A 57,367-nucleotide genomic window follows, 5' to 3' on the forward strand; every position below is an offset into this window, starting at 1 on the left:
GGAGGCGATTGCCGAAGTGATTGCCGCTGGTGCTGAAACCGCGACTTCAGCGAAAGCGATTGCTGAGCAGTGTGACGTAATCATCACCATGCTGCCGAACTCCCCGCACGTGAAAGAAGTTGCGCTGGGCGAAGGTGGCATCATCGAAGGCGCTAAGCCGGGCACCGTTCTGATCGACATGAGCTCTATTGCACCGCTGGCAAGCCGCGAAATTAGCGAAGCGCTAAAAGCGAAGGGCGTTGATATGCTGGACGCACCGGTCAGCGGCGGCGAACCGAAAGCCATCGACGGTACACTGTCGGTGATGGTTGGCGGTGATAAAGCGATTTTTGACAAATATTACGATCTGCTGAAAGCGATGGCAGGTTCCGTGGTACATACCGGCGATATCGGCGCGGGTAACGTCACCAAGCTGGCTAACCAGGTCATTGTGGCGCTGAACATTGCTGCGATGTCTGAAGCGCTGACTCTGGCGACTAAAGCGGGCGTGAACCCGGATCTGGTTTATCAGGCAATCCGCGGTGGGCTGGCCGGTAGTACCGTGCTGGACGCCAAAGCGCCAATGGTGATGGACCGTAACTTCAAGCCGGGCTTCCGTATCGATCTGCATATCAAAGATCTGGCGAATGCGCTGGACACCTCTCACGGCGTGGGCGCGCAGCTGCCGCTGACCGCTGCGGTGATGGAAATGATGCAGGCGCTGCGCGCCGACGGTCTGGGTACTGCCGACCATAGTGCTCTTGCATGCTACTACGAAAAACTGGCGAAAGTGGAAGTCACTCGCTAACAAGAAGGGCGCGGATGCGCGCCCTGTAATTCTTGCCTTGAGCGGCACTGTCAGGCTACATAACTATGAAAATCGTAATCGCCCCAGACTCTTATAAAGAAAGCCTCTCGGCCACTGAGGTTGCACAGGCTATAGAAAAAGGTTTTCGGGAAATTTTCCCCGATGCGCTCTACGTGAAGGTTCCTCTCGCCGATGGCGGAGAAGGTACCGTTGAGGCGATGATTGCCGCGACGCAAGGAACCGAGATGAGCGCCTGTGTGACGGGGCCGCTGGGTGTTCCGGTTGATGCCTGCTGGGGACTTTCCGGCGATGGCAAAACCGCGTTTATCGAAATGGCGGCGGCCAGTGGACTGGGACTGGTACCTCCCGCCCAGCGTAATCCGTTATTAACCACGTCGCGCGGGACCGGCGAGCTGATTTTGCAGGCGCTGGAAAGCGGGGCGAAAAATATCATCATTGGCATTGGCGGCAGCGCGACTAACGACGGCGGCGCGGGGATGGTGCAGGCGCTGGGCGCACGCCTTTGCGACGCCAATGGCGCGGAGATCGGCCACGGTGGCGGTAGCCTGTGTAGTCTGAATTCGATAGATATTTCCGGGCTTGATGCGCGACTGCACGACTGCACCATTCGCGTAGCCTGCGACGTGACGAATCCGCTGATCGGCGATAGTGGCGCATCAAGAATATTTGGGCCGCAGAAAGGGGCTACCGAAGCGATGATCCGCGAGCTGGATAGCAATCTGGCGCACTACGCTGATGTGATTCAGGCCGATCTGCACGTTGAGGTGAAACAGGTACCCGGTGCGGGAGCCGCAGGCGGTATGGGTGCAGCGTTGATGGCATTTTTGAATGCAGAGCTACGTAGCGGGATCGAAATTGTAACCCAGGCGCTGAATCTGGAAGAGCATATCCTCGATTGCTCGCTGGTGGTGACCGGTGAAGGCCGACTGGATAGCCAGAGCATCAATGGTAAAGTGCCGGTTGGCGTGGCGAGCGTGGCGAAAAAATACCATAAGCCGGTGATCGGTATTGCCGGTAGTCTGACCCGCGACGTGGGCGTGGTTCACCAGTATGGTATTGATGCGGTGTTTAGCGTGCTGACCAGCGTTACGACCCTTGAAGAGGCGTTTCGCGGCGCGGCGGACAATATTTATCATGCGTCGCGTAATATTGCGGCGACATTGCAGGTCGGGATGTCGACGGAAGGATGACAACCGGCGGCAAACCCTCTATACTTCGCGCCGAAGCTGACCAGACAGTCGCCGCTTCGTCGTCGTCCTCTTCGGGGGAGACGGGCGGAGGGGAGGAAAGTCCGGGCTCCATAGGGCAGGGTGCCAGGTAACGCCTGGGGGGCGCAAGCCCACGACCAGTGCAACAGAGAGCAAACCGCCGATGGCCCACGCAAGTGGGATCAGGTAAGGGTGAAAGGGTGCGGTAAGAGCGCACCGCGCGTCTGGTAACAGTTCGCGGCACGGTAAACTCCACCCGGAGCAAGGCCAAATAGGGGTTCACAAGGTACGGCCCGTACTGAACCCGGGTAGGCTGCTTGAGCCAGTGAGCGATTGCTGGCCTAGATGAATGACTGTCCACGACAGAACCCGGCTTAACGGTCAGCTTCCTCATTCAACAAAACCCCGTCAGAAATGGCGGGGTTTTTGCTTTCTGGTACAGGTGATTAAAAGGGAAGATGAATGACTGTCCACGACGCTATACCGAAAAGAAAGCGGCTTAACGGTCAGCTTCACTCTTTTATGCAAAAAAACCGCTTCGGCGGTTTTTTTGCTTTCTGGCGCTGCTGGAATTGCCCGAGGGTTTTGTAGGTCAGGTAAGGCGTTAGCCGCCACCTGACAAAAAGATGAGCGCAATATTTGATACTTGCTCCCATTCATTGGCCAATAAGGTCTGGGGTATTTAATTATTCATGTTGTAAATTTAATTATTTTATTTATTCACATTAATTATAATGTGTTTTTTACGTACATTTATACGTACTATTTATTACATTTCGTCATCCGCTTCTGAAAAATAATAAGCCGCCCTTTCTGGCAATGACCCTTCAGGATAAAACAATGAAATTAATGACTCGTATCGCGCTCACAGCCGTCCTGGCTACAGGTTTCTCGATGGCGGCTCAGGCTGCGGACGTTAAGGCTGCACCGGCACCGGCGCAGGATCCGATTGTTCAGCACTTAAAGCTGACCACCGATCAGGTCACAAAAATTAAAAGCCTGCATCAGCAACTGGAAAAAAACGTTCAACAGATCTCCCAGAAAGATATTAAAGACGGCGTATTATTTGATGTCATTGATTCCGGAAAATGGAATGAAAAAGCGGTCAAAGATCAGCTGGCAGCTTTTAGCAAAGTGGAGCAGCAGGTTCGCTATTATCGCGTGAAATACTATTTTGATGTGAATCAGGTACTGACGCCAGAGCAGCGTAAGCAGGTACAAAAAGATTTAGCTCAGGAATTGAGTGAATAAGCCTATCGGCCCCGGTCGGGGCCGATATTAACTTCAGGCGACGCTTTCTTCATCCTGAAGCCGTATCTCCGCTTCCACGACGATCGCCTCCAGCTCGCTTAACATCTCTTCATAACCAAAGCTGACTGCGGTCGGAACTTCCGGTTGAGGTTGCTGCACCAATACCGCAACTTTTTTTGCTTTCTTCTTGCCCACTGACGAACTCCCTTACTGCCGTTGTTACACTGGTAAATCTATCAGCAAAGCGCGCAGCGGCGTATCGGCGACGAGGGTAATGTTAGCTTCGTCACGAATAAATGCGCCATCACCGCAGGTCAGGGCCTGTTTCTCTTCTTCTTGCACAAGCGCGTGCACCGTACCGTGAATTGACTGCAGGTAGGCGCGCGGGCCGTGAAGCTGCACATTGAGCTGTTCGCCTTTAGCCAGATTGATATGGTGAATCCATACCTGCTGGCGTAGCTGGAGACTATTCTGGCTGCCGTCTGGCGAAGCTAACAGCTGTTGCGGTCCCGAGGCGATAACGACTTTTTGCACCAGCGGGTTTTCATGCTGCGGACAGGCGTCCAGCCACAGTTGCATCCGCGTTAACGAGCTCTCTTTACTCAGGTTGTGCTCGCTGTAGCTAACGCCGGGTTGAGTCGAGATCAGCAGCGCTTCGCCAGCTTTTGCCTGGATGTGGTTGCCGTCGCTGTCACGGTACTCCGCCTCACCTTCCAGAATCAGGTTCAGAATATCGACCTTAGGGTAGGTACGCGGCTGGAACGATGCTCCGGGAGCCAGAACTTCCTGATTGAGTACGCGCAGAGACGCATAGCCCAGTAATTTCGGGTCGAAGTAGTGGCCAAAGGAAAAGGTGTAGCGGGCCTGCAGCCAGCCGAAGTCTGCTTGACCGCACTGTTTGGCTGTTCGGGTAGTAATCATTTTTCTTGACCTCTCTTTACACTAAATCAATGGTAAAGGTATGGACGCTGTATTGTTAGCCAGATATTCTGCCCGGTATGTTCAAATTTCCTGAATGAGAGTGCGATGGCTAAAGAGAGAGCATTAACGCTGGAAGCGTTACGCGTAATGGATGCAATTGACCGACGCGGAAGCTTTGCGGCGGCGGCTGATGAACTTGGTCGGGTGCCTTCAGCGCTGAGCTATACCATGCAAAAGCTGGAAGAGGAGCTTGATGTCGTATTATTTGACCGCTCAGGGCATCGAACAAAATTCACCAACGTTGGCCGAATGCTGCTGGAACGTGGTCGCGTCCTGCTGGAGGCGGCGGATAAGCTAACGACTGACGCTGAAGCGCTGTCACGCGGTTGGGAAACGCATCTGACCATTGTCACCGAGGCGCTGGTGCCAACTACAGACCTGTTTCCGCTGATTGAAAAGCTGGCGACAAAATCTAACACGCAGCTGTCGCTCATTACCGAAGTACTGGCCGGCGCCTGGGAGCGGCTTGAGCAGGGCCGAGCGGATATTGTCGTCGCGCCGGATATGCATTTTCGCTCATCGTCGGAGATTAACTCCCGCAAACTCTATTCGGTCATGAACGTCTACGTTGCCGCACCGGATCACCCTATTCATCACGAGCCGGAACCGCTTTCTGAAGTCACGCGCGTTAAGTATCGCGGCGTAGCGGTGGCGGATACTGCTCGCGAACGTCCGGTACTGACGGTACAGCTGCTCGACAAACAGCCGCGATTAACCGTGAGCACAATTGAAGACAAACGCCAGGCGCTGCTGGCAGGATTAGGCGTCGCCACAATGCCGTATCCGTTAGTTGAACAGGATATTGCCGAAGGACGTCTTCGGGTTGTCAGTCCGGAGTACAGTAACGAGATAGATATTATTATGGCCTGGCGTCGCGATAGCATGGGTGAGGCGAAGTCATGGTGCCTGCGGGAAATCCCGAAGCTGTTTATGGGTAGATAAAACAAAATGCGCCCCTTTTTGACGAGGGGCGCATTGCTCAGTAAGCAGTCGGTTTTGGCGTTGGCCCGAAGCGGTTATTGCCGGGAGTGCCGTTCTGGCAATTGAAAATAATGATCACCAGCCAGCCGATAACGGGTATCAGCAGTAATAACAACCACCACGCCGAGCGGTCGGTGTCGTGCAAACGACGAAACTGCACCGCCCACCACGGTAAAAATACCAGAATACCGTAGATAGTTGTCAGAATGCCTTCACCGCCCGCGCGTTGCCAGCCAAGCATTTTATCAACGATGCTGAGTACCCCGGTCAGGATGATGTTGACCAGAATAAACATCCAGTACTCTTTGCGCCGGGCGCGGCCGCCAAATCCAATATAGTTTTTTAATACTTTAAGATACCAGTCCATTTCTACGCCTCAATTAACCGTCAATCACTTGTTTTTAAAGCGATCGAACTAAGAATAGACGTGAATAAAAAACCGGTAAACATTTGTTTGGTGAATTAATTGGGCGCCCTCAGCGGCGCCCGATCTCTTAGCGGAAACGAAGGTCGCGGCCGTGAGGTTCGTTAAGATCCTGCTGCGGGCCGACGGAAATAATCCCGGTCGGGTTAATGGTTTTATGGCTGCGATAGTAGTGGTTGCGAATATGGGCGAAGTCCACGGTTTCAGCGATGCCCGGCATCTGATAGATATCGCGCAGGAAGCCATAAAGATTAAGGTAATCGCTGATGCGGCGTTTATCGCATTTAAAGTGGGTTACATACACCGGGTCGAAACGAACCAGAGTCGTCCACAGGCGAATGTCGGCTTCCGTTAATTGGTTACCCGTCAGGAAGCGATGTTGACCAAGAATTTGCTCCAGACGTTCCAGGGAGGTAAACACCGCATCGACGGCCTCATCGTAGGCCTCCTGGCTGGTGGCGAACCCGGCTTTATAGACCCCGTTGTTGACGCTATCGTAAATCCAGCCGTTCAGCTCATCGATTTGCCCACGTAGCTCAGGCGGATAGTAGTCACCGGCTTTAGCGCCAAGCCCGTCGAAAGCGGTATTAAACATGCGGATGATTTCCGCGGACTCATTACTGACGATGGTGTGCTGTTTTTTATCCCACAATACCGGTACCGTCACGCGCCCGCTGTAGTGCGGATCGGCGTGCAGATAAAGCTGATAAAGAAACTCGTGCTGGTAGAGCGCATCGCCCGTGGCTGCCGGGAAGCTGTCGTCGAAAGTCCAGCCGTTCTCGAACATCAAGGGGTTAACCACCGAAACCGAAATAAAAGGCTCGAGTCCTTTCAGCTTGCGCAGAATTAAGGTGCGATGTGCCCATGGACAGGCTAAGGAAACGTACAAATGATAGCGGTCTTTCTCCGCCGGGAATCCACTTTCTCCGCTGGGGCCTGGTGCGCCATCGGCGGTTAGCCAGTTGCGAAAGGCGGAAACAGAACGCTTGAATCGCCCTCCGGTTGATTGGGTGTCATACCAGGTATCGTGCCAGACGCCGTCAATTAATTGTCCCATCATTTCCTCCCTCAGATAGCAAAAGCGAGGAGATGCTCCCTCGCTTTTTTTAATCAGTATAGTGCGCTTACCACTTTTTATTCAGCACGCGGTCGATACTGAATGCGCCCGGACCGGTGATACCCAGCAGCAGGAAGCCACCTGCAATGCTCAGGTTTTTCATGAACATCAGTGAGTTCACACCTTCAGCAAAGTTGCTGTGAAACAGGAACGCGGTCAGTATGGTGAAGCCTGCAGTGAACAGCGCGGTTGTACGAGTCAGAAAACCGAACAGGATTGCCAGGCCGCCGCCAAACTCAAGCAGAATAACCAGCGGCAGCATAAATCCAGGGACGCCCATGGCTTCCATATATTGTTGAGTACCCGCATACCCGGTGATTTTTCCCCAACCTGCAGTGATGAACAGAATGGGCATCAGAATGCGCGCTACCAGTACACCAACATCTTCTAATTTTTTCATTTCCTACTCCGTAAAACCCAAAGGGCGGCGATTTTGTTTTTTGGTGCAATCCTGCGCATGACGCGGGGTTGCTGTCGATGGAGAGAATATTAGCGAGGCTGTGACGTAATTGTTAGCAAGGAAAACTGTAGATCATCTTCAAAGATTCTGAGTAATTATTGATAATGCAAATGAATAGAAGGGCCGACTGAGCGGTCTGGATAATGGCGTTCGGTGGGGGACGTTAAATAAGAAGAGGCACAGATGCGCCTCAGCGTGTTGATTGCTGACGCAGCAGGCCACGCGCCATACGCCAGGTACTCCAGATACCGAAGCCGCGTTTTGTCCAGCGGAGTAAAAAGCGCGGATGACGAACTGACCATACGGCCATGACGCCGCTGCCAACCATCGCCCAGGAGCGCAGATTAAGCAAAGTATGCCAGCCGCGATCTATCGGCGCGGTGGCTTCCAGCCAATCGCGGCGGCTGGCGTTAAGATCCAGCCGCTGCTGTTGGATTTGACGCAGCAAAAGCGCTTTTCGCCGTTCGCGTTCTTGATGGTCGCGGCTCATTATCTGTCGTCCTCCAGCAATGCCCGGTCGTTAGCCAGCTCCTGACGCGTCAGGCGTAGAAACGTCGAACGGCGGGCTTTGCGTAACGTCCAGATACCGCCGATGAGCGCTGCCAGCAGCAGAATCACAGTGGTGGCGATCATCACGTTTAGCCGATACTGGGCATCGACAGCCCAGATGATAAGGACCAGCAGGCTCATCAGGCCAAACGCGGCAAATAGCAGCGTCAGTCCGAGCATCAGAAACAGCTGGAAGAGATTGGCTTTCTCCTCTTCCAGCTCCACGACGACGAGGCGCAGGCGCGTTTCCACCATTTCGACCAGCAGGGTAACTATCCGCTGACCAATGCCGAAAACGCTTTGCCCCGGCCCTTGCGTGTTTTGAGAGTTCGCCATAATTAGCGACGCGTCAGCAAGACACCCAGCACCAGCCCGACGGCAGCGCCAATCCCAACCCCAGTCCACGGATTTTCGCGGACGTATTCATCAGCACGTGCGGCAGTCTCGCGCGTTTGCTTCAGAATAGCATCGCTGGTTTCTCCCAGACGAACGCGACTTTCTTTCAGCGCGCTTTCGGCTTTGCTACGCAGCTTGCTAATCTCTTCTTTTGATTTATCCGTGGAGGAATTCAGCACTTCTTCCAGGGTATCAGCCAGCGTTTTCAGTTCCGCACGCAGGTCTTCTGCAACGTTATCTTTAGCCATTTTTTTCTCCTGTTAAAGTGGTGGTCCATATTGGTCTTGCTTGACCGATTAGTACTCGCGAGACTGCAGCGCTTTCAGTTCTTGCTGCGCTTCGTCAAGTTTACGTTGGCGCTTGCTGATTTTATCAGCATCGCCTTTCTGTTCGGCTTCGCGCAGATCGTTTTGCCGTTCGGCAATCTCTGCTTGTTGTTTAGCGATTTTTTGTTGATGTTCAGCTTTAAGCTTGCTGTCGCTACAGTTTGCTCTGACTTCGCTAAGCGCCCGATTTAGCCCATCAATGCGATTCTGATTATGATGTTTTTCTGCATAGCTGATCTCCCGCTGGATATCCTGCTCTTTTTCCTGACAAGGGGAGACGGCAAAGGCGCTGGCGCTCAGTGAAGAGAGAACCAGGATTAAAGCGATGCGGTGTTTCATGGATGCGACCTTCCATTGTGTGAGGGCATACCTGAGGATATACCCGATCCAGTTGATTAACGTGAGCCTGGTGACTCCCGCAAACCTAATCATAGTAAGTAAAACGGAAAATCACCAAACAGGGTGAAAATATTCGGAATTTTCGTTGATTACCCGAATCTGTGTGGGGTATCACGCAGGCGCGAAATCCAGGCAGTTGGTGAATTATCGTCTTCCAGCAACGCGATAATATAACCATGCGGCAGCGCGCGACCCAGCACTTCTTTTGCCGCAGCCCCTTGAGCACTGGAGTCAAACTTGATTAACAGGCCATCATTTTGCGGCGTAATGCTCTTAAAACGGATACCGTTGGCGTCAAGATGATGCCAGACGGAAAAACCGTCCGGCATGCTGATACCCTGGCTAACGGGACGGATAGCCAGCGTGGATTCCTGCTGTTGCACGGCAAGCCAGAGCCAGAACAGGCCGCACAGGAGTAGCGAACCGCCCAGCACCCAGCTTATCTGACGCAGAGAGGATCGTTTCATCGCCATTGTTAGCCCCGGCTCCGGTGTTTTTTCTTCCACAGGACAATCAGCGAGCCAACCAGGCCAAATATCAAAAGCGCCACCGGCAGCAGCATCAGGCAGGACATCAGCTGGTCTTCATACTTCAGGAATACCGGCGTTTTCCCCAACAGATATCCCAGCGAGGTCAGGATCAGGACCCACAGCAGGCCGCTCATCCAGTTAAAGAACTGGAAGCGTGTGCTGCTCAGGCCAGATAGTCCGGCAATGGTCGGCAGTAACGTACGGACGAATGCGATAAAGCGGCCAATCAGCAGTGCGGAAAGTCCGTGTTTATGGAACAGATGGTGCGCGCGTTGATGATAGTGCGAGGGCAGGTGCGATAGCCAATTTTGTACTATTCGTGTATTGCCCAGCCATCGGCCTTGAATATAACTTAACCAGCAGCCGAGGCTTGCGGCCGCAGTGAGCAGCAGCAGCGTTTCCGGAAAGCCCATCGCGCCTTTAGCGATCAATACGCCTACCAGGACGAGCAGGCTGTCGCCCGGTAAAAAGGCGGCAGGTAGCAAACCGTTCTCAAGAAACAAAATCATAAATAAGACAAAGTACAGCATGCCAATCATGGACGGATTAGCGAGTGTTTCGTAATCCTGAGCCCACAAGGCATTCAATAATTGGGTTAATAGTTCCATTCACGATTCCTGGTACATCGGTTAACGGCACGTCTGAACGCGGTATATGCATGGCGACATAGCTTCTTATTTGATTATGGTCGCTACTGCGCTCTGAACGGTTCCCTGTTTAAAAGTGAAGTAAGCAAAAGCTAACTCTCAGAACGACAAAATGCATCTAATTGTAACAAACCCGCTGACTTTACGTCATAGAAATTGCAGGTTGTTGCATTCTGATTTTGCTGATTGCGAAGGAGGGTGGCGAGTGTATTTACACAGGCTGACACTATATATGCTTTGCTTACCCTGAGGGTTTTGCGGGCAGCGGGAGAACGTCTGCCCGTGATGAGGATAATCGTCTATTTTGCGCTGTTGGCGGCAGTATCGAGATGAACGACCGGATTATCAGCAAAGAGGTAGCGATCGGCATTGAACTCAAAGTCATCGCTGGTTTCATTGAACAGCATCAGTTTGGTGTTTTCCAGATGCTGCCACATGGCCAGCTTAGCTGCATGCGGATCTTTACGAATCAGCGCCTTCAGGATTTGGTCGTGATCGTCGCACCAGTTATCGACGGTGCGCAGGTCGATATGGTCATGCAGTTTTTTCCAGTACGGGTTATGTACGCGCTGGGTCCACATTTTTTCAACGATGGCGGCTAAAGCGGTATTTTGCGTTGCCAGCGCCACCTGAACATGGAACTGGAGATCCCATTCGGAATCGCGGAAGCATTTTTCTTTACGCGCTTTTTCCTGGATTTCCATCAGCTTCATGATGTCCTGCTTGGTCACCTGAGTTGCGGCGAATTCGGCAATATTACTTTCTATCAGCTGACGGGCCTGCAATAGCTCAAAAGGACCGTAGTTAGCGAACTCCAGTGATTCATCGGGAATTTGCTGATGCTTCGGATGGTTGGAGATAACGTGGATGCCGGAACCTTTGCGTACTTCAACGTAGCCTTCCACTTCCAGCATAATGATGGCTTCGCGAACCACGGTACGACTCACGCTTTTTTCGTCAGCGATAAACCGCTCTGCGGGTAGCTTATCGCCTACAAGGTAGACACCTTGTTCAATACGCGTCTTTAGCTCAGCAGCGAGCTGCTGATACAAACGACGCGATTCAGTGATTTCCATATTCGCTCCCGGGAGATGGCGACAATATTGGATTTGTTATACCACTTTTACGTGTTTCTCACCATAAAAAAAGCCGCCTTGATCGGGGCGGCTTTGATGGGGTGATTAACCCGCATAGAGCTAACTTTGCGTTGCGGGTTTACTCGTTTCTAGCGGCGTACTGTCGTCATCCGCTGATTTATTTTTCAGTACCGTCCAGATAACTATCGCGCCCAGCACATCGAATACTGCCAGTACGGCGAACAGCGGGCTGAAGCCAATGGTATCCGCCAGCGCGCCGACAACCAGGGCAAACAGGGTGCTTGCCAGCCATGCGGCCATCCCGGTCATCCCGTTCGCCGTTGCTACTTCGTTACGACCAAATACGTCGGAAGAAAGCGTAATTAGCGCACCGGACAGCGCCTGGTGAGCAAAGCCGCCGACGCACAGCAGGGCGATAGCCACGAACGGACTGGTGAACAGACCGATCATCCCAGGACCAATCATCAGCACCGCGCCCATGGTCACAACCATTTTACGGGAAACAATCAGGTTTACGCCAAACCAGCGCTGGAACAGCGGCGGCAGGTAACCTCCGATAATGCAGCCAAGGTCGGCGAACAGCATTGGCATCCAGGCGAACATCGCGATCTCTTTCAGATTAAAGCCGTAAACTTTAAACATGAACAGCGGGATCCAGGCGTTGAAAGTCCCCCATGCTGGCTCAGCCAGGAAACGCGGCAGGGCGATACCCCAGAACTGACGATTGCGCAGAATCTGCCACGGCGACATTTTTTTGCCGTTGTTGGTCTGATGCTGAGATTCCTGGCCACCGATAATGTAGTCGCGTTCTTCTTCCGTTAATTTTTTCTGATCGCGCGGGTGTTTGTAGAAAATCAGCCAGGCCATTGCCCAGGCGAAGCTCAGGACGCCGGAGATAATAAACGCCATCTGCCAGCTGTGCATCACGATAGCCCAAACCACCAGCGGTGGAGCAATCATCGCACCGATAGAGGAGCCGACGTTGAAGTAGCCAACGGCGATAGAGCGCTCTTTTGCCGGGAACCATTCGGAGCTGGCTTTCAGACCTGCGGGAATCATCGCGGCTTCAGCCGCACCGACCGCACCGCGCGCCAGCGCCAGGCCGCCCCAGCTTCCCGCCAGCGCCGTAGAGCCGCAGAAGACCGCCCACGCAACGGCAAAGAAGGCGTAGCCAATTTTAGTACCCAGAATATCCAGCACGTAGCCGGCAACAGGCTGCATGACGGTGTAGGCAGCGGAATAGGCTGCGATGATATAGGAGTACTGTTGGGTGGAGATGTGTAACTCTTCCATCAAAGTTGGCGCAGCAGCCGCCACAGTGTTACGCGTCAGGTATCCCAGCACGGTGCCTAACGTCACCAGTGCGATCATGTACCAACGTAACCCTTTAATTTTACGCATGTAAACCTCATCGTTTGTTATATATCCGCAGCGGGTGCGGCTATCTTCCAGCCCTGTAACTGAGGCGAAGAAGGAGAAACGGAGGGCTCAGGAGAGGAAACCTCATATGGCCCGAACCTTGCCATCAACTGTTGTGTCTAATTCGGCGTCCATACCGGTGAATCCAACGTGATAATTCGTTGGTAATGCATTCCGTCGGTTTATATGTTTCGACGGCAGCAAGATAACTTGTCATACAACTTCAAAAGTTGAGTGGCGTCACAAAAGTGGGAAAGTTTGTATGGGCATTCATTCCTGAGATAAAGGCCAGAGCTGGCGCGCTCTGGCGGGCCGTTTACTCCTTTGATGGTAATTTTTTTGTCGACGTTTATTGATCTAACTCACGAAAAATACTTCGGCCTGTGGAAATTGGTGTGATAACTTTGTCAGCATTATAGTCAATCATCTGATGGGCTCCCTCAGGGGGCGAAGAGGACACGAAAATGACACCGTTTATGACCGAAGATTTCCTGCTTGATACCGAGTTTGCTCGCCGCCTGTACCACGATTATGCGAAAGACCAGCCGATTTTCGACTATCACTGCCACCTGCCGCCGCAGCAGATTGCCGAAAATTACCGCTTCAAAAATCTGTATGACATCTGGCTGAAAGGCGATCACTACAAATGGCGCGCGATGCGCACTAACGGCGTCGCCGAACGTCTGTGCACCGGTGATGCCTCCGATCGTGAGAAATTTGACGCCTGGGCGGCCACTGTACCGCATACCATTGGCAACCCGTTATACCACTGGACGCATCTTGAACTGCGTCGTCCTTTTGGTATTACAGGTAAGGTGCTCTCTCCGGCAACGGCGGATGAGATCTGGAATGAGTGTAACGATCTGCTGACCCAGGACAGCTTCTCTGCTCGCGGCATCATGCAGCAGATGAACGTGAAGATGGTCGGCACTACCGACGACCCGGTTGATTCGCTGGAACATCACGCCGCTGTGGCCAAAGACAGCACCTTCTCCGTGAAAGTGCTGCCGAGCTGGCGCCCGGACAAAGCGTTCAACATCGAACAGGCGACCTTTAACGACTACATGGCGAAGCTGGGAGAGGTGTCTGATACCGACATTCGTCGCTTTGCTGACCTACAGTCCGCGCTGACGAAACGCCTGGATCACTTCGCCGCCCACGGTTGTAAGGTTTCTGACCATGCGCTGGATGTGGTGCTGTTCGCCGAAGCTAACGAAAGCGAACTGGATACTATCCTGGCGCGTCGTCTGGCGGGTGAATCCCTTAGCGAGCATGAGGTCGCGCAGTTCAAAACTGCGGTTCTGGTGTTCCTCGGCGCGGAATACGCTCGTCGCGGCTGGGTGCAGCAGTATCACATTGGCGCGCTGCGTAACAACAACCTGCGTCAGTTCAAACTGTTAGGGCCAGACGTTGGTTTCGACTCCATCAACGACCGTCCGATGGCGGAAGAACTGTCCAAATTGCTCAGCAAACAGAACGAAGAAAATCTGCTGCCGAAAACCATCCTGTACTGCCTGAACCCGCGCGATAACGAAGTGCTGGGCACCATGACCGGCAACTTCCAGGGCGAAGGTATGCCGGGCAAGATGCAGTTTGGTTCCGGCTGGTGGTTCAACGATCAGAAAGACGGTATGGAACGTCAGATGACCCAACTGGCGCAGCTCGGCCTGCTGAGCCGCTTTGTCGGCATGCTGACCGACAGCCGCAGCTTCCTCTCCTACACCCGTCATGAATACTTCCGTCGCATCCTGTGCCAGATGATTGGCCGTTGGGTTGAGGCTGGTGAAGCCCCTGCGGATATTCAGCTGCTGGGTGAGATGGTGAAAAACATTTGCTTTAACAATGCGCGTGACTACTTCGCCATTGAACTGAACTAAGACCAGAGGTCGGTTGATATGCAATACATTAAAATCCATTCGCAAGATAACGTCGCGGTAGCGTTGGCGGATATGGCGGCAGGCACGGTAGTCACCATTGACGGCGATACGGTTACGTTGGCTCAGGATGTTGCGCGCGGGCACAAGTTTGCGCTGCGCGGCATTGCGAAGGGAGACAACGTCATTAAGTATGGCCTGCCGATAGGACATGCGCTGGCGGATATTGCGCCGGGGGAACATATCCACTCCCACAATACGCGCACGAACTTAAGCGATCTCGACGCGTATAGCTATCAACCGGATCTTATCGAGCCCGTCGCGCAGCCCGCGGATCGTGGTATCCAGATTTATCGTCGTGCGAATGGCGATGTTGGCGTGCGTAACGAGCTGTGGATCCTGCCGACCGTTGGCTGCGTTAACGCCATGGCCCGTCAGATGCAGAACCGCTTCCTGAAAGAAACCAACGACGCCGAAGGTATCGACGGCGTTCATCTCTTCAGCCACACCTACGGCTGTTCGCAGCTCGGTGACGATCACATCAATACTCGCACCATGCTGCAAAATATGGTGCGTCACCCAAATGCGGGCGCGGTGCTGGTGGTGGGTTTGGGCTGTGAAAACAACCAGGTTGATGCGTTTCGTGAAACCTTAGGTGAATTCGATCCTGAACGCGTTCACTTTATGATCTGCCAGCACCAGGATGATGAAGTGGAAGCGGGGATCGAGCATCTCCATCAGCTCTACAACGTGATGCGTAACGACAAGCGCGAGCCGGGTAAGCTGAGCGAGCTGAAGTTTGGCCTTGAGTGCGGCGGTTCCGATGGCCTGTCCGGTATTACCGCGAACCCAATGCTGGGCCGCTTCTCGGATTACCTGATTGCTAACGGCGGTACCACCGTGCTGACCGAAGTACCGGAAATGTTCGGTGCCGAGCAACTGCTGATGAGCCACTGTCGTGATGAAGAAACCTTCGGTAAGCTGGTAACGATGGTCAATGATTTCAAACAGTATTTTATCGCCCACGACCAGCCGATTTACGAGAATCCATCGCCGGGTAACAAAGCGGGCGGTATCACCACTCTGGAAGATAAATCGCTGGGCTGCACGCAGAAAGCGGGCTCCAGCCAGGTGGTTGACGTGCTGCGATATGGTGAACGCCTGAAAGTACACGGCCTTAATCTGCTGAGTGCGCCGGGCAACGATGCGGTAGCGACCAGCGCGCTGGCCGGCGCGGGCTGCCATATGGTGCTGTTCAGCACCGGTCGTGGTACGCCATACGGCGGCTTCGTTCCGACGGTCAAAATTGCCACCAACAGCGAACTGGCGGCGAAGAAAAAACATTGGATCGACTTCGACGCTGGTCAGCTGATTCACGGTAAAGCGATGCCGCAGCTGTTGGAAGAGTTCGTGGATACCATTGTGGCCTTTGCTAACGGTAAGCAAACCTGCAACGAACGTAATGATTTCCGCGAGCTGGCGATATTCAAAAGCGGCGTCACCCTTTAATTACTCGTCATCTTTCACGCCGTGATTGCGGTGTGAAATCTTTTGAGTAATAAAAGGGCGGTATTCCGGAAGCGGCGTTTCAGAGTATGATGCGCCGTTTTGTCTTATACCCTAAATAATTCGAGTTGCAGGACAAGGCACGCCTTGAACAGCGCTTGCGCTGGCCCCGTAGGGGCGAGGCTGCAGGCCGAGTAACGCGGCAAGTGAGCGAATCCCCGGGAGCTTACTGAAGTAAGTGACCGGGGTGAACGACAAATCTGCCGGGAGCAGATTTGAACGTCGCTTGCGACGGCCCGTGAGGGCGAGGCCCATGGATGGGCCGAGTAATCCGCGGCTAACGCACATGCAACTTGAAGTATGACGGGTATATAAGGACTTTTCATGACCGCGTATTGGCTTGCCCAGGGCGTTGGTGTCATCGCCTTTCTGATCGGTATTACGACTTTTTTTAATCGCGATGAGCGCCGCTTCAAGCTGCAGCTTGCCGTCTATAGCGCCACCATTGGTGTGCATTTCTTTTTAATGGGAGCGTATCCGGCGGGCATGAGCGCCGAGCTCAATACCGTCCGAACCCTTATCTCTATGCGCACCCGTAAGCTGTGGGTGATGACCGTGTTTATTGTGCTCACCCTGGTATTGGGGCTCGCAAAGCTGCAACACGCGATGGAGCTGCTGCCGATTGTTGGCACGCTCGCCAGCACCTGGGCGCTCTTTCGCTGTACCGGCTTAACCGTTCGCTGCGTGATGTGGTGTGCGACCGCTTGCTGGGTTATCCATAACTTCTGGCTGGGCTCGATTGGCGGCACGCTGATTGAAGGCAGTTTTCTGGTTATGAACGGTCTGAACATCGTTCGCTTCCGGCGGATGCAAAAACGCGGTATTGACCCGTTTAAAGTCGAAAAAGCGGTGCAGGAAGAGAGCCCCTCCGCGCGTTAGCGGAGGGGGGATAGATTAATTGCGCAGGGCGTTTTTCGCCATACGTGCGTCTTCCGCCTGACAAACTGCGGCGGTAAACATCACGTCGGTAGAGGAGTTGATTGCGGTTTCACAAGAATCCTGAAGAACGCCAATAATAAACCCAACGGCAACGACCTGCATTGCTATTTCATTTGGAATACCGAACATATTGCAAGCCAGCGGAATTAGCAGGAGAGAGCCACCAGCAACTCCTGAGGCACCACAGGCGCATAGTGATGCGACGATGCTCAGTAGCAGAGCTGTTGGTAGATCCACTGGAATTCCTAACGTATGTACTGCAGCCAGGGTTAATACGGTAATGGTTATTGCTGCACCTGCCATATTGATGGTCGCACCCAGCGGTATAGAAACGGAATAGGTATCGCGATCCAGATTCAGCTTCTCACACAGTGCCATATTCACTGGAATATTAGCGGCGGAGCTGCGTGTAAAGAATGCATAGACGCCGCTCTCCCGCAGGCAGAGTAGAACCAGCGGATAGGGGTTACGACGGATTTGTAAAAACACCAGCAACGGGTTGATCACCAGTGCGACAACAGCCATACAACTAATTAGTACCAACAGCAGTTGCGCATAACCCCACAGCGCGGAGAAACCAGTAGTAGCCAGTGTTGAGGCCACTAGCCCGAAAATACCCACAGGCGCAAAGCGAATGACCAACACCACGATAAAAGTCACGGCATTAGAGAGGTCATTTACCAGATTTTTAGTGGTCTGATTGCTGTGGCGTAGTGCAAAGCCGAGACCGACTGCCCAGACTAAAATCCCGATGTAGTTAGCATTGATCAACGCGTGAAAGGGGTTAGCAACAATACTCATCAACAGTCCGTGAACCACCTGAACAATACCCGTGGGTGGAGTGATGTCTGTCGCGCCGGTTGCCAGTAGTAACGTTGAGGGAAAGATAAAACTGACGACTACAGCGGTTAGCGCGGCAGAAAATGTTCCGAGCAGATAGAGAACCAAAATGGGACGAATATTGGTTTTTTGTCCCTGCTGGTGGTTGGCGATGGAAGCCATGACTAACGTCAGTACGAGTACAGGTGCGACAGCCTTCAATGCGCCGACGAATAATGTACCGAGCAGCCCGGTTGCTTCTGCTGCTGGTTTAGAAACCAGAGCCAGCAAAATTCCCAGTATCAGTCCGATTAAAATTTGTTTGACCAGACTACCCTGAGTCAGTCGCCGTAGCAGGGTCGATCGGGTTGATTGAGTTGCCATGATTCATTCCTTCCTGTGATGTTGCTGTCCGTCCCGGCTACGCATTATTTGTAACGTTTATATCCGGATGTAAATAAATGTTTGCCTGGTTGAGTATACGGAAAGAACGCTATTGGGGAAGGGTAAAATTCTGTCTCTGGCTCTGAGAATTCATTTTTTAACTATATATTAACGATTTTGTGACATGAGTAAGAATAATACGCGGCGAAAGTTGCAGACCGGGTGAAAGAGGTCTTCACCCGGTTTTTGATGGCTTATTGCAGCTGTTTTTTCTTGTCGCGCTGCTTATTGACCCAGGCATTGATGAGCAGCGTCAATACCAGAATGCCACCTACCACGCCAAGCGAGATACCGATTGGAATGTGGAAGAAATCGACAATCAGCATCTTGATACCGATAAACACCAGGATCACCGACAGGCCATATTTCAGCATCGAGAAGCGTTCTGCGACGCCCGCCAGCAGGAAGTACATCGCACGCAGGCCGAGAATCGCGAACAGGTTTGAGGTCAGCACGATAAACGGATCGGTGGTGACGGCGAAGATGGCCGGAATACTGTCAACGGCAAAGATAACGTCGCTCAGCTCGACCAGAATCAGCACCAGCAGCAGCGGCGTAGCGTATAGCACGCCGTTTTTGCGGAGAAAGAAATGTTCGCCGTCAATCTTATCGGTCATGCGCAGATGACTGCGTATCCAGCGCACCAGCGGCTTATCGCCGATACCGGAATCATCCTCTTTCGCCAGCGCCATTTTCACACCAGTAAACAGCAGGAATGCGCCGAAAACGTAGAGCAGCCACTCGAACTGGGAGATTAGCCAGCTACCGGCAAAGATCATGATCGTACGCAGCACGATCGCGCCAAGTACGCCATAGACCAGCACCCGACGCTGAAGCGCAGGCGGAACGGCGAAGTAGCTAAACAGCATCAGCCAGACGAAAACGTTATCCACGGCCAGCGCTTTTTCGATCAGATAACCGGTGAGGAACGCCAGCGCTTGCGGGTCGGCCACGGCGCGACCTTCGGTCTGCACCAGATACCACCAGAAAGCGGCGTTAAACAGAAGTGAGAGGGTAACCCAGAGGATTGACCAGCCAGCGGCTTGCTTCATGGTCATGCTATGTGCACCACGCCGTCCTTGCAGCAATAGGTCGATAGCCAACATGATGACCACGACCACTGCGAATCCGCCCCATAACAACGGTGTGCCGACAGTATTCATTACGATATTCCTTACATAAAAACAAAACGGCTAACGTCGGAAGACTGCAGCCGCTGCGCTTTTATGCATAGACCTCGCCTTCCGGCAAGGTCTCACTTACAACAAGAATCGAATCTTGTTGCCCGGCGACCGGATGCGGTTTTTCACGCATCGTAATGACGATCGGCCGGCAAGGAAGTTACTCCCCTTTGCGCGTAACAAAGTATTACAAGTTATAAATGGCGTCAATGGAGTCCGACGGACCATTTACACTCCTTTACGCCACAGGTTGGGTATCCGCCGGGAAGACCACGCCGGTCTGGCGACGAATCTCGCTCAGCAGCTTCGCCGTGATGCGGCTCACTTCCAGACCCGGATGAGCGACCTCGTTGGCTTCCACCAGGCGAGCGAACTCTTCCGCTTCATACAGCATAGTATTGATATGCTGCGGCTGAGTGAGATCCTGGGACTTGCCGCCGCGCGGTACGAAACAGACCTTCTGGCATTCCGAAATTTTCTCGATAACCAGCGCGCCCGCTTCACCCTGAATTTCGCTCGGGATCGCGGAATCGCTCACTTTGGAGTGATGCAGAGTGACATCAAAATCACCGTAGCTCAGCACGACCGTGCCCTGGCCATCGACACCGCTCTCCAGCAGGCTGGCGCTGGCGTGCACCGCGCGCGGCTCGCCCCACAGCGCAACTGCGGAAGCCAGGCAGTAAAAACCGATATCCATAATCGAGCCGTTAGAGAAGGCCGGGTTAAAGGTATTGGGGTTCTCGCCGTCGAGATAGCGCTGATAGCGGGAGGAGTACTGGCAGTAGTTAATAAAGGCTTTGCGCAGTTTACCGATCTTGTCGAACGACTGCTTCAGCAGCAGGAAGTTTGGCAGGCTGGCGGTTTTGAACGCTTCGAACAGCACCACGTTATTTTCCCGCGCTACTTTGATGGCGGCTTCCACTTCCTGCAGATTCGAGGCCAGCGGCTTTTCGCAAATCACATGCTTTTTATGGCTCAGAAACAGGCGGGTTTGCGGAAAATGCAGCGAGTTAGGGCTGGCGATATAGACCGCGTCAACGTCAGCACTTTGCGCCAGTTCTTCCAGTGAAGTGAAGAGGTGTTCGACGGGATAATCGCTGGCGAAGGTCTGGGCCTGCTCGAGGCTGCGGGAGTAGATGGCGGTAAGTTTATATTTGCCGGTTTCATGGGCGGCATCGACAAACTGCTTGGTTATCCAGTTTGTGCCAACAACTGCGAAACGTATCATAAATGTTGACGAACTCCGTAAAAAGGGACCTTTCGTCACTCTAACACGCCATCATGACAAAACCAGTGCGCTATGGCGCAGAAGCATGAAGAGTCGTGTGTTGTCTAATGTACATACAAGGCGTACGATTGAATTGTACGTTTCAAACCAGGAGGAAATCATGCGTTCTTATAGTACATCAGAGGCCAGACAGAATATTGCGGCCGTCATGGATGCTGCCGCCAGCGGAGAGCCGATTGAAATTACCCGGCGTGATGGAACATCTAACGTTTTGATCAGTAAGGCAGAATATGAGGCGTTTATGAATGCCAAATTAGATGCTGAATTTGATTTTATTATGCAGCGACATGGTCGCACGGTTAAGGCGTTGACCGATCGATGAAGTGGGTGAGCGCAAGCGAAGTCATTGCCTTTCATGATCGGATTTTACTCCATCTACCTGGTATTAAAGGCATGCCCGATCCTGGGCGGGCAGAAGCCATTATTTACCGTGTGCAGAACCGTTTTCACTACGAAGGGGTGAGAGACGTTTTTGAACTGGCCGCAACTTATTGGGTCGCCATCGCGCGTGGGCATATTTTTAATGATGGTAATAAGAGGACCGCATTTTTTATCACCATGGCATTCCTTGCCCGCAATGGATATCTCATCGCTGATGAAGATACCCGGCTGGAAGAACTGACTGTCCTGGCGGCGACAGGGGAAGCCACGGTTGATGTGCTGGCCGATGCGCTACGACAGTTGGCGCTCTAACGAAAGCTGCGTCAGCCACAGGCGGGTATCAAACTCCAGCTGATGGTACTGCGGCTCCATATGGCAGCACAGCTGATAGAACGCTTTGTTGTGGTCTTTTTCCTTCAGGTGCGCCAGTTCGTGTACCACGATCATCCGCAGAAAATCCTCCGGCGCATCGCGAAAGACGGTGGCGACGCGAATTTCGGCTTTCGCCTTCAGCTTGCCGCCCTGTACGCGTGAGATAGCGGTATGCAGGCCGAGCGCATTGTTCAGCACGTGGATCTTGCTGTCGTACATCACCTTATTAATAGGGGCCGCGCCGCGCAGATAGCGAGACTTCAGATCCTGGGTGTATTGGTACAGCGCTTTATCGTTGTTGATATCATGGCCCTGCGGATAGCGCTTTTTCAGCACCTCTCCGAGGCGATTCTGTTCGATTAACGTGGTGACCTGCGCCAGCAGGGATTCAGGGTAACCCTGGAGATAGGTTAATGTGCTCATGGGGCCTGTTTGCGTAATTAAGCGACAACTGGCGCGAATTCTAGCACCCCGCGCGGGCAGGATGCCAGAAGGTCAGGTTTACTCAACTATTGCGTCTTCAACCGCCCGATAGCCGAAGAAATCAAACAGCGCCTCTTTGCGATGCAGCATGCTATCCACACAGGCCAGGCCGACAAACGCGCCGGTAAACTCGCCGTAGCGGCTATATTCATCGGAAAAACGCGATGTATCGTAGACCGCGCCGATCTTTTGGTATTTTCTACCATCGACAGACCATGAGCACTGGATCTCCCGGCCGTTAATGGCCATCGCCAGATAGATTTCTCCCTCTGCGAGGCGAATTTTCTGCGGATCGTCGTGACGTTCGCCATTATCCATATAAATAATGGCGAGCCGCGATGAGCCAGAGGCCTCATCCCAGGTTTTATGCAGGAACAGATAGTTCATGTTGTCGTAATAGAGCACCAGACCGGCGCTGTGCTGATAAATCTCAGGGCTGAAATCCATTTTCGTGGTGATGTTTGCGTATACCGAAGTCAGTTTTTTCGCCAGCAGGCTAACTTTATTCAGCGAGCTTAGCGACTCCTGCCCGCGCACGGCAAGGTACCCCGTTTTACGCTCAAGGCTGGCAAAGCGCTGGAAGCGAATCCTCGGGGCATAAAACGCGTTGTCCAGCGTTTGCCCATCAAAATCATCGATATCCGCTTTAGCCGGAAATGGGTGCGCAGGCAGGCTGGATTCTTCAACCTGATGCTCGGCGAGATTACCCCCAGCCGCCAGCCGCAACCAACCCTCGTCGGTCCATTCCATCTTTTGAATCGCCGTTTCCCGGCCTAGCGGGCAGCGTAATTCCTGGCGGAACGGGCGGCTACAAAGATGAGTTAACCAGACTTCGCCCGTGGGGGTCTCTACGTAGCTGCCGTGTCCGGCCTTTTGCAGGTAGGTTTCTGGATTGAAATAGTGCGGTTTCAGATGCCATGAGTCCTGGCGCTCGTTAAAGCTTCGCGGCCAGGAGGTGACAATGGGATTCAGCGGATCGCCTTCATACGGGCCGGTGACTTCCGTTGCGCGGGCCATGGTGACCGCATGTCCATATCCGGTACCGCCTTCGGCAACCATCAGGTAGTAATAATCGCCGCGCCGGGTCAGATGTGGTGCTTCAATACAGCCACGGTCGGTACCGCCATGCCAGATCCGCTGTGGATAGCCAACAATGCTTTGTGTATCCGGCGAGTACTCCACCAGGCAAATGGCCCCCGGTTTTTCGTAGCCTTCACGGGTTTCCCACTCCAGAGAGACAATCCATTTTTTACCGTCGTTGTCGTGCAGAATTGAGGCGTCGAATCCTGCCGAGTGAAGATATATTGGCTCGCTCCACGGACCGGTTATTTCACTGGCGGTAATAAGATAATTATCTACGTCAAAATAGCGTGAATTCATTGAGTTCATTACGCCGTAAATAACGTAGAACAACTGTTCTTCTTCGCACCATGTCAGGCTTGGCGCCCAAATTCCTTTGGCTGAGGGCAGCTTTTTTAAATCTGGGTTATTATCATCGGTGAGAACGTGAGTAAGTAATTGCCAATGCTTTAGATCCCTGGAATGGTAAACCGGCAGGCCGGGAAACCATTCAAATGATGATACCGCCACGTAATAATCATCGCCGCGCCGACATATACTGGGGTCAGGATTAAAACCTTTAAAAATAGGATTCTGAATCATCGTATTTACCCTTAATGCGAAAATATAGCGATGATTGTAAATAGACGATGGCATGGGGGATATGTAGACTCTTTCGATTTATATAATAAATGTCTACTCACCTGGTGATGTTGCTCACAAAAATGATTTATTTCTCCGCCCGACTGCCCACGGCATCAGTGCTTCTGACTTTGTGGCGGAAGGCCAGCGGGGTGTCGTTCATCATCTCTTTAAACTTGAGGCAGAAGTAGGCGCTGTCGGTGAAGCCGGCGCTTTGTGAGATATCGCTGATTTTCAGGTCGGTGTTGGTCAGCAGATTGATAGCGATATTGAGTTTGCGCAGCAGCATAAACTTCTTGAAGCTGATTCCAAAAGCAGATTTAAAGGTACGGGAAAACCAGGATTTCGACCACTGGCAGCGGCGGGCGGCTTCTTCAGTCGTCATCTCGAAATTTTCACTGGCATCAATCGATTGCAGCAACTCAATCAGCTCGCTCAGGTAGCGATGACTGGTGCGCTCGGTAACGGGTACCGAATCTTTCAGGCTATTAAAGGCATGCAGCAGTACGCTCTGCATTAATGAACGGAATAGCGAATCGGAGAAGTCGCTAAACTCGCCGCACCAGCTGAGCAGCAGTTCCATACGCTCGGCTTCTTCGCCGGAAAGGTATGCCACCGCACCGCAATGGGCGGCAGATAACGACAGGTCGTATCCTTCCAGCCACTCTTTCTCAAATTGCATCAGATAACGCTTGTGGCTGGCGGCGGCCGGTAGCGTCATTTCGTGAATCAGTAAGGCGGGAACAAATACCAGGGTATTGTTTTTAATCGTGAATTTTTCATCACCAATGGAATAGCTTCCCCCTGATTCCCGGAACCACATCAGCTCATCCATCATATGATAATGGGGGACTACGTTTATCCCATTGAAATTATTTATGTTATCGACGCGGAGCGTAAACAGTTCGCCGGTACCCACGGGGATCTTTTCGAAAACGGGAGATTCATCACTCATCAGGTACACTCTTCTTATATTTAACAGGATGATTTATACATAATCAGCAGGCCCTTCGCAATAACGTACAGAGGACAAATCTTAACGTTCTTTTAGGCGGAGACGCGATGAATATTGCCCGTATAAGTATCAAAGAAAAATTTAGCTATGGGTTAGGCGATACCGGCTGTAATTTAGTCTGGCAAACGGTAATGCTGTTTATGGCCTGGTTTTATACCGACGTATTCGGTTTAAGTCCAGCACATATGGGGACGATGTTTCTCGCCGTCAGGGCATTAGATGCGGTAACCGATGTATTAATGGGCGCTATTGCGGACCGTACTCGCACTAAATATGGGCAATTCCGTCCCTATATTTTATGGTTCGCTATTCCCTTTGGCGTACTTTGTTGTTTAACGTTTTATACACCAGATTTTGGCTATACCGGTAAGCTTATTTATGCTTATGTTTCTTATACCTTATTATCTCTGGTCTATACGGCCATTAACGTTCCGTACTGCGCGATGATCAATAATATCTCTAACGATTCCAGAGAACGCGTCTCGCTCCAGTCCTGGCGCTTTGCGCTCAGTACGCTCGGCGGCCTGATTGTTTCACTTACCGCGCTGCCGCTGGTGGCATTCCTTGGCCAGGGGAACGTGCAGAACGGCTATTTTTACACCATGATTGTGATGGGATGCCTGAGCATCATCCTGTTTTTTATCTGCTTTGGCCTGACGAAAGAGCGCTACACCACGGATATCGCGGTCAATAACCAAAGCAGTATTCTTGATGACCTGAAAACGCTGCTTTCCAATAAGGACTGGCGCATTCTGTTTGCGCTCAACGTGGTGAACCTGATTGCGGTACTGTTTAAAGGCGGGACGACGCTCTATTACGTCAACAATATTATGGGACGGGCGGATCTGGGCAGCCTGCTACTGACCACCACCCTGGCGTCCGGCGTGCTGGGGGCGATGCTCTCACCGTTTATCTTTAAAAATATCGATAAAGTAAAAGGGTTTAAAATCTCGATGGCCCTGGAAGCCGTGCTGCTGATTGGCATGTACTTTGTCCCGGCGGGCAACGTGGCCGCTATCTTTGTGCTGGTGATTATCATCAATATTATTCAGCTGGCCGCCACGCCGCTACAGTGGAGCATGCTGTCCGACATTATCGATGCGGAAGAGAAACGCAGTGGTAAAAAGCTCAGCGGGATCGTTTTTTCAACTAATCTTTTTGCCATCAAACTGGGGATCGCCATCGGCGGCGCGCTGGTGGGCTATATGCTGGCGTGGGGCGACTACGTTGGCGGGGCGGCGCAGCAAACCGATTCGGCGCTGGAGATGATCAAGCTGCTGTTCACCGTCTTCCCCGGCGTGCTGGTGGCGCTGCTGATTGTTATCATGAGCAAGTACAGCCTGGATGATAAGCGCCTGTCTCATCTGTCGCAGGACGACCTCCCGGCGTAATACGCTATCGCCCGGTAGATGGAGATAATCGGCGCATCTCTATTCTACTGGGCGAAGTTTGCGTATAAACTCGCGGGTTTTAGCGTTCCGGAGGCACAGAGGCGATGAGCCAGGTAGAGTTAAACGGTGAGTTATTCACATTAGAGCGGTTCCCTCCAAATGCCGAAGAGGAAGCGCTTCAGGCATGGGAAGCGGCGGATGAGTATCTGCTGCAACAGGTGAATGACGTCGACGGCCTGACGCTCATTTTCAATGACAGCTTCGGCGCGCTGGGCTGTGCGCTGGCGGAACGCAACCCGGTGAGCATCAACGACTCTTACGTGTCTGAGTTGGCCACTCGCTACAATCTGCGGATGAATGGCATTGACGAAGAGAGCGTGCGCTTTCAGGATCCTCTGAGCGAGCTGCCCGCAGCGCCGGCGCTGGTGTTAATTAAAGTGCCGAAGCAGCTGGCGCTGTTAGAGCAGCAGCTGCGCGCGCTGCGTGACGTGGTGACGCCGGAAACGCGCATTATCGCTGCCGCAAAAGCACGTGATGTACACAATTCCACCCTGGCGCTGTTTGAAAAGATCCTCGGTACCACCACGACATCGCTGGCATGGAAAAAGGCGCGGTTGATTTTCTGTACCTTTACCGCGCCTGAAGTGGCCGATGCGCCGCAGACCTACAGCTGGCAACTGGACGGTACCCCGTGGACGATTCACAACCACGCCAACGTCTTCGCCCGCAGCGGCCTGGATATTGGCGCGCGTTTTTTCCTTGAACACCTGCCGGAGGGTATCGAGGGCGAGATTGCCGATCTCGGTTGCGGCAATGGCGTTATTGGCCTCAAAGCGCTGGCCTTAAATCCGGACGCCCGAGTGATGTTCACCGATGAATCCTATATGGCGGTGGCTTCAAGCCAGCTGAACGTCGAAACCAACATGCCGGATGACATCGAGCGCTGCGAGTTTGTGGTCAATAACGCGCTGTCCGATATTGAGCCGGACCGCTTTGCCGCCATCCTCTGCAACCCGCCGTTCCATCAGCAGCACGCGATCACCGATCATATTGCCTGGCAGATGTTTAACGATGCCCGCCGCAGCCTGAAGTACGGCGGCGAGCTGTACGTTGTTGGCAACCGCCATCTCGATTATTTCCGCAAGCTGAAGCGCGCATTTGGCAACTGCACGACTATCGCCACCAATAATAAATTTGTGGTGTTGAAAGCGGTGAAATTGCGTAAACAGCGTTAAAGGATAATAATCCACTGAGTTGACGGGCAGGCCGGGAATGGCCTGCCCATTTGTATTAACTGAGTGGAGATTATTAACTTGAATCATCAGGAAGATGAATGTAACCAAGAGAAGGTCATTTCGCAAAAAATTCGCCTTGCCAGAAATCCTGCCGTATTTATCTGTCTGATGCAATGCGCTGTATATATATTCATTACGGGATCTGGCTGGTTTAGTTCTGGTATAGATAAAACTTTATGGGTTAATCTTTTTTTTATTATTTTATGGGGGGTGTTGGCATTCGGAATTTATAAATACAGCCGCGTCTGCGCGGTTACCGCACTGCTGTTATACGTTATCGAAAAACTTTCTTTTGAACTGATTCCACCAGGGAAGAGTTTTAGTTTCATCTGGCTTATTGTCACTTTTTTGTGGTTGTTGTGCTTTTCCAGCGGAATTATTGCCTGCTGGAAACAGAATAAATATAAGACGAAAAATATAGATGATAGCGAGCGCATTTATAAGCACACAATAACCCTTGTCGTGATTGTGTTAGCACTGTTTCATTCAGCTTACTTTGGTATGAAAGAGGTGCAGAAGTACAGCAGAAATGTGCTCTGGCAGGCGTTTTATCAATCGGTGATGGAAGATAAGAGTAAGATCCCGCTGCCGATGAAAATTAATAATAACCTCACTATTACTGATATCTATTTTGAACAGCACACCCTGATTGTTGAGCATCAGGTGAGCCATGAGAAGTTAGCTGATTTACCGATAGCCAATTTCTACGCGCATGCCAGAAAACTGTACTCACGCTACTGTGCCAACGATGTTGCAACCTCGCTTGATTTAACGATGATAGTCCGCTTTGCGCAAGGATACGAGACGCGTGATCTGACGTTTACGCCGAAAGACTGTCAATTTAAAAAAGGATAAGAATCGATGAGTGAAGCCATCGTTGCCAAAAATATCAATATTGCTGTACGTATCGGTCTGGGACTATGCCTGCTGAGCTGCGTGACCATAATTCTCGTCATGGTTATTTTTCCATCCGGTTTAAGTGGTGTGGTTCGCGCCATCACTTTTTTCCTGCTCTGGCTAGGGTTGGGTATTGGAATTTATAAAAAGAGTCGGATTTGCGCCGCTATGGCGATAGTTTGCTATATGTTCGATCAGCTGTTTATAGTTTCTGGTCAAGGCTATACGCGTTTTAACGTATTATGGGTTGTTGTTATCCCTGGCTTCACCTTCGCGCTGGTGGCATGCTGGCAATACCACCAAATAATAAAAGAAGAGTCCGTTGTCGGTAAAAAAATACGTAAACCCGCATTGATAATATCTGTTCTGATGCCGGCTGTTTTTTTCGGTGTCGGTTTGCCGCTGGCGAATAAAATCCATAGTCATAAGGCTCAGAAGCAATGGGAGCAATATGTACAGATAACCACTCAGGAAATTACATCACTTAAACTTCCTCAGCAGGTGGAGAAAAACGTCTTATTAACTCAGGTTGGTTTTGAGGATAAAACGCTGGTCTTTACCTACGATGCACAAGATTTAAAAAATATCGCCTCGCAGGGATGGGACAAAAAAACGCGTGAGGACTTCGCCCGTTTTTGTCGACACGCCGTTCCTCAGTCTCTGGGATTACAGGTGCTGTACCGACTTACACAGGGGAATGACAAACGCGAGTTTGAATACGGCGCTCGCGATTGTCAGAATATGAGCTTTTAAATCGACAGCGCCAGCCGGGTGCCCTGGGCGATTGCCCGCCGGGCATCCAGCTCCATCGCCACATCGCAGCCGCCGATCAGGTGTACCGTTTTTCCCGCACACTGCAGCGGGTCGGCCAGTTCGCGCCGGGGATCCTGTCCGGCGCAGATAATCACATGATCGACGTTGAAAACCTGCGATTCACCACCGATCGTCACATGTAAACCTTCATCATCGATCTGCTCATAGCTGACCCCTGGGATCATTTTGACGCCGCGGGCCAGCAGGGTGGTGCGGTGGATCCAGCCGGTCGTTTTCCCTAAACCGTCGCCAGGCTTGCTGGTTTTGCGCTGGAGCATCACTATCTGACGCGGGCTTTTCGTCAATTGCATTCCCTCCGCGCGCAGCCCTCCGGCGGCCTGCAGAGTGGTATCAATGCCCCATTCTGCGCAGAATTCGCCGATATTCTGGCTGGTGGCGACGCCGGACTGGCTGAGATACATGGCGGTATCAAAACCGATTCCGCCGCAGCCGATAATTGCCACTTTCTCGCCGACCGGCGCTTTATCGCGCAGGACGTCGAGATAGCTCAGTACTTTGGGATGATCGATGCCCGCGATATCCGGCATTCGCGGGGCGATCCCGGTGGCGAGGATAATTTCATCAAACGCCAGCAGATCGTCTGCTGTGACCTGGGTCTCCAGACGTAGAACGACGCCGGTCAGATCCAGCATTCGCCGGTAATAGCGCAGGGTTTCGTAGAACTCCTCTTTGCCGGGGATCTGTTTGGCGATATTAAACTGGCCGCCAATCTCTTTGTGTCCGTCAAATAGCGTCACCTGATGACCGCGCGAGGCGGCGTTTACGGCAAACGCCAGCCCGGCAGGGCCTGCGCCAACCACTGCGAGTCGCTTCGATGTGGCCGCTGGGACAATTGGCATCTGGGTTTCATGGCAGGCGCGCGGGTTGACCAGACACGAGGTGACTTTTCCGGCGAAGATCTGATCCAGGCAGGCCTGATTACAGCCAATGCAGGTATTGATCTCATCCGCGCGCCCGCTCTGCGCTTTGGAGAGAAATTCGCTATCGGCGAGGAAAGGGCGGGCCATCGACACCATGTCGGCATCTTTACGGGCAAGGACCGCCTCCGCCACTTCGGGATCGTTAATCCGGTTGGTGGTGACCAGTGGGATCGACACCGCGCCCTTCAGCTTGCGGGTGACCCAGCTAAACGCGCCGCGCGGCACCGGGGTGGCAATGGTCGGAATACGCGCTTCGTGCCAGCCGATACCGGTATTGATAATAGTTGCCCCGGCGGCCTCAATGGCTTTTGCCAGCTCAGTGACTTCTGCCAGGGTGCTGCCGCCGCTCACCAGGTCAAGCATCGACAGGCGGTAGATGATAATAAAATCGCTGCCCGCGCGTTCGCGAACGGCTTTGACGACCTCGACAGCAAAACGCATACGTTGGGCATAATCGCCGCCCCATTGGTCGTCGCGCAGGTTGGTGCGCGCGGCGAGAAACTCGTTAATCAGATAACCCTCCGAGCCCATCACCTCGACGCCATCGTACCCGGCTTCCCGCGCCAGCTGGGCGCAGCGGGCAAAATCATCGATCAGCTGTAAGATCTCATCGTGACTCAGTTCATGCGGCGTAAAGGGGTTGATCGGTGCCTGAAGCGCGGAAGGGGCGACCAGTTCAGGCTGGTAGCTATAGCGCCCGGTATGCAGAATTTGCAGGGCGATTTTGCCGCCCTCCTGGTGTACCGCGTCGGTAATATGGCGATGGTGGGAGAGGTGGCTGGCGTCGTTAAGCACCGCGCCGCCTGCCATGGTAACGCCGGAAGGCGCGGGGGCAATGCCACCGGTGACAATCAGCGCTACCCCGTGGCGAGCGCGCTCGGCGTAAAAGGCTGCCAGCCGCTGCGCGCCGTCCGGGAGCTCCTCCAGGCCAGTATGCATCGAGCCCATCAACACGCGGTTTTTGAGCGTTGTGAACCCCAGCTCAAGCGGGGCGAAAAGCGACGGATAGCGGCTCATAATAGCTTCCAATGTAAAATTATTGTTATGTGGTCGGATGAGTTACTAATTTAGCCGTCGCGGGAAAAAAGGGAAAAGGGGAGTGCAGCGATTGTGATGGGATTCAAAGAACGGTGCCGAACGGTCCCCTCTCCCCTGCGGGGAGAGGGTTAGGGTTAGGGTTAGGGGGCAACAGGGGCACGGCGCGCCAGCCCCGGCGCCTGCCACATTGACGTCGTCAACCCGCTATCCACCAGACCGAGCTGCTCGGCGTACACCGACTGCCATTTTACCATCATCTCCTGATACAGCTCGCGATGCGCCGGGTTTGGCGTAAATACCCGATGCCAGCTCACCAGCTTCTCGCCCGTTGTCGCCATATCGCTGTACAACCCGGCACCGGCCCCGGCGGCAATCGCGCAGCCTAGCGCGGTCGCTTCACGAACCTCGGGCACCCGCACCGGCAGTCCGGTCACGTCGCTAAGAATCTGGCTCCACAGCGCCCCTTTTGAACCGCCGCCAGCGAACACCAGGCTGTCAAACTTCACGCCGGAAAACTGCGAAATCTGCGCCAGATTGCAGGCGGAAACAATCGCCGCGTTCTCTTCCAGCGCCCGAAAGAGCGTGGCCTTATTGCATTTTTCCGGGTCGATGGAGAGATTAATAAACGACGGCGCGGCGTGGTACCACTGCTTAAAGTGCATGGCGTCGGAGAAGATAGGCATAACCCCGTGGGAGCCTGCCGGAACGCGGCTGGCCATCTCTTCCAGCAACGAATAAGCATCCACCCCGAGCCGTTCGGCAACCAGCTTCTCTTCCGCACAGAAGGCATCGCGGAACCAGCGCATGGTCAGCCCGGTAAAAAAGCTGATGGATTCCGCCTGCGCCATACCGGGTATGACGTGCGGGTTAACGCGGATATTCATCTCCGGGTCGGTGCGCACTTCCGGCAGATTGACCACCTGCTGCCAGAAGGTTCCGCCGAGCACCGCAGTTTGCCCGGCGCGCACCACCCCCAGCCCGAGGCAGCCGAGCTGGACGTCGCCGCCGCCCATCACCACAGGCGTACCTGCGCGCAGCCCGCTTTGTTGGGCCGCCGCGTCGGTGACCGCGCCGAGCACGGTACCGGTCTCTTTTACCGGCGAGAGAATATCGGCCCGCAGCCCGGCCATATCCAGCAGCGCCGGACGCCAGTCGCGGCTGAACAGGTCGAGCATACCGGTGGTCCCGGCGTTTGAAGGATCGACCGCCAGCTCACCGGAGAGCTTCGCCGCCAGCCAGTCGCTGATCATGGTGATGGTTGCCGCTTTGCGGTAGATATCCGGGCGATGGTGGGCCAACCACAGCAGGCGCGGCATGGCGCTCAGCGCCAGAGTCTGCCCGGAAACGCCGTACACCTCAGATTCAAAGCGATAATCGTGGATCTCTTTGAGCTCCGCCACCTCGCGGCTGGCGCGAGCGTCAACGTTGGCGCAGGCCCAGATGGCCTCGCCGTTGCGGTCGTAAAGCACGATACCTTCACGCATTGAACAGCAGGCCACGGACTGAATATCCGCTGGGGAGAGATGGGCGCTGGCCAGCGCCTGGCGGATGCACTGGCAGGCCAGCTGCCAGTTGGTGCCAAGGTCGAACTCCATCGAGCCGGGAACGTTGTCCACGCTCAGGTGTTTCCATTCGGCCTGGCCGACCGCAATCTGGCGGCCATTGATATCGAAAATCACTGCCCGAATGCTGCCGGTCCCGGCATCTAACGCTAACAGGTAACTCATGACATGCGCCTCGCTATTGTTGCGCGGCGCAGGGCCATTATGAGGCCAGCGTGAGCACCGCGCGTGCTGTTGTCTCTTCCGTTACCAGGCCATTAATCCGCTTGCCAATAAGGGCCGCGTAAATCGCCTGCGCTTTTTCTGTGCCCCCGGCAACACCGACGATAGTCGGCAACTGCGCCAGTTCATCGAGGGTGACGCCAAGCAGTTCCCGATGGATCTCCAGCCCCTCGACCGGTTTGCCGTCGGCCTGCAGGAAATAACCTAAAATATCGCCCACCGCGCCTTTACGGGCGTACATCAGCTGTTCGCCTTCGCTGATATAGCCGGAACGCAGGATAGTCGCGTCGCGGCGCTGATCGATCGCGCCAATGCCGACCACCGCCACATCTGCCGCCGTGGCTGCGAGGATCACGTCACGGACGCTGGATTCCCGGCGCAGGATCTCCGCCACATCGGCCGATGACACCCTGAGCGGCGCGGGGATCATGCTGATGCTACAGGCCGCATCCAGCTGGCCGATGCCGGTCATATAGGGGCCGACGCCGCCGGAAAGCGTCACCAGCCGCACCTGCTGGGAGCCGATAAACCCGCTCAGATGCTGCAGGCAGCTCATGGTCGCTTCGCCAAAGCCCACCGCCAGCAACTGCCCCGGCTCGAGCACGCCCATTAACGATTGCGCCGCGCCAATCCCCAGCCGGGTGTTCATCGGCGGGGTATTCAGCGCCGGCAGCACGCGGGCGATTTTCAGGCCGAAGCGCTGCTGGAGTTCGGTCTCCAGCGCCAGGCAGCCTTCATAGCGCGAGTTAATCTGTACCCGGATCACCCCGGATTGACGGCCTTTCTCCAGCAGGCGAGAGATCTTTAACCGCGGCAGTCCTAAACGCTCGCCGATGTCGTTCTGGGTTAAGCCATCGTGGTAGTAACACCAGGCCACCCGCGCCACCAGCTCTTCCTCGGCTAACGCCAGCCCGGCGTAGCGGCTCTCTTCCGTAATGCGTTTTTCGCTCATAAAGTGAACTCTTATAAAAATTTAGATCATATGTTCGTTATTGCGCGGTCGGAAAATGTGAGCCGACTGGCAAAACCGATCTTTCGTTGCTCGCTGGTTTTATCCAAACGATCTAAAGCATAAAACTGTGATCTTTGCACGGTTGTAAATATAGTTCACCGTCTACGCTTTTGAACATTATTAATTTAAAAAATCTTTTGTTCAAAACGAGGCGCGATGATGAAGCCACTGCTTGAAGCCCGCCAAATCTGCAAACAGTTCTCCGGCGTGACCGTGCTGAAGCATATTGATTTCACGCTGCTTTCCGGCCAGGTACATGCGCTAATGGGCGGTAACGGGGCGGGGAAATCGACGCTGATGAAGATTATCGCCGGGGTGGAAATGCCCGACAGCGGTGAGCTGATCCTCGGCGGACGCACCTTTGCGCGCCTCAATCCTGCGCAGGCCCATCAGCAGGGCGTGTATCTGGTGCCGCAGGAACCGATGCTCTTTCCCAACCTGACGGTGCGGGAAAATATTCTCTTTCGTCTGCCGAAGCGGGCTGATAACGAGGCTCGCTTGCAGGAAAAGCTCCAGCAGCTTAATTGCCAGCTTAACCTCGAGGCGGCGGCCAGCACGCTGGAAGTGGCCGATCAGCAGATGGTGGAGATCCTGCGCGGGCTGATGCGCGACGCGCAGATCCTGATCCTTGATGAACCGACCGCCTCATTAACGCCGGGGGAAACCGAGCGGCTGTTTCGCCAGATCCGCGCTTTGCAGGATCTCGACGTCGGTGTCGTGTTTATCTCGCACAAACTCCCCGAGATCCGCCAGGTCGCCAGCCACGTATCGGTCATGCGCGATGGTGCAGTGGTGCTGAGTGGGGAAACCGCGCAATACGGCGACAACCAGTTGATCGGCGCGATGACGCCCGTTGGGCGCGACCATACGCTAAGCGACACGCAAAAACTGTGGCTGGCGCTGCCGGGCAATCGCCGCACTCAGGCGCAGGATTTCCCGGTGCTGCGGGTGGAGGATCTGACCGGAGAAGGCTTTATCGATCTCAATCTGGAGATCCGCGCCGGGGAGATCGTCGGCCTCGCCGGACTGGTCGGATCCGGACGCACCGAATTTGCCGAAACGCTGTATGGCCTGCGTCCGGTACGCGCCGGGCGAGTGTGGCTGGAAAACCGTGATATCAGCCGCGACAGCACCCGCAACCGGCTGGCCAGCGGGCTGGTTTATCTGCCGGAAGACCGTCAGGTCTCCGGGTTGTTTCTCGACGCGCCGGTGCGCTGGAACACGGTGATGTTTAACCAACCGTCGCTGTGGCAGCAGAACAAGCGTGAGGCGGCGGTGGTTGAGCGCTATCACCGGGCGCTGGGGATCAAAATGACCGATGGCGATCGCCCGGTGCGCACGCTCTCCGGCGGCAACCAGCAGAAGGTGCTGCTGGCGCGCTGCCTGGAGGCCAATCCATTGCTGCTGATCGTCGATGAGCCCACGCGCGGGGTGGACGTTTCCGCCCGCGCCGACATCTATCAGCTGCTGAAAAGCGTCGCCGCGCAGAACGTGGCGGTGCTTATGATCTCCAGCGATCTTGATGAATTTGTCGGTCTCGCAGATCGGGTGCTGGTGATGCATCAGGGCAGGCAGAGCGGCGAGCTTTCGCAGCAGGCGGTCACCGTTGAGCGGATGATGACTCTGGCCTTCGGAGGACAGCCATGAAAACGTTACTCAAGAATCGCGAACTGAGCGCCTTTCTTGCCATCGTGGTGCTGTTTGCCGGACTGGTGGCGCTCAACCCGGCCTATTTCAGCCTACAGACTCTGGCAATGATCTTCGCCAGCTCGCAAATTCTCTGCCTGCTGGCGCTGGGGGCAACGCTGGTGATGCTGACCCGCAATATCGACGTCTCCGTTGGCTCCACCGTCGGCCTGAGCGCTATCGCGGTGGGCGTGGCGCTGAATAGCGGATATGGCCTGATGACGGCCATCGCCTTTGCGCTGGCGATCGGCGCGCTGGCCGGGGCGTTTAACGGCCTGCTGGTGGTGGGACTACGTATTCCGGCGATTGTCGCCACGCTCGGCACCCTCGGGCTTTATCGCGGGGTGATGCTGCTGTGGACCGGCGGCAAGTGGATTGAAGGCCTGCCGAACAGCCTGAAGGCGCTATCGGAACCGGCGTTTATCGGCATCTCGCCGCTGGGGTGGCTGGTGCTGGCGCTGCTGCTGGCGGGCGGCTGGATACTTTCACGTACCGCCTTTGGCCGCGATTTTTACGCCGTCGGCGATAACCTTGCCGCCGCCCGCCAGCTAGGGGTGGCGGTGAACCGTACGCGGATGCTGGCTTTTACCCTTAACGGCATGCTGGCTGCCTGCGCCGGGATTGTTTTCGCCGCGCAGATTGGCTTTGTGCCGAATCAGACCGGCAGCGGCCTGGAGATGAAAGCTATCGCCGCCTGCGTGCTCGGCGGCATCTCGCTGCTTGGCGGCACTGGTACGTTGCTCGGCGCTTTCCTCGGTGCGTTCTTCCTCACCCAAATCGACACCGTGCTGGTGCTGTTCCGCCTCCCGGCGTGGTGGAACGACTTTATCGCCGGTCTGGTGCTGCTCGGCGTACTGGTGCTTGACGGACGACTGCGCCAGGCGCTGGCTCGTCATCAGCGGGCGCTGAAGTACAGCCGCTTTCAGCCCGGCAATAAAGGGGGCAAGCGCGTAGCTCCCTTTCCCGAACGTAAAAACAAAGAGGTGGCGTAAATGAAGCTCAACTGGGAAAGCGCGCTGCTGGCGTTACTGGTGCTGGAGATCCTGCTGTTTGGCGCGCTGAATCCGCGCATGCTGGATCTCAATATGCTGCTGTTCAGCACCAGCGATTTTATCTGCATCGGCATCGTGGCCCTGCCGCTGACGCTGGTGATTATCAGCGGCGGGATTGATATTTCGCTCGGTTCGACCATCGGCCTGTGCGCCATTGCGCTGGGGGTGATGATGCAGGCGGGCTGGCCGATGAGTCTGGCAATTCCGCTGACGCTGCTGCTCGGCCTGTTGTGCGGGCTGCTGAACGCGGCGCTGATCCACTATACCGGCATCAGCCCGCTGGTGATTACGCTCGGCACCCTGTACCTCTACGGCGGCGGCGCGCTGCTGCTCTCCGGTATGGCGGGAGCGACCGGCTACGAAGGCATCGGCGGATTCCCGGATAGCTTTACCGCCTTCGCCAACCTGACGCTGTTCGGCCTGCCGATCCCGCTGGTGCTGTTCGCGGTCATCACCTTTTTCTTCTGGCTGCTGGCCCATCGCGGGCGCTTTGGCCGCCATCTGTTTCTGCTAGGACAAAATCCGCGCGCCGCGCGCTATGCGGCGCTGTCCGTAAACGGCATGCCGTACGTGCTGTATGGCCTGGTCGGCGTGGCCTCGGCGGTAGCGGCGCTGGTGATGGTCTCCTACTTCGGCTCGGCGCGCTCGGATTTAGGCCGCGACCTGCTGATGCCGGCGCTGACCGCCGCGGTGCTCGGAGGAGCCAATATCTACGGCGGTTCCGGCTCTATCATCGGCACGGCGCTGGCGGCGCTGTTGGTGGGTTATTTACAACAAGGTTTGCAAATGGTCGGCATCCCCAACCAGGTGTCGAGCGCGCTGTCAGGGGCGCTGTTGGTTGTGGTGGTGATGGGGCGCTCGCTGAGCCTGCATCGTGAATGGGTGCGGATGACCTGGCGGCGTCTTTTCTCGCGTAAAACAATCGGAGCATAACAATGAAAGCAAAACGTATCCTGCAGGTCAGTGCGCTGGCACTGGCGCTGAGCGTTATCACCGCTCAGGCGGCAGACCGCATCGCCTTTATTCCTAAGCTGGTTGGCGTCGGCTTCTTTACCAGCGGCGGCAACGGCGCGAAAGAGGCGGGCAAAGCGCTTGGCGTGGACGTTACCTACGACGGCCCGACCGAACCGAGCGTTTCCGGCCAGGTGCAGCTGATCAACAACTTCGTCAACCAGGGCTACAACGCGATCATCGTTTCCGCTGTATCGCCGGATGGCCTGTGTCCGGCGCTGAAGCGGGCGATGCAGCGCGGGGTCAAGGTGCTGACCTGGGACTCCGATACCAAACCGGAGTGCCGCAGCATTTATATCAACCAGGGGACGCCGCAGCAGCTCGGCGGCCTGCTGGTGGAGATGGCGGAAAAACAGGTGACGAAACCCACCGCCAAAGTGGCGTTTTTCTACTCCAGCCCAACGGTCACCGACCAGAACCAGTGGGTAAAAGAGGCGAAAGCCAAAATCGAAAAAGAGCATCCGCAGTGGGAAGTGGTGACCACCCAGTTTGGCTATAACGATGCCACGAAATCACTGCAAACCGCCGAGGGGATCTTAAAAGCGTATCCGGATCTCGACGCCATTATCGCTCCTGATGCCAACGCGCTCCCGGCGGCGGCGCAGGCGGCGGAGAACCTCAAGCGCCAGGGCGTGGCGATCGTCGGTTTTAGTACTCCGAACGTGATGCGCCCCTATGTGGAACGCGACACGGTCAAAGCCTTCGGTCTGTGGGATGTGGTGCAGCAGGGCAAGATCGCGGTTAACGTCGCCGATCGCCTGCTGAAAAAGGGCGATCTTAACGTCGGCGACAGCGTCGATGTGAAAGATCTCGGCACCCTGAAAGTCGAGCCAAACAGCGTGCAGGGCTACCAGTATGAAGCGAAAGGCAACGGCATCGTGCTGCTGCCGGAGCGGGTGGTGTTCACCAAAGAGAATATCAATAACTACGATTTCTGATGGAGGATGAGATGGCTGATTTAGACGATATCAAAGAGGGAAAAAACTTCGGCTTAGACCGTCCGCAGCAGAACACGCTCTATACGCTGAAAGGCTGCGGTTCGCTGGAGTGGGGGATGCAGTCGCGTCTGGCGCGTATTTTTAACCCGCAGAGCAGCCGCACGGTAATGCTGGCGTTCGATCACGGCTATTTTCAGGGGCCGACCACCGGACTGGAGCGTATCGACCTCTCTATCGCGCCGCTGTTTGAAGAAACCGACGTGCTGATGTGTACCCGTGGCGTGCTGCGCAGTCAGGTGCCTGCGGCGACGAATAAGCCGGTGGTGCTGCGCGCCTCGGGCGGTAACTCGATTTTAAGCGAACTCTCTAACGAATGCGTGGCGGTGGCGATGGAAGACGCGCTGCGCCTGAACGTCTGCGCGGTGGCGGCGCAGGTCTATATCGGCAGCGAGCACGAGCATCAGTCGATTAACAACATCATTAAGCTGGTGGATGCCGGGAACCGCTACGGGATGCCGGTGCTGGCGGTAACGGGCGTGGGTAAAGAGATGACTCGCGACGCGCGTTACTTCTCGCTAGCCAGCCGTATTGCCGCCGAGATGGGCGCGCAGTTCGTGAAGACCTATTTTGTTGAGGAAGGTTTTGAAAAAGTGACCGCCAGCTGCCCGGTGCCGATCGTGATCGCCGGAGGGAAAAAGTTGCCGGAGCTGGAAGCGCTGGAGATGTGCTGGCGGGCGATAGATCAGGGCGCATCCGGTGTGGATATGGGGCGCAATATCTTCCAGTCCAGCGCGCCGCGCGCGATGCTCAAAGCGGTGAAAAAAGTGGTGCACGAGAATCTGAGCGCTCGCGAGGCGTATCAGTTCTGGCAGGAGGAGAAACAGGGAGAGCTGAAATGAACGTGACGCTGGTGGAAATTAATATCAAACCGGAGCGGGTCGACGAGTTTCTTGAGGTGTTTCGCGCTAACCACGAGGGAGCGTTGCTGGAGCCGGGTAATCTGCGTTTTGACGTATTGCAGGACCCGGAGGTGAAGACGCGCTTTTTTATCTATGAAGCCTATAAAGACGAGGAGGCGGTGCTGGCGCACAAAAAGACCCCGCACTATCTGGCCTGCGTGGCGAAGCTGGAGGAGCTGATGTCGCAGCCGCGGCAAAAGCGCAGCTTTATCGGCCTGCTGCCGGCAGTCTGAAAAAACCGATGTCCGGTGAGCGTTGCGCCACCGGACATCGGGGGATTACTGATAGTTAATGGTAAATTCGACCGCCGTATCGGCTTTGCCTGCCCGCAGATTGTTTTGAGTATTGCGGGCATAGCGCGCCCGGAGCGGTATTGCGTAGCTGGCGATGGTTTGCAGCAAGGCCAGCTTTGCATCGATCCGCTGGTGCGCTTTTACGGACGTTAATACATTCACAGCATCGCGATTTTGAATCTCCAGGCACATTCCTTTCGCCATATCGGTATCGTTGGTGAGTGCCGCACACTCACCGCCCGCCGCCAGCGTTTGATAGCCGCTAACCGGGTTAAGTAAAAAACTGATGCTGTTGGCCGTGTCCGGCCCTGCTGTCGTGTAGTCGGAATCACTATTCCAGCGGATCCCCGCCGTCGACGAGGTGTCCGGCGAATTGCGATTATAGCGGCCATACATCGGCGGACAGTTCAGCAGGTTGATATTAAAATCGACCCATCCGGTGGTCGTGGAGTCCTGAAGCGAATGAACCCCCATGGGCACCGTGACGTCAGGAGTCTGGCAGGTTCCGGCGACGACGTTTACCGATCCATTAATATGCCAGCGGTAGCCATAATCTTTAATTATCTCAGTGGTATTTGTGGACCGAGCGTAACGGACCATGGCCGGATAGTTAATCGGTACACTCCAGACGCCGGGAGAAATGTCCTCAACTTTAACCAGTAGCAATTCAAATCCCTGATCTGTGACAACCGAACCGACTCCACCGATCCCCCTTATACTTGGGGCGATATACGGTATCATCAATAATTCCGTTGGGTTGTTACCAACGGTAACGCCGACGACCATCCCAATTCCGGGGACTCCGGTACTGTAAACATCTAGTCCTTTATACTTCCCGACTATTGCAGGCCTTGCTCCCTCGAACTCGATCCCGGTAGTTAGATTAACATAATCCGAGCTAACAGCTCCTTTACAGCCAGCAACGCCAATAGGCACTCGGTCAGTATTAAAAATATACTGTCTGAAAAGTACCGATCCGGTTGGTAGATCCCGCAGAGCCGATACCGTCACATTATTGCTGAGTACCGGTACATTCTGATCGATATAATCAGTTCGTCCGGAATAGTTTCGCGTACAGGTACTGGCAGCCGACGCCGTCAGAGGCAACAAGGCTAATAACGCCAGTATCCATATTTTCCAGTGCCCGGTAAATTTTGCGATGTTGTATTTCATTGACATAATTATTCTTCCCTGAAAATTAACGGCAGCCAGCATTAATATTGACAATCTCCGACGCTTTCGATGCCGGGAGCGAGTAATTAATAATGCAGGAATCCTCTTTATCCGTTCCCCAGCGCACGCGCAGCTGGCCAGAAATATGCGCCAGGCGGGCAAAAATACGCTGCCCCTGACCCACCACGCCGACAATATTTTGTTCCGCGTCCAGAACATCGGCGCCAAACGGAATCGCCGGGTTTCTGTGCAAATTAATCATCACCGCCTGTCCCTGTACGGTATCGAAGCGCAGCTTGACCACCGCGCCGCTGTAAGGCGCAATTTTTTGGCTAGTATTTTCCAGCTCAACGTTCTCAGGAATGCCTTTTGGGTCGATCTCAATCTGATTGATCTGATAAGCATTCAGGTAAGGAACAATCGCATAGCCGAAGCGGTCGACGGCGACGCCGGGATAACCGCTAACCTTGGCTCCATGAGCGCCTTTAGCTTCGACCAGCGCCATGGTATCAGCGGTGTAAGGTGTCAACGTCACGCCGCCGCTATGCGCAATCGCGCCGCCGCTCATGCCAAAAGAGTAGTTGCTGTAATGTTTACCAGCCCCAGCCTGCGCCTGAAGCATCGCCTGCGAACTGCGCAGCGACGTATTTATCGTGCCGCTGGTGGAGCCCCCTCTGTTACTGTTTGACGCCGACATACCGTAGCTCCACGAGCTGTCCTCCAGCGCCGTGCCGCTCAGCGATAGCTGTTCACTCACGGTACCGCCAGGATCGTGATTCAGGTTCACCGACATCTGACTAAATGGCGTTGTATTGCCGAGCGGGATGCTTAGCGTCAGCTGGTAGTGATTTTCATAATCACCATCGCCATTGCGGTTGCGATTGATGCTCAGGCCGTAGCTCACTCGTCCCAGGCTGTTGTTATAACCAAACTGGTACTGGCGATCGGTTCCCTGATTATTATCCCAGTAGTTCTGCTGCCAGGCGTTGAGGTAAAAATTTCCCCATCCTTCCGGCAGATTCTGGCTGGCGCTGATGCTGAGGCGGCTTTTGGGACGCCGTATATTCCAGGTGTCATCACCATACTTCTGCGCGTCGCGGATCTGCATCGCGGTCATAAAGTCCAGGTACTCTTCCGTCGAATAACGGTACGCCGCAACGTTAAAATTACTGCCCGTCGACATAACAAACTGGCTGTATTTTAGCTGATAGCTTTGCCCGGACATGCGCTTACCGTAGTCCTGCAGAGGCTTATCCAACTGAGTTTGCGCCTGGGTGGCGTCCAGAGAAAAGGTGCCTACGGGCGTCCCCAGAGCAAGTCCCAAAATACCCGCCTGATAGTCATCATTTCCCTGAAGACCTGCATAGCCGGTAAAAAAGTAGTTCAGGCCGCGACGCCATGTCAATTCGCCAAGCACCGGCTCGCTTTCAACCTGATCTTTGCGCAGCTTGCCCAGCGTGACGCTATAGTGATTCGTGCCTGAACGCAGCAAATTACTGGTCGCTGCATAGGGGATTACCTGCTGCTGCTCGGAGCCATCAGCTTCTTTTATCACCAACTGCAGGTCACCGCCGTAGCCCGTGGGATAGAGATCGTTTATTTCAAACGGACCGGGCGAAACGGTGGTTTCGTACAGCAGTCGCCCCTGCTGGTAAATCTGCACCTTTGCTGATGTACGCGCAGTACCGCGCACAATAGGCGCGTAGCCGCGCTGGGAGTCGGGGAGCATCTGCTCCTCATTCGCCAGCAGAACGCCGCGAAACGCGAGAGTATCAAACAGCTCGCCTCGGGTATTGCGATCACCTAGCGATAGGCGTCCTTTTATCGCCGGAATATCGCGTTGAACGTAGGAGTTCAACGCCTGGTAGTGGCTACCCACGTCATCCTGCCAGCTCCAGTTGCCATTGTGGCGAAAGTACCAGTTCCCCAGGTTAAAACCCGCCGTTATCCCTGAATAGGCGCTGTCATTAGAGGTGCTCCGGTTTTGCTGGTGATAATAGCTAGCGTTGTAGGTTAGCAGCCCGGCCATCACGCCTTTATCCCATAATGCCGGATTAACGTAGCCGCGGGGATTATGAACCAAATAGAGTGCAGGGATCGTCAGATCCAGCATTTGGTTGCCGGTATCAAATTCGGTTTTTACTTGAGGAATTATCTCTGTGACTGCAAGGCAAGCTTCATCGCGACTGTCAGACAGCAGGGATTGTGCATTGTCGCTAAGCTTCTCGACATTAAGCGGTAGCGTGCGCCACGCTCCGGTTGTCAGGCAAATGGCGCCCGTTTTGGCAGGCGGCGTGCTGTCGCTGAGCGTAATATCCTGGAACCCCTGATACTGGTTATTGATTCGCAGCTCCACGCGATATCTTCCTGGTACGGCCTGATCGCGCTCATAGTGAGTCAAATCTATTTTTTTCTGGCTGCCCTGGCTCATAAAGGTGCTATTAAACTGCACTTCATCGGCGTCCTGCGCGATGGAAAATGGGCTAAAACCAAGCGTAATCGCCACCGCCAACGGTGTCGGTTTAAAATAACAGGTACGAATCATTATAACCCCGTTCTATTCCATGACTGTTTACAGGCCGGTGCCAACAATAAAGACCGAATTCATTTATTTTTTATTTGGATCGACAGGGCGCAGGGCTCCGTAGTCGTTGATAATCATGGGATACCAGCGGGTAGATACGCGATCTAGCGTCCAGGTGTGCGTTTCGCCGGGGATTAACATGCTGCCTGCGCCAAGGTTTTTCTCCCCCTTTTCATCTTCTGAAAAGTAGGCCACCGTCACGTGGTATGGTGTGGCGTTATTTGCTGTCACCTTGTTGCCCTGACGCTTCCAGACAACGTTTTCTGGCGCTTCACTCGCATTTTTAATTAAATTCTGTGGACGATAAAAAAGCTTCAGGCGAGAACGAAAGGCCATTGAAAGCAGATTCTTTTCTGCTAACTCACCTTTGACCGTGGGTGGAATTTCCAGAACGTTAAGATAAAAAACAGATTCTTTATCCTGCGGTAATGTTTCGCCTGTAAAACGAATCCGCAGCGTTTGCCCCTTTCCGGCATTAACGCGGTTAATTGGCGGAGTTAATAAAAAAGGGGCCTTTGCCGTATCCGGGGTTGAAGTAGGATCGCCATTATCCACCCAGGACTGAATTAATACCGGTGAGCTACCCTTATTTTCCATTTTTACCGTCACTTCACGTTCGGTTGCCGGGTATATGACGCGCGTTCCGGTAATAACGACCGAGGCGCAGGCAGGAAAGACAGTGGTCATGGCGAGTAGCACGGCAATAATGTTTTTTTTCATTATGGGATCCTTCCTGTTAACCGATGGAATTTCTTCCATCGGTGGTTTCATATGTCATCCAATGACGATGAATTTACTGATAGTTAATGCTGAAATTGACGTTACTGGTGACAACACCCGGCGTCGTGGTGCCCAGCGCATAGTACTGAACGGCATAAGGCAGCATTGTTGTTCCAGTACTTGCCCCTGCGGTATTCGGAATAATCACCTGGGTGTTGCTTGAGGTTTGTGAGCTACGGCCAATCTCAATGGTGTTATTACTCTGAATATCAATCAGCTGCAGCTGTACGTTGCCTGCGCCGCCGGTCGTCGTGTTCACCAGATTGTTGGTGGTGGTGTCAACGGTAGAACCATTTTCAAAGTAAGCTGCTGCCGTAGAAGTGGATACCAGACCGGTACAGCCAGAAAGCTCAATATTAAACTGGGTGCGTCCAGCGATATCACCGGTAGCGGCTAAAACCTGAGTTGAGAGTGTCGGTAAAACGACCGTTGCCGGAGAAGATGAGCCGTCAATCGTAATCTGGCAGGTGGCATCAGTTAACTTCCCCTGAAAATTGATTTTCCCATCGGATGCCTGAGCTGCGGATGCGATCAGTACGGAAGCAATAGCGGTAGATAATAATACACGTTTCATATAAAACTCCATGTTAAAAAACTCTTTTAAAAGAGGTGGTTAGGAAATGGCATATAAAGATTAGAAATAATACTAAATTATATTTTCTGTTTTAACTCATTGAGACCCTGATATTCATAGAGCGTTTTTATATTGGCGGTTGTTATCCGATAGCCTTTCCCGGATACTCTTTCAATAAAATCATGCTTTACGCCGATAAGCATCAGGTTGTATTTGAGCCTGGATATCACCTGAATAAGCCGGGATTGCGAAGAACGTAACCCATGATTATCCCAGACCTGGCGCAGAATGTCGCTTTCCAGAATAACGTTCTGCTGGCGGCTAATCAGCAAGAAGTATAATAGATTCGACATGGTGTCCCTCAGGAACAAGGGATTTGACAGCGGCGGCGTATCTGTAATATTGACAACTTTCAGCGGATGGCTGAAGCATAATACAGCGTCGTCAATTAAAAATCCGAAAATCGCGAGTGACATCCATGTCTCCGGTCTATTTATTAGAAAACTAATAGGTCATGTAAATGTATATATCCATCATCCGGCCAGTTACATATATAATGTTTTACTGGGGCGTAAGTTATTTATGATGGATTAGTCTTTGTGAATTAAATTATTTCTGAAATGGATTCTAATGTCGGTTCATATTTGATGGCAAGAATCGCCTTTGATAGGTTTTTTATTGTGTAAGTTTGCTTATTTGAGGAGCAAAAAACCAATCATTGTGGCTTTGCATGATCTTTATTCTGTTGGAGGTTTCTTTAATATTGAAAAAGGTTAATAAAGCATCAGATAATGAAAATGGAATTAAAAACTGTATTTTATGTTCTTATTGGTGTAATAAACTAGTTGATTGATTGTTATTCATTAAATTCATGTGGTTAAACGTATTTAAAATATGTCCAGACATTCCTGATTTTATTGAGATTCAGGTAATTCATAAAAATAAATATTTAGCATTTATATTTTTTTATATGAATACATATTTATAAATAATTAAACGAGTGTTTTTTGTTCTTTACAGACAATGAGCTGCGTTTTTTCAGCAACAATGGCGTGAGGAGCGATAACCCCTGGCGTAAGTACTCTGGTTAACAGAGGCTTTGTTGCCAGGGGATTTTGAGGATGACCTTTGGCGGCGAGTGAGAAAACTACGCCTCTTCCACCGAAACCCGCAGCGCCGCCAGGGCCAGACGGGCCGCTTTTAGCACCTGTTCACATTGCTCAAGCGTCAACGTCAATGGCGGCTCGATGCGAATCGTCCTCGCGTTGTTCAGCGTTCCGGCCACCAGCACCCGCTGGCGGAACATCTCGCTGGCAAAGTCATAACCGATTTCGTTATCGACAAACTCAATTGCCATCAGCATGCCTTTACCGCGCACTTCGTTCACCAGGTCCGGGTATTCGCGCGCCAGCTGACGGAAGCCGTCCAGCAACATATCGCCTTTTTGCTTTGCCTGCGCGGGCAGGTTTTGGGTCAGCAGCACGTTGATGGTCGCCAGCGCTGCCGCGCAGGCCAGCGGATTACCGCCAAAGGTGGTGGTGTGCAGGAACGGATTGTCGAACAGCACCGAGAACACCTCTTCGGTGGCGATCGTCGCGCCAATCGGCATGACGCCGCCGCCCAGCGCTTTGGCAAGGCACAGAATATCCGGCTGGACGTTTTCATGCTCGCAGGCAAACATCTTGCCGGTACGGCCCATGCCTGTCTGGACTTCATCAAGGATCAGCAGCGCGCCAAACTCGTCGCACAGCTTGCGTACCGCAGGCAGATAGCCCGGCGGCGGCAAAATCACGCCGCCTTCGCCCTGAATCGGCTCAAGGATCACCGCCGCAACGTCATCGCCGGTTTTCTTACACTCGCTAAGCAGCGTGCGCATGGCGTTAATATCGCCAAACGGCACATGGCGAAACCCTGGCAACAGCGGCATAAACGGCTTGCGGAAGGTGGATTTGGCGGTGGCCGACAGCGCGCCCAGCGATTTGCCGTGAAACGCGCCGCTGGTGGCAACGAAGGTAAATTTGCCGCGCGGAGACTGGTAAGCTTTCGCCAGCTTTAGCGCCGCTTCGACCGATTCGGTACCGCTATTGCTAAAGAAGCTGTATTTCAGTTTGCCAGGCGTTAAGGCTGCCAGCGTTTTTGCCAGCATGGCCCGCAGCGGGTCCAGCAGTTCCTGGCTATGAAGAGGTTGTTTAGCGAGCTGATTCTCGACGGCGGAAACGACAACTGGATTACGGTGCCCTACATTAAAAATCCCAAAGCCACCCAGGCAGTCAATAAACTCCTGTCCCTGAGTGTCGACAAGCGTATTTAACCCTCCCGCTTGCCACTCTACGGCCCCGTAATCCCCGCCAGCAGTGACCGATTTTCGATACGCTAAAAACCCTGGGTTCACATGCTCTTTAAAGTATTCCCTGACCTCCTGATTAAGTGATTTCATCTCCTCATGATCGAGCGTTCGCTTTTCAATGAGATTCAGTGCGTGTGCGCTGCAGGCCAGAGCCGATGCGCTGGAAGGTAACCTGTTCAAAATGAGCTCCTGGACGGGGCGTATCACATGATACTGAATTAAGTATTGCAGGGATTACGCCACTTCGGCTCGGACCAGGAAAATCGGGATAAACGCAACGTGAAATGGTGATTGTGCAAAATTTAATCTCACGGCGATATTATTGGCATGTTTTACTCCTGAAGGCGCAAAACGATGCAGGAAAGGGCTTCCGCCGCATGCTTTGCGGCGGTGCAGGCTGCCCTGCTGTGGGGCAGAAGATTAGTCGAGCTGGGAAATCTCCATTGCCGCGCGGTCAATCACGCCGATAATTTGCTTCAATTGCGCTTCCGTAATTTCCTGCTGATTGACTCTTAAATCCAGTACCGCTTTGAAGTTTTCCAGCGCGCGCTTCATCTGCGGGTTTTTACGCAGTTCACAACCCACCATGCGGGCCTGTAGCCTGGCCTGGATATGCTCCAGATGCTCCTGGTTTTCAGCATGCAGCTGGCTGCCCTCGGCGGTAATAGCGATTTTTTTGCGGCCGTTTTCGTCAGCGACGCTGATTAACCCCTGATCCTGGAGGAGGTCGAGCGTTGGGTAGATAACGCCGGGACTTGGGCTGTAGTTGCCCTGGGTCAGGGTTTCAATCTCTTTTATTAGCTCGTAACCATGGCTGGCGTTGCGGGTGAGGATATCCAGAATAACCAGACGCAGCTCGCCGTGACCAAAGAAGCGCTGACGGCGTCCGCCGCCTCCGCCTCTGCGGCCATGTTCGCCGTGTTCGCCATGTTCCCCGCGGCATCCGCGTTGCCCGCGCCCTTCTTCGTGATGATGTCTCATGTTTTGTTCCTGTGTTGTTTTGATATATCTAATTTATATCTAAAAAATATTAAGTAGCAACAATGAAACGGAGTTATTTTTTATTTAGTTGATATTTATGAGTTTTATTTTGTTTTTTGACTTTTGTGGCGTTTTGTTATGGTTATATCAAAAAATGCTTGCATTCTTTTTTAATGGCAATCATTATCATTTGCAAGATTTTTAGATATATCTATTCTGTTCACGAAGGCGATGAAAGATGACAACGAAAAATAACCCTAAGTATCCGCAACGCGTTCGTAACGAGCTGCGTTTCCGTGAGTTAACCGTGCTGCGCGTTGAGCGCATTGGTAGCGCTTTCCAGCGTGTCGTGCTGGGTGGAGAGGCGCTGGAGGGCTTTGTTTCCCAGGGTTTTGACGACCATACCAAGCTCTTTTTCCCCGAAGCGGGATCTGCGTTTACTCCGCCAGAGGTGACGGATGAAGGCATTAACTGGGGCGAGGGCGTGCGTCCGGCGACCCGCGACTATACGCCGTTGTACGATGCTGAACGTCATGAGCTGGCGTACGACTTCTTTATTCACGATGGCGGAATTGCCAGCCGCTGGGCGCTGGCGGCGAAAGTCGGCGATAAGCTGGTGATCGGCGGTCCGCGCGGTTCGCTGGTGGTGCCTGAGGATTATACCTGGCAGCTGTACGTCACCGATGAGTCAGGAATGCCCGCGCTGCGCCGCCGTCTGTTAGGGTTACAGCAGCTCCCGACGCGCCCGCAGGTGACGGCAATCGTGACCATTGGCAATGAGTCTTACAAAGATTATCTGGCGGATCTCGACGGCTTTAATATTGAGTGGGTGGTGGGGCATAACACCTCTGCCGTGGCCGAGCACCTCGCGCAGGTTGTGGTTCCGGCTGAAGACTATTTTATCTGGGTAACCGGCGAAGGTGGGGTGGTGAAATCGCTGCTGGCGCGCTTCGAAGGTGAAGAGATTGATCCGCAGCTGGTGCGTTCTCAGGCCTACTGGCACAGCAAATAAACGCGGAGAAACCCCGGGTTGCGGCTGGCGCCTTACCCGGGCTACCGGCCCGCAGACGGCGGTGAACCTGTAGCCCGGGCAAGGCGCGCCAAGCGCCGCCCCCGGGAGCAGGGCGCAGAGTGTGCGAATTTCCCGGAGGCGATGCTGCGCATCTGTCCGGGCTACCGTCCCGCAGACGGCTGTGAATCCGTAGCCCTGCTCAGCGCAGCGCAAGCAGGGCGTTCTGTTGGCTGCGTTATCTTTGTGCCAGCGCTTTAAATACCATCGCCACCGCGTGGGCGCCGGGGTCCATATTGCCGCGCAGACTATCGCTGTTCAGATACGATGCGCGTCCGGCGTTGGCTTTGCTGGCATGAAGCGTACGGTCTGCGCCCGCCTGCGCTGCAGCGAACGCCGCCTGCAGATTTTCCGGTTCCGCCAGCAGCGCCGCCAATGCCGGTTGCAGGGCGTCAATCATGGTCCGATCGCCTTCATCCGCACCACCGTAAAACTTCATCTGCGCCAGACCGGCGTTTAGCGCTTCAGCGACGCTTGCCCTCTGTTCCAGCTTCTGCCCGGCAGCGGTAAAGAAAATTGATATCAGCACGCCGCTGGAGCCACCCATCACGACGGTCAGACGCTCGCCAATCAGGGCGAACAGCGTGGCGAGGTTATCCAGCGGCAGCTGGCGGCGCTGTAATAAACCGGCGATTTCTCGCGCCCCTGCAGCGAAAGTGGAGCCAGTATCGCCGTCGCCGACTTTGGCATCCAGCGCGTTGAGGTCTGCTTCCAGATCGGACAGCGTGCTGGTCACCTGCTCAACATAGCCCGCCACCACGCTATTTTCTGAAGGCTCAAACTCTACGCGAGTGCTTTGCAGCGATGACGGCATCACGTTGATTTCACGCGGCTGCACCGGCGTCTGCCAGCCTGCGGTTTCTACCGCAGAAAGCAGCGCTTTCTCGATGCTCTCCTCCAGCACGATGGCGGTGAGGGAAAAACCTTTCATATCCAGCGCGGTCACCAGCGAGGCCGGGCCAATCAGCCAGTCGATGCGCTGGCGCAGCGGAGTATTCGCCAGCTCACGGGTCAGAATCGCCATTTCGGCAATCGACACGCCGCCGAGGTTGTTGATCATCACCGCCAGGCGGCCAGTTTCCGGCAGGACGGCGGTGAGTTTCTCAACCATCAGGCCTACGATTTCCGCGCTGTTCTGGGTAGTGATAATCGAAGCGCCCGGTTCGCCGTGGATCCCCATGCCCAGTTCGGCCTGGTCCGGATGATGGCGTGGCGTTGATTCTGCATCCTGCGGCAGATGGCAGCTGGAAAGCGCCAGACCGAGGCTAAAGGTATGTCCGGCGGCATACTGCGCCTCGCGCAGCACGGTCGCCAGGTTGTGGCCACTTTCAGCGAAGTAGCCTGCCACTTTATGCACCAGAATCGTCCCGGCAATACCGCGCGGATGTTTGTTATCCGGTAGCGAAATATCGTCCCCCACGATCAGCATCTCAACGTTATAGCCCATACGGCGCGCCTTCTCCGCCGCCAGGCCGAAGTTCAGGCGATCGCCGGTATAGTTTTTGACGATCAGCAAACAGCCCGCTTCGCCGGTTACCGCCTGGATGGCGGTCAGTACCGCATCGACGCTTGGCGAGGCAAACAGATCGCCGCAGACGGCGGCGGTCAACATCCCTTTACCGACAAAGCCCGCGTGGGCCGGTTCGTGACCGGAACCGCCGCCGGAGATTACCGCCACGTTGTTTTTGTCGAGATCGCGACGCACGACCACGCGAATCGCCGGATCGCTCTCCAGCCGCGCCAGGTTGTTCCACGGGCTGGAGATAATCGTTCCTTCAATCACTTCGTTGACGAGATTGGCGCGCTGATTAAAAAAGAATTGAGACATAACGGATCCTGAAAGTTGAGCAAGTTCCCGGAGGCCTGGCCTCCGGGTCGGAAAGGTTGCAGGCTAGTCGCGAATAACGCGTTTATCGGGGATATCAAGGGTGACGGTATCGCCATTTTGCAGCGTAGTCAGAATGTCGCTCTGCTGGCAAAGCATGGCGATGCCCGCCTGTCGGGCGATGATTGCGCCGTGAGAGAACTCGCTGCCGCCTTGTAGACAAATCCCTTTGATCTGCCGTACGTCGAGCTGCAGAACGGTAGAGGGGAAGATATCGTCAGCAACGAGGACTGTAGGCCCGGCAGTGTTCGGTAACTGTTCGCTGCTGCCCTCAAGGTGGCGCAGCGTACGGTGCAAAATATCTTCAATATCAATATAGCGCGCCTGAAGGTAAGCATCGTCGAGATGGCGATATTGCTGGCTTAAATCGGCCAGTACCTGATACCACGCCCACTCAGCACAGCACTGCTCGTCGCGCACGATATCGCACGCCGCTTCATATAAATCAGGGTCATCAAGCAGGGTATGGTGCCCGGAGAAGATGGCTGCGATATCGGCGGAATACTTCTCTTCAGCAAGGGTTGTCAGCGTACGAAGGCCTTCCAGCGTCTGGTCGATAGCCCGCTTCAGGCGTAGCTGCTGCTGACCGATATTGGCGCAAGTTTCTCGCGTGACGCTGTCCTTTGGCTGCGGATAGAGCACGACTTTACCCTGCACGCGGGCGGCAGTAGCGGCCCGAAGCGCAGGTGTTGCGTCCGTTTGCTCGCCGAAGTTCTCTGCCGCCAGCGCCAGGAATGCCGCCAGCGCGGCGTCGGCGTCCGGGCCACGGGCCAGCAGCCTTAAGGTATCGTTACAGCGAACCTGAAGTAGGGCGATTTGGTTGAGGCTATCCGGCGTGACGCATTTACCCTCTTTCTCCAGAATCAGGTCGGCATTGAACCCGGCCAGTGCGGCGACCAGCTTTGATGCCGGGCGAACGTGCAGGCCATTGTGGTTTTTTATCACCACGGAAACAGAGCGCGCGTCGCGGTCATCGGCCAGCGCGGCGGTAACCGAAGCGTGTTGCGGTTGCGATGGTAATCCCAGCTGTATGCGCTTTGCCTCCAGCGCATTCATGGCGTCTTCTATCACCTTGTCGATGTCGGCTCCGGCGGCGGCGCTTACCGTTGCTGCCAGGGTACCTTCAACCAGCGGTGCCGCGCACAGCCTGACTTTTGCCGCAATCGCCGGATCGAGCAGATCCAGCGCGGTTTCGGCGCTTAGCAAGGCGCTGCCAATATCCATCATCACCAGCACATGATCGGTGTCGGCGACGGATTCAATGGCTTCCATGACCTTAATCGGGTCGGTGCCGATTGGGCTCGCAGGATCGTCAATCCCGGCGGCGATCGCCAGCTTACAGCCATCGTTCATTAACATCTGCCGGGCCAGTTCTCCGACACCCTCGCCCAGACGGGCGCTATGAGAAACAATAACCAGGTTTACCATCGCGTTTTCCTTACTCTTTTGCTGCCGCTGCCAGCATCTGAACCATAAACATCACCGAGGTTGCCCCAGGATCCTGATGACCAATGCTGCGCTCGCCGAGATAGCTTGCCCGGCCTTTACGGGCCTGCATGGCGATAGTGGCGTGGACGGCGGCTTGCGCCTGTTCGCAGGCAGCATCAAGGGCGCTTTGTATCGACAGGTGCTGTTCGCTGGACTGGCGCAGCGACTCCGCTACCGGCAGCCAGACATCGCACATCGTTTTATCGCCCGGCTCCGCTTTACCGCGATTGACCACGCCGTCTGCGCCTTCGCGAATCGTTTGATAAAGCTCTTCCAGGGTCAGGCTCTGGTGGGCCTGGGTCACCTGGGCGGCGCGAATAAAGAAGGTACCGAACAACGGACCGCTGGCCCCGCCAACGTTAGAAAGCAGCGTCATACCGGTATTCTTCAGAATGAAACCAATGTCTTTATCGGCAATCGACGGCAGTTTTTCCACCACCTTGCTAAAACCACGATGCATATTCAGGCCGTGGTCGGCATCGCCAATTTCTCTGTCAAGACCGGTTAAAAAATCGCTCTCTTTAGTGAAGATCTCGCCACAGCGATAGAGCCAGTCTACGATTTGCGTTCTGCTTAATGACATGTCGTGCTCCTTATTTTCCCCAGTTCAGCGCCGGGGTGTGGACCGGGGCGTCCCATAATGCCAGCGTCTCGTCATCGGCCTTTAATAGGGTGATGGAAAAGCCCACCATATCCAGAGAGGTACAGTAGCTGCCGATAAGATTGCGCTCGATAACGATGCCGGTTTCCTCGCAGCGTTGAGTCAGGCGGTTGTAGACGCCGTACAGCTCCGACAGCGGCGTGGCGCCGAGGTTGTTGACCAGGGCGATAACCCGGTCGCCTTTTTGCAGCGCCTGTTTTGCCTGTTGCACGTCCTGCCATGCGCCTTTAATGCTGTCCCAGTGGCGCAGCGTGCGGCTATAGGCACCGTTTTCCAGCAGGGTATCGAACATTTCGTCAACGGTACGGTCGAGGGAAGTGAAGCGGCGGCGATCGATGCCCGGTTCGCCGTGAATACCCACGCCGAACTCCATTTCGTCATCCTGTAATTCGAATGAAGGCTGGCCAGCGGCCGGGACGGTACAGGCACCGAGCGCGATACCGATAGAGTGACCGAGGTTGTTGAGACTACGCCCCAGTTCGGCGCAGTCTTGCAAAGAGTCGCCGCGTTCAGCCGCCGCGCCAACCAGCTTCTCAATCAGCACGGTATTGGCAACCCCGCGACGCCCGGCGGTGTAAAGGCTGTCTTTTACCGCCACGTCGTCATCGATCACGACGGTGGTAACCTTCACACCGCTTTCATGCAGTAGCTCGGTGGCGGTTTCGAAGTTAAGAATGTCGCCAGTGTAGTTTTTGATAATCAGCAGCACACCTTCGCCGCCGTCGATAGTCATGGCGCACTCGAACATTTTATCCGGCGTTGGGGAGGTGAAAATCTCTCCCGGACAAGCCCCGGAGAGCATGCCCTGGCCGATATAGCCGCAGTGCATCGGTTCATGACCGCTGCCGCCGCCGGAGAGCAGCGCCACTTTCCCGGCCACCGGCGCATCGGCGCGGGTCACGTAGACCGGGTCCTGATGCAGCGTCAGTTCAGGATGGGCTTTTGCCAGGCCAGCCAGTTGTTCACTCAGTACATCTTCGACACGGTTAATCAGTTTTTTCATTGCTTATTCTCCGTCGGAGGTTTCGATGCGGCCCCTCTGCTGCCGGAGGCGGTCATCGTGTAGGGTTACCGCCTGACGATATCCGGCGGTGTATTGATTCTGGCTGAGTTAGCGGGAAAAAAAATCGCCATAAAATGAGTTTCATTACGAAACGTGATTATTATTTTTCGTTCCGTAATGAAACGTTTTTCTTCGGGGAAATAGAAAAATGCGACGTAAGGCTATTTTTTCACCTCACCTGAACCGACGATAACGGCCTGGCGGAGAAATAATTTTGGCCGTTTTCTTCGTGTATGATGCCTGGTCGCTCCGATGTACATCAGGTTTTGACCCTGTTTTGGGGCCGAACGAGAGGATCGGGATCTCAATCCCATCGTTTCATGTGAATTCACGTTCCAATATGAAACAATAAAATTTGTCCTCTGTTTCATATCGGGACAAAAATGGGAAAGATTTTTTTGCCCATCGCTCGCCCTACAGTGATTGCATCGCTCAGGTAGCGCTTCTGCTCTCGCACTTAATATGAAGTCGGAAGAAGGAGATACCGGAGCTCATCATGTCAAAACATGCACTTATTTGAGGGTGAACGGAATGCTAAAAGTTATTCAATCTCCAGCCAAATATCTCCAGGGCCCAGATGCATCCACGTTGTTTGGTCAGTACGCTAAAAATCTGGCGGACAGCTTTTTTGTGATTGCCGATGACTTCGTGATGAAGCTGGCGGGAGATAAAGTGCTGAATGGCCTGAACAGCCACAATATCAGCTGTCATGCGGAGCGCTTTAACGGTGAGTGTAGCCATGTCGAAATTAATCGTCTGATTGCCATTCTGAAACAGCACGGTTGCCGCGGGGTGGTGGGTATCGGTGGCGGCAAGACGCTTGATACGGCGAAAGCCATTGGTTATTACCAAAAGCTGCCGGTTGTGGTGATCCCGACGATTGCTTCCACCGATGCGCCAACCAGCGCATTGTCGGTTATCTACACTGAAGCTGGTGAGTTTGAAGAGTATCTTATTTACCCGAAAAACCCGGATATGGTGGTGATGGATACGGCGATTATCGCTAAAGCGCCGGTTCGTCTGCTGGTGGCCGGGATGGGCGATGCGCTCTCGACCTGGTTTGAAGCCAAAGCCTGCTACGACGCCAGAGCGACCAGTATGGCGGGTGGTCAGTCGACGGCGGCGGCTTTGAGCCTGGCGCGCCTGTGCTATGAAACGCTGCTGGAGGAAGGCGAAAAAGCCCGCCTCGCCGCCCAGGCCGGGGTGGTGACCGATGCGCTGGAACGCATCGTTGAAGCAAATACCTATCTCAGCGGTATCGGCTTTGAAAGCAGCGGTCTGGCTGCGGCGCACGCCATTCACAACGGTTTCACCATCCTCGAAGAGTGCCACCATCTGTACCACGGCGAGAAAGTGGCGTTTGGTACCCTGGCGCAGCTGGTGCTGCAAAACAGTCCGATGGAGGAGATCGAAACGGTGCTGAACTTCTGTCATAAAGTCGGCCTGCCGGTAACTTTGGCGCAGATGGGCGTGAAAGAGGGCATCGATGAGAAAATTCAGGCGGTGGCGAAAGCGACCTGCGCTGAAGGCGAAACTATTCACAATATGCCGTTCCCGGTCAGCGCGCAGAGCGTGCATGCGGCGATTCTGACCGCCGACCTGCTTGGGCAGCAGTGGCTGGCTCGTTAACTTATTGTCGGCCTGGCTAAAAGTATCCCTCCGGCGGTTTCCGTCGGAGGGGTTGTCGTTTTTAATACAGCGGAAATGGATATGACTGCGCAGACTCAGAGCTTTCCTTTGGTGATAACCCAGTCATGGCATCGTTGCAGCAAGTTTATGCAACGGGAAACCTGGCAGACGCCGCACCAGGCGCAAGGGCTGACCTTTGAATCGATTTGTCGGCGCAAGACCGCGCTGCTGACGATTGGCCAGGCGGCGCTGGAAGATGCCTGGGAGTTTATGGATAGCCGCCCCTGCGCGCTGTTTATCCTTGATGAGTCTGCCTGTATTCTCAGCCGCTGCGGCGATCCGCTGACGCTCGACCAGTTGGCGGAACTGGGGTTTCGTGACGGCAGCTATTGCGCTGAAAGCATTATTGGCAGCTGCGCGCTCTCGCTGGCTTCTATGCTTGGGCAGCCGGTGAAAACTTCCGGCGAACAGCACTTTAAACACGCGCTGCACGGATGGTCGTTTAGCTCTACGCCGGTGTTTGATAATCACGGACGCCTGTTTGGCTCTATTTCGCTGTGTTGCCTGGCTGAAGAACAGGCTTCGCCAGACCTCTCTCTGACTCTCGCCATCGCGCGGGAAGTGGGCAACTCGCTGCTCACCGATAGTCTGCTGGCGGAATCGAACCGCCATCTTAACCAGATGTACGGTCTGCTGGAGAGCATGGATGATGGGGTGATGGCGTGGAATGAGCAGGGCGTCTTGCAGTTTCTTAACGTGCAGGCCGCAACGCTGTTGCATCTTGATGCTCAGGCCTGCCAGGGGAAAAATATCAATGAACTGGTGACGCTTCCGGCTCTGCTGCGGCGAGCGATTAAGCATGCTCGTGGATTAAATCATGTGGAAGTGACCTTCGAGAGCCAGCATCAGTTTGTCGATGCTGTTGTCACCCTTAAACCCATTGTCGAAGAGCAGGGCAACAGTTTTATTCTGCTGCTGCATCCGGTTGAGCAGATGCGTCAGTTGATGACCAGCCAGCTTGGCAAAGTGAGCCATACTTTTGAGCAGATGTCGGCGGACGATCCGGAAACCCGGAGGTTGATTCACTTTGGCCGCCAGGCTGCGCGCGGTGCTTTTCCGGTGCTGCTGTGCGGTGAGGAGGGCGTGGGTAAAGAGCTGCTCAGTCAGGCAATTCATAATGAGAGCGAGCGGGGCGGCGGGCCGTATATTGCGGTCAACTGCCAGCTATATGCCGATAGCGTTCTGGGCCAGGATTTTATGGGCAGCGCGCCAACGGATGATGAGAACGGTCGCCTGAGCCGCCTTGAGCTGGCCAACGGCGGGACGCTGTTTCTGGAAAAAATCGAATATCTGGCGCCGGAGCTACA

55 protein-coding genes and 1 other RNA gene (2 of these 56 only partly in view) are annotated in these 57,367 nt (G+C 54.2%); 23 read left to right on the plus strand and 33 right to left on the minus strand.

The annotated features are described in order from the left end of the window. The 4 genes from garR to FN082_RS21175 all read left to right on the plus strand — a co-directional run. On the plus strand, positions 1-787 hold the 3' portion of the coding sequence (garR, locus tag FN082_RS21160; RefSeq protein WP_142982309.1) for a 2-hydroxy-3-oxopropionate reductase. It extends 104 nt beyond the left edge of the window; only the last 787 of its 891 coding nucleotides appear in the window; the start codon falls outside the window, past its left edge; its stop codon occupies positions 785-787. Positions 788-852: 65 nt separating this feature from the next. Continuing rightward, a complete protein-coding gene (gene garK / locus FN082_RS21165) occupies positions 853-1,998 on the plus strand; it encodes a glycerate 2-kinase (RefSeq protein WP_139540636.1) in 1,146 nt (381 codons plus the stop codon). Positions 1,999-2,030: 32 nt separating this feature from the next. Next, positions 2,031-2,409, plus strand: an RNA gene (gene rnpB / locus FN082_RS21170) — RNase P RNA component class A. A gap of 447 nt (positions 2,410-2,856) precedes the next feature. Next, positions 2,857-3,267, plus strand: a complete 411-nt coding sequence (locus FN082_RS21175) for a Spy/CpxP family protein refolding chaperone (RefSeq protein WP_139540635.1) — start codon at positions 2,857-2,859, stop codon at positions 3,265-3,267. Between the two features lie 33 nt (positions 3,268-3,300). On the opposite strand, the gene FN082_RS30015 is transcribed toward FN082_RS21175, so the two are convergent. Both FN082_RS30015 and FN082_RS21180 read right to left on the minus strand, forming a co-directional pair. After that, complete coding sequence (locus FN082_RS30015) at positions 3,301-3,462, minus strand: hypothetical protein (protein WP_180349636.1); 162 nt, start codon at positions 3,460-3,462, stop codon at positions 3,301-3,303. Positions 3,463-3,486: 24 nt separating this feature from the next. After that, positions 3,487-4,188: a pirin family protein gene (locus tag FN082_RS21180; RefSeq protein ID WP_139540634.1), complete on the minus strand. Its 702-nt coding sequence runs from the start codon at positions 4,186-4,188 to the stop codon at positions 3,487-3,489. Positions 4,189-4,293: 105 nt separating this feature from the next. Here FN082_RS21180 and FN082_RS21185 point away from each other — a divergent pair, with 105 nt between their 5' ends. Then, positions 4,294-5,190, plus strand: coding sequence for a LysR family transcriptional regulator (locus tag FN082_RS21185; RefSeq protein ID WP_139540633.1), 897 nt, complete (start codon positions 4,294-4,296; stop codon positions 5,188-5,190). 37 nt (positions 5,191-5,227) lie between these two features. Here the strand turns inward: FN082_RS21185 and FN082_RS21190 are convergent, their stop codons facing one another. From FN082_RS21190 to FN082_RS21240, 11 genes are all read right to left on the minus strand, one after another. Beyond that, entirely contained in the window at positions 5,228-5,596 is a 369-nt protein-coding gene (locus tag FN082_RS21190; protein WP_139540632.1) for a DUF805 domain-containing protein, read from the minus strand. Between the two features lie 127 nt (positions 5,597-5,723). Beyond that, entirely contained in the window at positions 5,724-6,710 is a 987-nt protein-coding gene (locus tag FN082_RS21195) for a glutathione S-transferase family protein (RefSeq protein ID WP_142982407.1), read from the minus strand. Between the two features lie 67 nt (positions 6,711-6,777). After that, on the minus strand, positions 6,778-7,170 hold the full coding sequence (locus FN082_RS21200; RefSeq protein ID WP_139540630.1) for a DoxX family protein: 393 nt from the start codon (positions 7,168-7,170) through the stop codon (positions 6,778-6,780). A 250-nt stretch (positions 7,171-7,420) separates the two neighbouring features. After that, positions 7,421-7,720, minus strand: a complete 300-nt coding sequence (locus tag FN082_RS21205; protein WP_139540628.1) for a YqjK-like family protein — start codon at positions 7,718-7,720, stop codon at positions 7,421-7,423. After that, positions 7,720-8,115 (minus strand): phage holin family protein, encoded by a 396-nt coding sequence (locus FN082_RS21210; protein WP_139540627.1) that lies wholly within the window; start codon positions 8,113-8,115, stop codon positions 7,720-7,722. The genes FN082_RS21205 and FN082_RS21210 overlap by 1 nt, the downstream gene beginning before the upstream one ends. 2 nt (positions 8,116-8,117) lie before the next feature. Next, positions 8,118-8,423, minus strand: a complete 306-nt coding sequence (locus FN082_RS21215; protein WP_142462643.1) for a DUF883 family protein — start codon at positions 8,421-8,423, stop codon at positions 8,118-8,120. Between the two features lie 48 nt (positions 8,424-8,471). Beyond that, on the minus strand, positions 8,472-8,840 hold the full coding sequence (locus FN082_RS21220; protein WP_139540622.1) for a DUF1090 domain-containing protein: 369 nt from the start codon (positions 8,838-8,840) through the stop codon (positions 8,472-8,474). Between the two features lie 149 nt (positions 8,841-8,989). Then, on the minus strand, positions 8,990-9,367 hold the full coding sequence (gene mzrA / locus FN082_RS21225; protein WP_180349643.1) for an EnvZ/OmpR regulon moderator MzrA: 378 nt from the start codon (positions 9,365-9,367) through the stop codon (positions 8,990-8,992). 8 nt (positions 9,368-9,375) lie between these two features. Beyond that, positions 9,376-10,038, minus strand: coding sequence for a DedA family general envelope maintenance protein YqjA (gene yqjA, locus FN082_RS21230; RefSeq protein ID WP_139540619.1), 663 nt, complete (start codon positions 10,036-10,038; stop codon positions 9,376-9,378). A gap of 338 nt (positions 10,039-10,376) precedes the next feature. Continuing rightward, positions 10,377-11,153 (minus strand): transcriptional regulator ExuR, encoded by a 777-nt coding sequence (gene exuR, locus FN082_RS21235; RefSeq protein ID WP_139540617.1) that lies wholly within the window; start codon positions 11,151-11,153, stop codon positions 10,377-10,379. Between the two features lie 120 nt (positions 11,154-11,273). Continuing rightward, entirely contained in the window at positions 11,274-12,575 is a 1,302-nt protein-coding gene (locus FN082_RS21240; protein WP_139540616.1) for an MFS transporter, read from the minus strand. A 482-nt stretch (positions 12,576-13,057) separates the two neighbouring features. On the opposite strand from FN082_RS21240, the gene uxaC reads away from it, so the two are divergent. From uxaC to FN082_RS21255, 3 genes are all read left to right on the plus strand, one after another. Then, positions 13,058-14,470 (plus strand): glucuronate isomerase, encoded by a 1,413-nt coding sequence (gene uxaC / locus FN082_RS21245; RefSeq protein ID WP_142462644.1) that lies wholly within the window; start codon positions 13,058-13,060, stop codon positions 14,468-14,470. An 18-nt stretch (positions 14,471-14,488) separates the two neighbouring features. Then, a complete protein-coding gene (locus tag FN082_RS21250) occupies positions 14,489-15,976 on the plus strand; it encodes a UxaA family hydrolase (protein ID WP_142982310.1) in 1,488 nt (495 codons plus the stop codon). Positions 15,977-16,357: 381 nt separating this feature from the next. Next, positions 16,358-16,912: a YgjV family protein gene (locus FN082_RS21255; protein WP_139540610.1), complete on the plus strand. Its 555-nt coding sequence runs from the start codon at positions 16,358-16,360 to the stop codon at positions 16,910-16,912. A 15-nt stretch (positions 16,913-16,927) separates the two neighbouring features. On the opposite strand, the gene sstT is transcribed toward FN082_RS21255, so the two are convergent. The 3 genes from sstT to FN082_RS21270 form a co-directional block, all read right to left on the minus strand. Continuing rightward, the gene (gene sstT, locus FN082_RS21260) at positions 16,928-18,175 is read right to left on the minus strand and encodes a serine/threonine transporter SstT (protein ID WP_139540608.1); all 1,248 of its coding nucleotides are present in this window, start codon (positions 18,173-18,175) and stop codon (positions 16,928-16,930) included. A gap of 254 nt (positions 18,176-18,429) precedes the next feature. After that, entirely contained in the window at positions 18,430-19,398 is a 969-nt protein-coding gene (locus tag FN082_RS21265) for a TerC family protein (RefSeq protein ID WP_142982311.1), read from the minus strand. Between the two features lie 256 nt (positions 19,399-19,654). Then, the gene (locus FN082_RS21270; protein ID WP_142982312.1) at positions 19,655-20,644 is read right to left on the minus strand and encodes a Gfo/Idh/MocA family protein; all 990 of its coding nucleotides are present in this window, start codon (positions 20,642-20,644) and stop codon (positions 19,655-19,657) included. 160 nt (positions 20,645-20,804) lie between these two features. Here FN082_RS21270 and FN082_RS21275 point away from each other — a divergent pair, with 160 nt between their 5' ends. Both FN082_RS21275 and FN082_RS21280 read left to right on the plus strand, forming a co-directional pair. After that, positions 20,805-21,026 carry a type II toxin-antitoxin system Phd/YefM family antitoxin gene (locus tag FN082_RS21275; protein WP_112213633.1) on the plus strand — a complete coding sequence of 74 codons (222 nt, stop codon included), beginning with the start codon at positions 20,805-20,807 and terminating at the stop codon, positions 21,024-21,026. Then, on the plus strand, positions 21,023-21,397 hold the full coding sequence (locus FN082_RS21280; protein ID WP_112213634.1) for a type II toxin-antitoxin system death-on-curing family toxin: 375 nt from the start codon (positions 21,023-21,025) through the stop codon (positions 21,395-21,397). Before FN082_RS21275 ends, FN082_RS21280 begins: the two co-directional genes overlap by 4 nt. Here the strand turns inward: FN082_RS21280 and FN082_RS21285 are convergent. The 3 genes from FN082_RS21285 to FN082_RS21295 all read right to left on the minus strand — a co-directional run bounded on the left by FN082_RS21285 (position 21,377) and on the right by FN082_RS21295 (position 24,596). Next, positions 21,377-21,880 carry a M48 metallopeptidase family protein gene (locus FN082_RS21285; protein ID WP_112213635.1) on the minus strand — a complete coding sequence of 168 codons (504 nt, stop codon included), beginning with the start codon at positions 21,878-21,880 and terminating at the stop codon, positions 21,377-21,379. The genes FN082_RS21280 and FN082_RS21285 overlap by 21 nt on opposite strands. Before the next feature lie 78 nt (positions 21,881-21,958). Next, complete coding sequence (locus FN082_RS21290; protein WP_142462648.1) at positions 21,959-23,602, minus strand: glycoside hydrolase family 43 protein; 1,644 nt, start codon at positions 23,600-23,602, stop codon at positions 21,959-21,961. A gap of 127 nt (positions 23,603-23,729) precedes the next feature. Further along, positions 23,730-24,596, minus strand: coding sequence for a helix-turn-helix domain-containing protein (locus FN082_RS21295; protein WP_139540600.1), 867 nt, complete (start codon positions 24,594-24,596; stop codon positions 23,730-23,732). Between the two features lie 107 nt (positions 24,597-24,703). On the opposite strand from FN082_RS21295, the gene FN082_RS21300 reads away from it, so the two are divergent. From FN082_RS21300 to FN082_RS21315, 4 genes are all read left to right on the plus strand, one after another. Next, on the plus strand, positions 24,704-26,047 hold the full coding sequence (locus FN082_RS21300; RefSeq protein ID WP_139540598.1) for a glycoside-pentoside-hexuronide (GPH):cation symporter: 1,344 nt from the start codon (positions 24,704-24,706) through the stop codon (positions 26,045-26,047). Positions 26,048-26,151: 104 nt separating this feature from the next. Then, the gene (gene rlmG / locus FN082_RS21305; RefSeq protein WP_139540597.1) at positions 26,152-27,282 is read left to right on the plus strand and encodes a 23S rRNA (guanine(1835)-N(2))-methyltransferase RlmG; all 1,131 of its coding nucleotides are present in this window, start codon (positions 26,152-26,154) and stop codon (positions 27,280-27,282) included. 78 nt (positions 27,283-27,360) lie between these two features. Beyond that, positions 27,361-28,197, plus strand: coding sequence for a hypothetical protein (locus tag FN082_RS21310; protein WP_235891793.1), 837 nt, complete (start codon positions 27,361-27,363; stop codon positions 28,195-28,197). 6 nt (positions 28,198-28,203) lie between these two features. After that, positions 28,204-28,992, plus strand: coding sequence for a hypothetical protein (locus FN082_RS21315; protein WP_142982313.1), 789 nt, complete (start codon positions 28,204-28,206; stop codon positions 28,990-28,992). Here the strand turns inward: FN082_RS21315 and FN082_RS21320 are convergent. The 3 genes from FN082_RS21320 to lsrR form a co-directional block, all read right to left on the minus strand. Further along, positions 28,989-31,010: an NADPH-dependent 2,4-dienoyl-CoA reductase gene (locus tag FN082_RS21320; RefSeq protein WP_139540593.1), complete on the minus strand. Its 2,022-nt coding sequence runs from the start codon at positions 31,008-31,010 to the stop codon at positions 28,989-28,991. The genes FN082_RS21315 and FN082_RS21320 overlap by 4 nt on opposite strands. Positions 31,011-31,171: 161 nt before the next feature. Further along, a complete protein-coding gene (lsrK, locus tag FN082_RS21325) occupies positions 31,172-32,758 on the minus strand; it encodes an autoinducer-2 kinase (RefSeq protein WP_142982314.1) in 1,587 nt (528 codons plus the stop codon). Positions 32,759-32,795: 37 nt separating this feature from the next. Beyond that, entirely contained in the window at positions 32,796-33,767 is a 972-nt protein-coding gene (gene lsrR, locus FN082_RS21330) for a transcriptional regulator LsrR (protein WP_139540589.1), read from the minus strand. Between the two features lie 219 nt (positions 33,768-33,986). On the opposite strand from lsrR, the gene lsrA reads away from it, so the two are divergent. Genes lsrA through lsrG form a run of 6 tightly spaced genes read left to right on the plus strand, consistent with a single transcriptional unit; the run spans position 33,987 to position 39,706 of the window. Further along, the gene (lsrA, locus tag FN082_RS21335; RefSeq protein WP_139540770.1) at positions 33,987-35,474 is read left to right on the plus strand and encodes an autoinducer 2 ABC transporter ATP-binding protein LsrA; all 1,488 of its coding nucleotides are present in this window, start codon (positions 33,987-33,989) and stop codon (positions 35,472-35,474) included. Beyond that, positions 35,471-36,505, plus strand: a complete 1,035-nt coding sequence (gene lsrC, locus FN082_RS21340; RefSeq protein ID WP_139540587.1) for an autoinducer 2 ABC transporter permease LsrC — start codon at positions 35,471-35,473, stop codon at positions 36,503-36,505. Before lsrA ends, lsrC begins: the two co-directional genes overlap by 4 nt. Continuing rightward, positions 36,506-37,498 (plus strand): autoinducer 2 ABC transporter permease LsrD, encoded by a 993-nt coding sequence (gene lsrD, locus FN082_RS21345; protein ID WP_142982315.1) that lies wholly within the window; start codon positions 36,506-36,508, stop codon positions 37,496-37,498. 2 nt (positions 37,499-37,500) lie between these two features. Next, a complete protein-coding gene (gene lsrB / locus FN082_RS21350; RefSeq protein WP_139540584.1) occupies positions 37,501-38,514 on the plus strand; it encodes an autoinducer 2 ABC transporter substrate-binding protein LsrB in 1,014 nt (337 codons plus the stop codon). Positions 38,515-38,525: 11 nt separating this feature from the next. Further along, complete coding sequence (gene lsrF / locus FN082_RS21355; protein ID WP_142982316.1) at positions 38,526-39,413, plus strand: 3-hydroxy-5-phosphonooxypentane-2,4-dione thiolase; 888 nt, start codon at positions 38,526-38,528, stop codon at positions 39,411-39,413. Further along, positions 39,410-39,706 (plus strand): (4S)-4-hydroxy-5-phosphonooxypentane-2,3-dione isomerase, encoded by a 297-nt coding sequence (lsrG, locus tag FN082_RS21360; RefSeq protein WP_142982317.1) that lies wholly within the window; start codon positions 39,410-39,412, stop codon positions 39,704-39,706. The genes lsrF and lsrG overlap by 4 nt, the downstream gene beginning before the upstream one ends. 45 nt (positions 39,707-39,751) lie before the next feature. Here lsrG and FN082_RS21365 read toward each other — a convergent pair whose 3' ends face one another. From FN082_RS21365 to FN082_RS21395, 7 genes are all read right to left on the minus strand, one after another. After that, on the minus strand, positions 39,752-40,432 hold the full coding sequence (locus tag FN082_RS21365; RefSeq protein WP_142982318.1) for a fimbrial protein: 681 nt from the start codon (positions 40,430-40,432) through the stop codon (positions 39,752-39,754). 532 nt (positions 40,433-40,964) lie between these two features. Beyond that, positions 40,965-43,484, minus strand: coding sequence for a fimbria/pilus outer membrane usher protein (locus FN082_RS21370; protein ID WP_142982319.1), 2,520 nt, complete (start codon positions 43,482-43,484; stop codon positions 40,965-40,967). A 63-nt stretch (positions 43,485-43,547) separates the two neighbouring features. Further along, positions 43,548-44,282: a fimbrial biogenesis chaperone gene (locus FN082_RS21375; RefSeq protein WP_142982320.1), complete on the minus strand. Its 735-nt coding sequence runs from the start codon at positions 44,280-44,282 to the stop codon at positions 43,548-43,550. Between the two features lie 34 nt (positions 44,283-44,316). After that, positions 44,317-44,877 carry a fimbrial protein gene (locus tag FN082_RS21380; RefSeq protein WP_139540577.1) on the minus strand — a complete coding sequence of 187 codons (561 nt, stop codon included), beginning with the start codon at positions 44,875-44,877 and terminating at the stop codon, positions 44,317-44,319. 77 nt (positions 44,878-44,954) lie between these two features. After that, positions 44,955-45,230 carry a winged helix-turn-helix domain-containing protein gene (locus FN082_RS21385; RefSeq protein WP_180349634.1) on the minus strand — a complete coding sequence of 92 codons (276 nt, stop codon included), beginning with the start codon at positions 45,228-45,230 and terminating at the stop codon, positions 44,955-44,957. 794 nt (positions 45,231-46,024) lie between these two features. Next, entirely contained in the window at positions 46,025-47,404 is a 1,380-nt protein-coding gene (gene ygjG, locus FN082_RS21390; protein WP_142982321.1) for a putrescine aminotransferase, read from the minus strand. A gap of 240 nt (positions 47,405-47,644) precedes the next feature. Next, the gene (locus FN082_RS21395) at positions 47,645-48,205 is read right to left on the minus strand and encodes a PadR family transcriptional regulator (protein ID WP_139540571.1); all 561 of its coding nucleotides are present in this window, start codon (positions 48,203-48,205) and stop codon (positions 47,645-47,647) included. A 238-nt stretch (positions 48,206-48,443) separates the two neighbouring features. Between FN082_RS21395 and FN082_RS21400 the strand changes: the two genes are divergently transcribed. Beyond that, positions 48,444-49,217 (plus strand): siderophore-interacting protein, encoded by a 774-nt coding sequence (locus FN082_RS21400; RefSeq protein ID WP_139540569.1) that lies wholly within the window; start codon positions 48,444-48,446, stop codon positions 49,215-49,217. 235 nt (positions 49,218-49,452) lie between these two features. On the opposite strand, the gene FN082_RS21410 is transcribed toward FN082_RS21400, so the two are convergent. The 4 genes from FN082_RS21410 to dhaK form a co-directional block, all read right to left on the minus strand. Further along, a complete protein-coding gene (locus FN082_RS21410) occupies positions 49,453-51,102 on the minus strand; it encodes a glycerone kinase (protein ID WP_142982322.1) in 1,650 nt (549 codons plus the stop codon). A gap of 63 nt (positions 51,103-51,165) precedes the next feature. Next, on the minus strand, positions 51,166-52,587 hold the full coding sequence (dhaM, locus tag FN082_RS21415) for a dihydroxyacetone kinase phosphoryl donor subunit DhaM (RefSeq protein ID WP_142982323.1): 1,422 nt from the start codon (positions 52,585-52,587) through the stop codon (positions 51,166-51,168). Between the two features lie 10 nt (positions 52,588-52,597). After that, a complete protein-coding gene (gene dhaL / locus FN082_RS21420; RefSeq protein WP_139540563.1) occupies positions 52,598-53,230 on the minus strand; it encodes a dihydroxyacetone kinase subunit DhaL in 633 nt (210 codons plus the stop codon). Positions 53,231-53,240: 10 nt separating this feature from the next. After that, positions 53,241-54,311, minus strand: a complete 1,071-nt coding sequence (gene dhaK / locus FN082_RS21425; protein ID WP_139540561.1) for a dihydroxyacetone kinase subunit DhaK — start codon at positions 54,309-54,311, stop codon at positions 53,241-53,243. A gap of 591 nt (positions 54,312-54,902) precedes the next feature. Here dhaK and FN082_RS21430 point away from each other — a divergent pair. Both FN082_RS21430 and dhaR read left to right on the plus strand, forming a co-directional pair. Continuing rightward, complete coding sequence (locus FN082_RS21430; protein WP_139540559.1) at positions 54,903-56,000, plus strand: glycerol dehydrogenase; 1,098 nt, start codon at positions 54,903-54,905, stop codon at positions 55,998-56,000. A gap of 81 nt (positions 56,001-56,081) precedes the next feature. Continuing rightward, positions 56,082-57,367: the 5' portion of a dihydroxyacetone kinase operon transcriptional regulator DhaR gene (gene dhaR, locus FN082_RS21435; protein ID WP_139540557.1), read on the plus strand. 628 nt of this gene lie beyond the right edge of the window; only the first 1,286 of its 1,914 coding nucleotides appear in the window; it begins with the start codon at positions 56,082-56,084; its stop codon lies beyond the right edge, outside the window.

Origin of the sequence: Klebsiella spallanzanii, from assembly GCF_902158555.1 — a bacterium.
GTDB classification, from domain to species: Bacteria; Pseudomonadota; Gammaproteobacteria; order Enterobacterales; family Enterobacteriaceae; genus Klebsiella; species Klebsiella spallanzanii.

Bases quoted from the DNA above. Each gene is read 5' to 3' on its own strand.
- FN082_RS21395 (WP_139540571.1), bottom strand. From the start codon at position 48,205: ATGAGACATCATCACGAAGAAGGGCGCGGGCAACGCGGATGCCGCGGG.
- FN082_RS21370 (WP_142982319.1), bottom strand. From the start codon at position 43,484: ATGATTCGTACCTGTTATTTTAAACCGACACCGTTGGCGGTGGCGATT.
- garK (WP_139540636.1), top strand. From the start codon at position 853: ATGAAAATCGTAATCGCCCCAGACTCTTATAAAGAAAGCCTCTCGGCC.
- lsrC (WP_139540587.1), top strand. From the start codon at position 35,471: ATGAAAACGTTACTCAAGAATCGCGAACTGAGCGCCTTTCTTGCCATC.
- FN082_RS21295 (WP_139540600.1), bottom strand. From the start codon at position 24,596: ATGAGTGATGAATCTCCCGTTTTCGAAAAGATCCCCGTGGGTACCGGC.
- FN082_RS21280 (WP_112213634.1), top strand. From the start codon at position 21,023: ATGAAGTGGGTGAGCGCAAGCGAAGTCATTGCCTTTCATGATCGGATT.
- lsrK (WP_142982314.1), bottom strand. From the start codon at position 32,758: ATGAGTTACCTGTTAGCGTTAGATGCCGGGACCGGCAGCATTCGGGCA.
- FN082_RS21215 (WP_142462643.1), bottom strand. From the start codon at position 8,423: ATGGCTAAAGATAACGTTGCAGAAGACCTGCGTGCGGAACTGAAAACG.
- lsrA (WP_139540770.1), top strand. From the start codon at position 33,987: ATGAAGCCACTGCTTGAAGCCCGCCAAATCTGCAAACAGTTCTCCGGC.
- FN082_RS21205 (WP_139540628.1), bottom strand. From the start codon at position 7,720: ATGAGCCGCGACCATCAAGAACGCGAACGGCGAAAAGCGCTTTTGCTG.
- FN082_RS21185 (WP_139540633.1), top strand. From the start codon at position 4,294: ATGGCTAAAGAGAGAGCATTAACGCTGGAAGCGTTACGCGTAATGGAT.
- FN082_RS21210 (WP_139540627.1), bottom strand. From the start codon at position 8,115: ATGGCGAACTCTCAAAACACGCAAGGGCCGGGGCAAAGCGTTTTCGGC.
- uxaC (WP_142462644.1), top strand. From the start codon at position 13,058: ATGACACCGTTTATGACCGAAGATTTCCTGCTTGATACCGAGTTTGCT.
- FN082_RS21190 (WP_139540632.1), bottom strand. From the start codon at position 5,596: ATGGACTGGTATCTTAAAGTATTAAAAAACTATATTGGATTTGGCGGC.
- yqjA (WP_139540619.1), bottom strand. From the start codon at position 10,038: ATGGAACTATTAACCCAATTATTGAATGCCTTGTGGGCTCAGGATTAC.
- dhaK (WP_139540561.1), bottom strand. From the start codon at position 54,311: ATGAAAAAACTGATTAACCGTGTCGAAGATGTACTGAGTGAACAACTG.
- lsrR (WP_139540589.1), bottom strand. From the start codon at position 33,767: ATGAGCGAAAAACGCATTACGGAAGAGAGCCGCTACGCCGGGCTGGCG.
- FN082_RS21315 (WP_142982313.1), top strand. From the start codon at position 28,204: ATGAGTGAAGCCATCGTTGCCAAAAATATCAATATTGCTGTACGTATC.
- FN082_RS21380 (WP_139540577.1), bottom strand. From the start codon at position 44,877: ATGAAACGTGTATTATTATCTACCGCTATTGCTTCCGTACTGATCGCA.
- exuR (WP_139540617.1), bottom strand. From the start codon at position 11,153: ATGGAAATCACTGAATCGCGTCGTTTGTATCAGCAGCTCGCTGCTGAG.
- FN082_RS21320 (WP_139540593.1), bottom strand. From the start codon at position 31,010: ATGAGCCGCTATCCGTCGCTTTTCGCCCCGCTTGAGCTGGGGTTCACA.
- FN082_RS21290 (WP_142462648.1), bottom strand. From the start codon at position 23,602: ATGATTCAGAATCCTATTTTTAAAGGTTTTAATCCTGACCCCAGTATA.
- FN082_RS21385 (WP_180349634.1), bottom strand. From the start codon at position 45,230: ATGTCGAATCTATTATACTTCTTGCTGATTAGCCGCCAGCAGAACGTT.
- FN082_RS21375 (WP_142982320.1), bottom strand. From the start codon at position 44,282: ATGGAAGAAATTCCATCGGTTAACAGGAAGGATCCCATAATGAAAAAA.
- FN082_RS21300 (WP_139540598.1), top strand. From the start codon at position 24,704: ATGAATATTGCCCGTATAAGTATCAAAGAAAAATTTAGCTATGGGTTA.
- sstT (WP_139540608.1), bottom strand. From the start codon at position 18,175: ATGGCAACTCAATCAACCCGATCGACCCTGCTACGGCGACTGACTCAG.
- FN082_RS21430 (WP_139540559.1), top strand. From the start codon at position 54,903: ATGCTAAAAGTTATTCAATCTCCAGCCAAATATCTCCAGGGCCCAGAT.
- FN082_RS21285 (WP_112213635.1), bottom strand. From the start codon at position 21,880: ATGAGCACATTAACCTATCTCCAGGGTTACCCTGAATCCCTGCTGGCG.
- FN082_RS21180 (WP_139540634.1), bottom strand. From the start codon at position 4,188: ATGATTACTACCCGAACAGCCAAACAGTGCGGTCAAGCAGACTTCGGC.
- FN082_RS21410 (WP_142982322.1), bottom strand. From the start codon at position 51,102: ATGTCTCAATTCTTTTTTAATCAGCGCGCCAATCTCGTCAACGAAGTG.
- lsrB (WP_139540584.1), top strand. From the start codon at position 37,501: ATGAAAGCAAAACGTATCCTGCAGGTCAGTGCGCTGGCACTGGCGCTG.
- FN082_RS21255 (WP_139540610.1), top strand. From the start codon at position 16,358: ATGACCGCGTATTGGCTTGCCCAGGGCGTTGGTGTCATCGCCTTTCTG.
- lsrF (WP_142982316.1), top strand. From the start codon at position 38,526: ATGGCTGATTTAGACGATATCAAAGAGGGAAAAAACTTCGGCTTAGAC.
- FN082_RS21275 (WP_112213633.1), top strand. From the start codon at position 20,805: ATGCGTTCTTATAGTACATCAGAGGCCAGACAGAATATTGCGGCCGTC.
- lsrD (WP_142982315.1), top strand. From the start codon at position 36,506: ATGAAGCTCAACTGGGAAAGCGCGCTGCTGGCGTTACTGGTGCTGGAG.
- FN082_RS21400 (WP_139540569.1), top strand. From the start codon at position 48,444: ATGACAACGAAAAATAACCCTAAGTATCCGCAACGCGTTCGTAACGAG.
- dhaL (WP_139540563.1), bottom strand. From the start codon at position 53,230: ATGTCATTAAGCAGAACGCAAATCGTAGACTGGCTCTATCGCTGTGGC.
- FN082_RS21195 (WP_142982407.1), bottom strand. From the start codon at position 6,710: ATGGGACAATTAATTGACGGCGTCTGGCACGATACCTGGTATGACACC.
- FN082_RS21220 (WP_139540622.1), bottom strand. From the start codon at position 8,840: ATGAAACACCGCATCGCTTTAATCCTGGTTCTCTCTTCACTGAGCGCC.
- FN082_RS21175 (WP_139540635.1), top strand. From the start codon at position 2,857: ATGAAATTAATGACTCGTATCGCGCTCACAGCCGTCCTGGCTACAGGT.
- dhaM (WP_142982323.1), bottom strand. From the start codon at position 52,587: ATGGTAAACCTGGTTATTGTTTCTCATAGCGCCCGTCTGGGCGAGGGT.
- FN082_RS21250 (WP_142982310.1), top strand. From the start codon at position 14,489: ATGCAATACATTAAAATCCATTCGCAAGATAACGTCGCGGTAGCGTTG.
- rlmG (WP_139540597.1), top strand. From the start codon at position 26,152: ATGAGCCAGGTAGAGTTAAACGGTGAGTTATTCACATTAGAGCGGTTC.
- FN082_RS21240 (WP_139540616.1), bottom strand. From the start codon at position 12,575: ATGCGTAAAATTAAAGGGTTACGTTGGTACATGATCGCACTGGTGACG.
- FN082_RS21265 (WP_142982311.1), bottom strand. From the start codon at position 19,398: ATGAATACTGTCGGCACACCGTTGTTATGGGGCGGATTCGCAGTGGTC.
- FN082_RS21200 (WP_139540630.1), bottom strand. From the start codon at position 7,170: ATGAAAAAATTAGAAGATGTTGGTGTACTGGTAGCGCGCATTCTGATG.
- mzrA (WP_180349643.1), bottom strand. From the start codon at position 9,367: ATGAAACGATCCTCTCTGCGTCAGATAAGCTGGGTGCTGGGCGGTTCG.
- FN082_RS21270 (WP_142982312.1), bottom strand. From the start codon at position 20,644: ATGATACGTTTCGCAGTTGTTGGCACAAACTGGATAACCAAGCAGTTT.
- lsrG (WP_142982317.1), top strand. From the start codon at position 39,410: ATGAACGTGACGCTGGTGGAAATTAATATCAAACCGGAGCGGGTCGAC.